General features: G+C 63.6%; 50 protein-coding genes (1 of these 50 running past the window's edge). 26 read left to right on the top strand and 24 right to left on the bottom strand.

Translation table 11 applies throughout. The features are described 5' to 3' along the window. Nucleotides 1-182 carry the end of a cysteine desulfurase-like protein gene (locus NKH60_RS03525; RefSeq protein WP_352871234.1) on the top strand. Its footprint begins 1,111 nt before the window's first position, so the window shows 182 of its 1,293 coding nt (coding positions 1,112-1,293); its start codon lies beyond the left edge, outside the window; its stop codon occupies nt 180-182. Here the strand turns inward: NKH60_RS03525 and NKH60_RS03520 are convergent. Further along, entirely contained in the window at nt 113-985 is an 873-nt protein-coding gene (locus NKH60_RS03520) for an NAD(P)H-dependent oxidoreductase (RefSeq protein ID WP_352540503.1), read from the bottom strand. The genes NKH60_RS03525 and NKH60_RS03520 overlap by 70 nt on opposite strands. A gap of 93 nt (nt 986-1,078) precedes the next feature. Here NKH60_RS03520 and NKH60_RS03515 point away from each other — a divergent pair, with 93 nt between their 5' ends. Further along, nucleotides 1,079-1,999 (top strand): LysR family transcriptional regulator, encoded by a 921-nt coding sequence (locus tag NKH60_RS03515; RefSeq protein WP_352613844.1) that lies wholly within the window; start codon nt 1,079-1,081, stop codon nt 1,997-1,999. Nucleotides 2,000-2,021: 22 nt separating this feature from the next. Here NKH60_RS03515 and NKH60_RS03510 read toward each other — a convergent pair whose 3' ends face one another. The 6 genes from NKH60_RS03510 to NKH60_RS03485 form a co-directional block, all read right to left on the bottom strand. Then, complete coding sequence (locus NKH60_RS03510) at nt 2,022-2,852, bottom strand: dipeptide ABC transporter ATP-binding protein (RefSeq protein WP_352448539.1); 831 nt, start codon at nt 2,850-2,852, stop codon at nt 2,022-2,024. Continuing rightward, a complete protein-coding gene (locus NKH60_RS03505) occupies nt 2,849-3,724 on the bottom strand; it encodes an ABC transporter ATP-binding protein (RefSeq protein ID WP_023676824.1) in 876 nt (291 codons plus the stop codon). The genes NKH60_RS03510 and NKH60_RS03505 overlap by 4 nt, the downstream gene beginning before the upstream one ends. A 4-nt stretch (nt 3,725-3,728) precedes the next feature. Further along, on the bottom strand, nt 3,729-4,646 hold the full coding sequence (locus tag NKH60_RS03500; RefSeq protein WP_023676823.1) for an ABC transporter permease subunit: 918 nt from the start codon (nt 4,644-4,646) through the stop codon (nt 3,729-3,731). 1 nt (nt 4,647) lies between these two features. Beyond that, entirely contained in the window at nt 4,648-5,655 is a 1,008-nt protein-coding gene (locus NKH60_RS03495) for an ABC transporter permease subunit (RefSeq protein WP_023676822.1), read from the bottom strand. A gap of 58 nt (nt 5,656-5,713) precedes the next feature. Next, entirely contained in the window at nt 5,714-7,306 is a 1,593-nt protein-coding gene (locus NKH60_RS03490) for an ABC transporter substrate-binding protein (protein ID WP_352448537.1), read from the bottom strand. A 94-nt stretch (nt 7,307-7,400) separates the two neighbouring features. Then, a complete protein-coding gene (locus tag NKH60_RS03485; RefSeq protein WP_352871231.1) occupies nt 7,401-7,952 on the bottom strand; it encodes a hypothetical protein in 552 nt (183 codons plus the stop codon). 46 nt (nt 7,953-7,998) lie between these two features. On the opposite strand from NKH60_RS03485, the gene NKH60_RS03480 reads away from it, so the two are divergent. Beyond that, the gene (locus tag NKH60_RS03480) at nt 7,999-9,744 is read left to right on the top strand and encodes a long-chain fatty acid--CoA ligase (RefSeq protein ID WP_352613842.1); all 1,746 of its coding nucleotides are present in this window, start codon (nt 7,999-8,001) and stop codon (nt 9,742-9,744) included. A gap of 85 nt (nt 9,745-9,829) precedes the next feature. Further along, nucleotides 9,830-10,486 carry a class I SAM-dependent methyltransferase gene (locus NKH60_RS03475; protein ID WP_352613956.1) on the top strand — a complete coding sequence of 219 codons (657 nt, stop codon included), beginning with the start codon at nt 9,830-9,832 and terminating at the stop codon, nt 10,484-10,486. Here NKH60_RS03475 and NKH60_RS03470 read toward each other — a convergent pair. Beyond that, nucleotides 10,470-11,192 (bottom strand): HAD family hydrolase, encoded by a 723-nt coding sequence (locus NKH60_RS03470; RefSeq protein ID WP_352448533.1) that lies wholly within the window; start codon nt 11,190-11,192, stop codon nt 10,470-10,472. The genes NKH60_RS03475 and NKH60_RS03470 overlap by 17 nt on opposite strands. 5 nt (nt 11,193-11,197) lie before the next feature. Continuing rightward, nucleotides 11,198-12,841, bottom strand: coding sequence for a glucose-6-phosphate isomerase (pgi, locus tag NKH60_RS03465; RefSeq protein ID WP_352613841.1), 1,644 nt, complete (start codon nt 12,839-12,841; stop codon nt 11,198-11,200). Nucleotides 12,842-13,096: 255 nt separating this feature from the next. Between pgi and pdxR the strand changes: the two genes are divergently transcribed. The 3 genes from pdxR to NKH60_RS03450 all read left to right on the top strand — a co-directional run bounded on the left by pdxR (nt 13,097) and on the right by NKH60_RS03450 (nt 17,717). Continuing rightward, the gene (pdxR, locus tag NKH60_RS03460; protein ID WP_023676815.1) at nt 13,097-14,590 is read left to right on the top strand and encodes a MocR-like pyridoxine biosynthesis transcription factor PdxR; all 1,494 of its coding nucleotides are present in this window, start codon (nt 13,097-13,099) and stop codon (nt 14,588-14,590) included. A 192-nt stretch (nt 14,591-14,782) separates the two neighbouring features. Further along, complete coding sequence (locus tag NKH60_RS03455; RefSeq protein WP_352540460.1) at nt 14,783-16,372, top strand: trimethylamine methyltransferase family protein; 1,590 nt, start codon at nt 14,783-14,785, stop codon at nt 16,370-16,372. A gap of 115 nt (nt 16,373-16,487) precedes the next feature. Continuing rightward, nucleotides 16,488-17,717, top strand: a complete 1,230-nt coding sequence (locus NKH60_RS03450) for an aromatic ring-hydroxylating oxygenase subunit alpha (protein WP_352540459.1) — start codon at nt 16,488-16,490, stop codon at nt 17,715-17,717. A gap of 46 nt (nt 17,718-17,763) precedes the next feature. Here the strand turns inward: NKH60_RS03450 and NKH60_RS03445 are convergent, their stop codons facing one another. The 5 genes from NKH60_RS03445 to NKH60_RS03425 all read right to left on the bottom strand — a co-directional run bounded on the left by NKH60_RS03445 (nt 17,764) and on the right by NKH60_RS03425 (nt 24,041). Then, nucleotides 17,764-18,162 carry a hypothetical protein gene (locus tag NKH60_RS03445; protein WP_352871227.1) on the bottom strand — a complete coding sequence of 133 codons (399 nt, stop codon included), beginning with the start codon at nt 18,160-18,162 and terminating at the stop codon, nt 17,764-17,766. A gap of 116 nt (nt 18,163-18,278) precedes the next feature. Next, nucleotides 18,279-19,667 carry a chromate efflux transporter gene (chrA, locus tag NKH60_RS03440; protein WP_352613840.1) on the bottom strand — a complete coding sequence of 463 codons (1,389 nt, stop codon included), beginning with the start codon at nt 19,665-19,667 and terminating at the stop codon, nt 18,279-18,281. Next, the gene (locus tag NKH60_RS03435; protein WP_352613839.1) at nt 19,664-20,497 is read right to left on the bottom strand and encodes a chromate resistance protein ChrB domain-containing protein; all 834 of its coding nucleotides are present in this window, start codon (nt 20,495-20,497) and stop codon (nt 19,664-19,666) included. Before NKH60_RS03435 ends, chrA begins: the two co-directional genes overlap by 4 nt. Before the next feature lie 316 nt (nt 20,498-20,813). After that, nucleotides 20,814-22,619, bottom strand: a complete 1,806-nt coding sequence (locus tag NKH60_RS03430; protein WP_352613838.1) for an IlvD/Edd family dehydratase — start codon at nt 22,617-22,619, stop codon at nt 20,814-20,816. Between the two features lie 237 nt (nt 22,620-22,856). After that, nucleotides 22,857-24,041, bottom strand: coding sequence for an Mrp/NBP35 family ATP-binding protein (locus NKH60_RS03425; protein ID WP_352469992.1), 1,185 nt, complete (start codon nt 24,039-24,041; stop codon nt 22,857-22,859). A 194-nt stretch (nt 24,042-24,235) separates the two neighbouring features. On the opposite strand from NKH60_RS03425, the gene NKH60_RS03420 reads away from it, so the two are divergent. Beyond that, entirely contained in the window at nt 24,236-24,613 is a 378-nt protein-coding gene (locus tag NKH60_RS03420) for a VOC family protein (protein ID WP_352469991.1), read from the top strand. Nucleotides 24,614-24,654: 41 nt separating this feature from the next. On the opposite strand, the gene NKH60_RS03415 is transcribed toward NKH60_RS03420, so the two are convergent. Next, nucleotides 24,655-25,662: an inorganic phosphate transporter gene (locus NKH60_RS03415; RefSeq protein ID WP_352469990.1), complete on the bottom strand. Its 1,008-nt coding sequence runs from the start codon at nt 25,660-25,662 to the stop codon at nt 24,655-24,657. Next, complete coding sequence (locus NKH60_RS03410; protein WP_352613837.1) at nt 25,662-26,303, bottom strand: DUF47 family protein; 642 nt, start codon at nt 26,301-26,303, stop codon at nt 25,662-25,664. The genes NKH60_RS03415 and NKH60_RS03410 overlap by 1 nt, the downstream gene beginning before the upstream one ends. 194 nt (nt 26,304-26,497) lie before the next feature. Here NKH60_RS03410 and NKH60_RS03405 point away from each other — a divergent pair, with 194 nt between their 5' ends. The 9 genes from NKH60_RS03405 to NKH60_RS03365 all read left to right on the top strand — a co-directional run bounded on the left by NKH60_RS03405 (nt 26,498) and on the right by NKH60_RS03365 (nt 36,312). Beyond that, nucleotides 26,498-27,397, top strand: a complete 900-nt coding sequence (locus NKH60_RS03405) for a LysR family transcriptional regulator (protein WP_352613836.1) — start codon at nt 26,498-26,500, stop codon at nt 27,395-27,397. 133 nt (nt 27,398-27,530) lie between these two features. Then, nucleotides 27,531-28,010: a formate dehydrogenase subunit gamma gene (locus NKH60_RS03400; protein ID WP_352469988.1), complete on the top strand. Its 480-nt coding sequence runs from the start codon at nt 27,531-27,533 to the stop codon at nt 28,008-28,010. Then, complete coding sequence (locus NKH60_RS03395) at nt 28,007-29,563, top strand: formate dehydrogenase beta subunit (protein ID WP_352613835.1); 1,557 nt, start codon at nt 28,007-28,009, stop codon at nt 29,561-29,563. The genes NKH60_RS03400 and NKH60_RS03395 overlap by 4 nt, the downstream gene beginning before the upstream one ends. Before the next feature lie 12 nt (nt 29,564-29,575). After that, nucleotides 29,576-32,488 (top strand): formate dehydrogenase subunit alpha, encoded by a 2,913-nt coding sequence (gene fdhF / locus NKH60_RS03390; RefSeq protein WP_352871222.1) that lies wholly within the window; start codon nt 29,576-29,578, stop codon nt 32,486-32,488. A gap of 3 nt (nt 32,489-32,491) precedes the next feature. Next, nucleotides 32,492-33,322: a formate dehydrogenase accessory sulfurtransferase FdhD gene (gene fdhD / locus NKH60_RS03385; protein ID WP_352871220.1), complete on the top strand. Its 831-nt coding sequence runs from the start codon at nt 32,492-32,494 to the stop codon at nt 33,320-33,322. After that, nucleotides 33,312-33,620, top strand: coding sequence for a formate dehydrogenase subunit delta (locus tag NKH60_RS03380; RefSeq protein ID WP_352613832.1), 309 nt, complete (start codon nt 33,312-33,314; stop codon nt 33,618-33,620). The genes fdhD and NKH60_RS03380 overlap by 11 nt, the downstream gene beginning before the upstream one ends. A gap of 105 nt (nt 33,621-33,725) precedes the next feature. Beyond that, on the top strand, nt 33,726-35,279 hold the full coding sequence (locus NKH60_RS03375) for an alpha/beta fold hydrolase (protein WP_352613831.1): 1,554 nt from the start codon (nt 33,726-33,728) through the stop codon (nt 35,277-35,279). Nucleotides 35,280-35,390: 111 nt separating this feature from the next. Next, a complete protein-coding gene (locus NKH60_RS03370; protein WP_352448517.1) occupies nt 35,391-35,864 on the top strand; it encodes a carboxymuconolactone decarboxylase family protein in 474 nt (157 codons plus the stop codon). 73 nt (nt 35,865-35,937) lie between these two features. After that, nucleotides 35,938-36,312 carry a nuclear transport factor 2 family protein gene (locus NKH60_RS03365; protein ID WP_352871217.1) on the top strand — a complete coding sequence of 125 codons (375 nt, stop codon included), beginning with the start codon at nt 35,938-35,940 and terminating at the stop codon, nt 36,310-36,312. Between the two features lie 422 nt (nt 36,313-36,734). Here NKH60_RS03365 and NKH60_RS03360 read toward each other — a convergent pair whose 3' ends face one another. Next, a complete protein-coding gene (locus NKH60_RS03360) occupies nt 36,735-37,235 on the bottom strand; it encodes an MmcB family DNA repair protein (protein ID WP_352540450.1) in 501 nt (166 codons plus the stop codon). Nucleotides 37,236-37,449: 214 nt separating this feature from the next. Here NKH60_RS03360 and NKH60_RS03355 point away from each other — a divergent pair, with 214 nt between their 5' ends. After that, a complete protein-coding gene (locus tag NKH60_RS03355) occupies nt 37,450-37,773 on the top strand; it encodes a hypothetical protein (protein WP_352613830.1) in 324 nt (107 codons plus the stop codon). 672 nt (nt 37,774-38,445) lie between these two features. Here the strand turns inward: NKH60_RS03355 and NKH60_RS03350 are convergent. After that, nucleotides 38,446-38,745, bottom strand: coding sequence for a DUF1330 domain-containing protein (locus tag NKH60_RS03350; RefSeq protein ID WP_352613829.1), 300 nt, complete (start codon nt 38,743-38,745; stop codon nt 38,446-38,448). 154 nt (nt 38,746-38,899) lie between these two features. Here NKH60_RS03350 and NKH60_RS03345 point away from each other — a divergent pair, with 154 nt between their 5' ends. The 4 genes from NKH60_RS03345 to NKH60_RS03330 all read left to right on the top strand — a co-directional run bounded on the left by NKH60_RS03345 (nt 38,900) and on the right by NKH60_RS03330 (nt 40,548). Continuing rightward, the gene (locus NKH60_RS03345; RefSeq protein WP_352613828.1) at nt 38,900-39,226 is read left to right on the top strand and encodes a GYD domain-containing protein; all 327 of its coding nucleotides are present in this window, start codon (nt 38,900-38,902) and stop codon (nt 39,224-39,226) included. A gap of 112 nt (nt 39,227-39,338) precedes the next feature. Next, on the top strand, nt 39,339-39,467 hold the full coding sequence (locus tag NKH60_RS03340; RefSeq protein ID WP_302893588.1) for a hypothetical protein: 129 nt from the start codon (nt 39,339-39,341) through the stop codon (nt 39,465-39,467). Further along, a complete protein-coding gene (locus NKH60_RS03335; protein ID WP_352871214.1) occupies nt 39,464-39,592 on the top strand; it encodes a hypothetical protein in 129 nt (42 codons plus the stop codon). The genes NKH60_RS03340 and NKH60_RS03335 overlap by 4 nt, the downstream gene beginning before the upstream one ends. Nucleotides 39,593-39,930: 338 nt before the next feature. Beyond that, nucleotides 39,931-40,548, top strand: a complete 618-nt coding sequence (locus tag NKH60_RS03330; protein ID WP_352448678.1) for a L,D-transpeptidase — start codon at nt 39,931-39,933, stop codon at nt 40,546-40,548. 110 nt (nt 40,549-40,658) lie between these two features. Here NKH60_RS03330 and NKH60_RS03325 read toward each other — a convergent pair whose 3' ends face one another. From NKH60_RS03325 to NKH60_RS03305, 5 genes are all read right to left on the bottom strand, one after another. Beyond that, nucleotides 40,659-41,228, bottom strand: coding sequence for a NifU family protein (locus NKH60_RS03325; protein WP_023676386.1), 570 nt, complete (start codon nt 41,226-41,228; stop codon nt 40,659-40,661). 278 nt (nt 41,229-41,506) lie between these two features. Continuing rightward, on the bottom strand, nt 41,507-41,998 hold the full coding sequence (locus NKH60_RS03320; protein ID WP_023717912.1) for a universal stress protein: 492 nt from the start codon (nt 41,996-41,998) through the stop codon (nt 41,507-41,509). A gap of 185 nt (nt 41,999-42,183) precedes the next feature. Next, entirely contained in the window at nt 42,184-43,260 is a 1,077-nt protein-coding gene (trpS, locus tag NKH60_RS03315; RefSeq protein ID WP_352613827.1) for a tryptophan--tRNA ligase, read from the bottom strand. A gap of 280 nt (nt 43,261-43,540) precedes the next feature. Then, nucleotides 43,541-45,139, bottom strand: coding sequence for a murein biosynthesis integral membrane protein MurJ (gene murJ, locus NKH60_RS03310; protein ID WP_352613826.1), 1,599 nt, complete (start codon nt 45,137-45,139; stop codon nt 43,541-43,543). A gap of 46 nt (nt 45,140-45,185) precedes the next feature. Continuing rightward, a complete protein-coding gene (locus tag NKH60_RS03305; RefSeq protein WP_352613825.1) occupies nt 45,186-47,984 on the bottom strand; it encodes a [protein-PII] uridylyltransferase in 2,799 nt (932 codons plus the stop codon). Between the two features lie 226 nt (nt 47,985-48,210). On the opposite strand from NKH60_RS03305, the gene NKH60_RS03300 reads away from it, so the two are divergent. From NKH60_RS03300 to NKH60_RS03290, 3 genes are all read left to right on the top strand, one after another. Continuing rightward, complete coding sequence (locus NKH60_RS03300) at nt 48,211-50,715, top strand: heavy metal translocating P-type ATPase (RefSeq protein WP_352613824.1); 2,505 nt, start codon at nt 48,211-48,213, stop codon at nt 50,713-50,715. A gap of 43 nt (nt 50,716-50,758) precedes the next feature. Beyond that, complete coding sequence (gene copM / locus NKH60_RS03295) at nt 50,759-51,145, top strand: CopM family metallochaperone (protein ID WP_023676379.1); 387 nt, start codon at nt 50,759-50,761, stop codon at nt 51,143-51,145. Nucleotides 51,146-51,253: 108 nt separating this feature from the next. Then, a complete protein-coding gene (locus NKH60_RS03290; protein WP_352613823.1) occupies nt 51,254-52,099 on the top strand; it encodes an aldo/keto reductase in 846 nt (281 codons plus the stop codon). Nucleotides 52,100-52,209: 110 nt separating this feature from the next. Here NKH60_RS03290 and mutS read toward each other — a convergent pair whose 3' ends face one another. Then, the gene (mutS, locus tag NKH60_RS03285; RefSeq protein WP_352613955.1) at nt 52,210-54,900 is read right to left on the bottom strand and encodes a DNA mismatch repair protein MutS; all 2,691 of its coding nucleotides are present in this window, start codon (nt 54,898-54,900) and stop codon (nt 52,210-52,212) included. Between the two features lie 203 nt (nt 54,901-55,103). Between mutS and NKH60_RS03280 the strand changes: the two genes are divergently transcribed. Beyond that, entirely contained in the window at nt 55,104-57,383 is a 2,280-nt protein-coding gene (locus NKH60_RS03280) for an NADP-dependent malic enzyme (RefSeq protein WP_352613822.1), read from the top strand. Nucleotides 57,384-57,671 lie beyond the last annotated feature (288 nt).

The raw sequence follows: 57,671 nt of genomic DNA, 5'->3' as shown, positions 1-57,671 counted from the left end.
AAATGGCCGAGATGCAGATCGGCATTCGCGACGGCCACATGTATGCGCCGCGCCTGATGAAGCGGCTCAACCTCAGCATGGACAGCGGCGCCGTGCGCGCCTCGCTGGTGCATTACAATACGATCGAGGAAGTCCGGCGCTTCGGCGAGGCGCTGCGCACCATCATCGCCCGGCTGTCCTGATCGGAGTGGGCGGCGGCGCCGGCGCGATCCTCGTGAAGCGCAAAGGCGGTCGCACCCGGGTTCTCCAAGCCGGGGCGCAATTGCATGCTTGGGATCAAGTAATCGCCGCCATTCTGCTGCCGATAACGAATGGGCCGGATTGTCTCGAGCGTTCGCATCCTTTCGCGCAGTCGCTCCGCGACAGGCTCGAAATCCGCCTCCCCGAAACGGTCCACCCTGTAAACCACGAACGGCGGAAGCACGTCGTAGCCCGGATAGTATAGAATCCCGTGATTGATCGGGAACAGCAGGTCGTCGATCGGGCCGTTGACGCCGCGGGCGGAGTAATGCTCTTCCCAGCCGCCTGCGGTCACGATCAGCATTGCGCGCTTGCCGGCGAGCGTTCCCTCACCAAAGCGGTCACCCCACCGCTTGTCGCTGTGCTCGCCAACGCCATAGGCGAAGCCGTAGGCGTACACGCGATCGACCCAGCCCTTGAGGATCGCCGGCATGGCGTACCACCACAGCGGGAACTGGAGGATCAGGGTGTCGGCCCATAGCAGCTTGTCGATCTCGGCTTTGACGTCATCGGTCAGAGTGTTGGTCGCAAAAGCCTTTTTGGAGGCGCCGGCCGGCAGGAAGCGTGCTTCGGGCGGCCACGACGGAAAGTCGGCACGGTCCACCTCGGCTTTCCAGCCGTCGGCATAGAGGTCCGACACCCGCACCTCGTGGCCTTGGGCCTCGAGTTCCCTGATGGCGACGTCGCGCAGCGCGCCGTTGAGCGAACGCGGTTCAGGATGAGCAAAAACAAGCAGGACTTTCATGGGTCTACTCCGAAGAAGGACGATAGACACCAAAGGTAGCCAGCCGCGGAATGATCCGCTATATGTAGGAAATGTATAAGATAATGCCGAATAATGGATAGATCGGACGTCACTCTCGAGCGCATGCGCACCTTCGTTCGCGTCGCCGAGCGCGGCAGCCTCTCGGCGGTGGCGCGCGAGCTCGGAGTTGGGCAGTCGACGGTCACACGGCATTTGCGAGAACTCGAGGAGGCCGTCGGAGTGCCCTTGCTCAGCAGGACCACCCGGCGTGTGACGATGACTGATGAAGGCAGCCGTTACTATACCGACAGCGTCCAGGTCCTGCGCCTCGTTGAGCAGGCCGGCGATGAGGCGCGGGGCACGCGCGGCGCGTCGGCCGGCACGATCCGGATATCCTGCACGGCGGCGCTCGGGGTCTTGCACGTCAGCCGGCTGATCTTCGCCTTTCAGGACCGCCATCCCGATATCGGCATCGATCTTAGCCTGACCGACGAGCGCATCGATCTTGTGCGGGAGGGCGTCGACATTGCGCTTCGCCTGGGTCCGCTCACCGACAGCTCAATGAAACTGCGGGCGCTCGGGCAATCCCGGCGTCTGCTGGTGGCGGCGCCGGCCTATCTGGCGGCGCGGGGCAGACCGGCTGTCCCGCAGGATCTGCCTGGCCATGAAGGCATCCGGATGTCGAACATCGCAGGAAGCGACACACTCGCCCTGCAGGGGCCGGTCGGCAAACGCTTTGCGGTGCCCTTTGGCGGTCGATTTCGCGTCGACCATGGGCTTGCCGCGCGCGAAGCCATTGTCGCCGGACGCGGTATCGCACCCGCCCACCATTGGCTTGTCGACGATCTCCTGGCGGCCGGCCGGCTGGAAGTGGTCCTGCCGGGCTATTTTCCGCCTCCCGTCCCGCTGAGCATGCTGATCGTTCCGGAGCGTGCGGGCATTGCCCGGGTGCGACTGCTGGTCGACTTTCTCGCCGAGCAGATCTCCGGCATTCCGGGGATCGAGAAGCGGTAGCCGGCCGGCAAACCTCGCCGGATCAGGCGGCCTTCTTCTTCGCCAAACGTGCCTTGATGCTGGCAACGTCGGCACGTGGCGTCGCAGCGAACAGCGTCCTGGTGTAGCTGTGTTTGGGGTCGGCGAAGACCTCGTCGCGCGAGCCGTATTCGACCGCTTCGCCGAAATACATTACCATCACGTCGTCGGCGATGTAGCGCACCACCGACAGGTCGTGGCTGATGAAAACATAGGTTAGCTGAAACTCGTCCTGCAGGTCGGCGAGCAGGTTCAGCACCTGCGCCTGCACCGAAAGATCAAGTGCCGAGACCGGCTCGTCCAGCACCAGAAGGCTGGGGTTGAGCATCAGCGCGCGGGCGATGGCGATCCGCTGGCGCTGGCCGCCCGAAAACATATGCGGGTAGCGATTAAAGTGCTCGGGGCCGAGACCGACCTTCTTTAGCATCTTCATGGCAAGATCGCGCCGCTCGTCGGCCGTGCTGTCGGTGTTGATGAGCAGCGGCTCGGCAAGCACGTCGCCGATCTTCTGGCGTGGATTGAGCGAACCATAAGGGTTTTGGAAGACGATCTGGACCTTGCGGCGCATTTCCTTCGACAGGCCGTTCCTGCCGATGTCTACCTTCTTGCCGTCGATGAAAAGCTCGCCGGAGGTCGCCGGGTCGATCAGGGTGATGATGCGGGCGAGTGTTGACTTGCCGCAGCCGCTCTCGCCGACGATGGCCAGCGTCTTGCCCTTGTCGACGCTGAACGAAACACCCTTGACCGCATGAACCGTACGGGAGGGGCGGAAAAGCCCGCCACCGACATGATAGTCGCGCACGATGTTCTTGCCTTCGACTACCGTCACGCTCATGAGGCGGTTCCTCCTGCGGACCGGGCTGCGACTACAGATGGGGCCGGCTCAAACAGCATGTCGGAAACAGTAGGCAACCGGTCGCCGACGGCGTTTTCGGGCAGCGCCGACAAGAGCGCGCGCGTGTAGTTGCTCTTGGGGGACTCGAACAGCGACAGCACGTCGGCCTCTTCCATCTTGCGGCCCTTATACTGGACGATGACACGGTCGGCGGTCTCGGCAACCACCCCCATATTGTGGGTGATCATGATCAGGCCCATGCCATATTTGGCCTGCAGGCCGACCAGCAGATCGAGGATCTGCTTCTGGATGGTGACATCGAGCGCCGTGGTTGGCTCGTCGGCGATCAAAAGCTTGGGATTGCAGGCGATGGCGATGGCGATCATGACGCGCTGACACTGACCACCCGACATCTGGTGCGGGAAGGAGCCCAGCCGTTCCTCGGGGTCGGCGATGCCGACCAACTTCATCAATTCGATGGCACGCGCCCGGCGCTGGGCGCGGTCCATGCCCATATGGAAGCGCAGCACCTCCTCGATCTGGAAGCCGACGGTGAAGCACGGGTTGAGGCTGGCGACCGGCTCCTGGAAGATCATCGAAATGTCCTTGCCGACGATCTTGCGCCGCTCGGATGGGCCGAGCTTGAGCAGGTCGATGCCGTCGAAGGCCATGCGGTCGGCCCTCACCGTCGCGGTGTTGGGCAAAAGCCCCATCACCGCCAGCATCGCCACCGACTTGCCCGAACCGGATTCGCCGACGATCGCCAGCACCTCGCGCGGTTCGACCGACAGGTCGATGCCTTGTACCGCCATGAATGGTCCAGCGGCGGTGTCGAAGGAAACGGTCAGGTTCTTGATCTCGAGAAGAGGCATTGGATTATGACCTCTTCAGCTTGGGATCGAAGGCATCGCGCAAGCCGTCGCCGATCAGATTGATGGCAAGCACAGTGATCAGGATGGCAAGGCCGGGGAAGGTCACCACCCAAGGCGCGCGCAGGATGAACTCGCGCGCCGAGGCGAGCATCGTGCCCCATTCCGGCGTCGGCGGCTGCGCACCGACACCGAGGAAGCCGAGCGCCGCAGCCTCGAGAATAGCGTTGGAGAAGGACAACGTCGCCTGCACGATCAGCGGTGCCAGGCAGTTCGGCAGGATCGTCCTCACCATCAAGCGAAGATGACCGGCACCAGCCACCTTGGCGGAGATGACATATTCGCGGTTCTTTTCGGCCATCACGGCGGCGCGGGTGAGGCGCGCAAAATGCGGCTGCAGCACCAGCGCGATCGCCAGCATGGCATTGAAAAGGCCGGGGCCGAGGATCGCCACCAGCACCAGCGCCAGAAGCAGCGACGGGAAGGCCAGGATGATATCCATGATGCGCATGATCAGAGTGTCGACCCAGCCGCGGAAATAGCCGGCGAGCACGCCAAGCACGATGCCGCTGGTGAGCGAGAAGACAACGACCACCAGACCGATGAACAGCGAGAAACGCGCCCCGAAGATCAACCGTGAAAGCATGTCGCGGCCGACCGCGTCGGTGCCGAGCAGGAACATCGATTTGCCGCCTTCCTGCCAGGCAGGGGGTGCCAGCAGCGCATCGCGAAACTGCTCGTCGGGCGAATGTGGGGCGACGAACGGCGCAAAGATCGCCACCAGCACCAGCGCCGAAAACACGACAAGGCCGATGACCGCGCCGGTGTTCATCGAGAAGTAGTGCCAGAACTCGGCGAAAGCCCGTTGCCTGCCGCCTGTCGGGATGGAGGCGGCGGTAGCTTCGGCGGCGGATTCGTCGGTCATCTCACTGCACCCGGATGCGCGGATTGATGACGGCGTAGAGCACGTCGACGATCAGGTTCACCGCCATGACGATCAGCGCGATGATCAGCAATCCGCTCTGGACGACGACATAGTCGCGCTTGCCGATGGCATCGATCATCCATTTGCCGATGCCCGGCCAGGAAAAAATGGTCTCGGTCAGAATGGCGCCCGCCATCAAGGTGCCGACCTGCAGTCCAATGGTGGTGACTACCGGGATCAGCGCGTTGCGAAAAGCGTGCAGACCGATGACGCGGCGAGGCGCCAGGCCCTTGGCGCGCGCGGTGCGGACATAGTCCTCGCCCAGCACCTCGAGCATCGCCGAGCGCGTCTGGCGCGCTATGACGGCAAGCGGGATCGTCGCCAGCACGATCGACGGCAGGATCAAATGGCTGACGGCAGATTTGAAAGCGCCGCTCCTGCCGGAGATCAGGCTGTCGATAAGCATGAACCCGGTCGTCGGCCTGAAGAAATACTGCAGGCCGATGCGGCCGGAAACCGGCGTCCAGCCGAGATAGCCGGAGAAGAAGATAATGAGCAGCAACCCCCACCAGAAGATCGGCATCGAATAGCCGGTCAGCGCGACACCCATCGTAGCCTGGTCGAACCACGAGCCGCGCTTGACCGCGGCGAAGATACCGGCAGGAATGCCGAGCAGGACGGCGATGATCAACGCCACTGTCGCCAGTTCCAGCGTGGCTGGAAACAGCGCCTGGAATTCGCCGAGCACTGGCCGCTTGGTGGCAATAGATATGCCGAAGTCGCCGGTCAGGACCCTGCCGATATATTCCAGGTATTGGATGACATAGGGCCGGTTGTAGCCAAACTGCTCGATGAGCTGGGCGTAGCGCTCGGGGCTGACGCCGCGCTCGCCCGCCAGGGCCAGGATAGGATCGCCGGGCAGAAGCCGGACGAAAGCAAACGCCGCCAGCGATATGCCGAACACGGTCGGGATGATCAAAGCGAGCTTGTGGAGGAGATAACGGAGCATCTTGCTTCATAGAACGGCGGCGCGGGAAGTCCAGCGCCGCCGTTCAATTTCTCAGGACTTATTCGGTGACGTCGACGCCGTCAAACCGATGAATGCCGAGCGGGTCCATAACGAAGCCCGACACCTTCTTGTTCATCGGCATGAAGACCTTGGAGTGGGCGATGGTCAGCCACGGAGCCTCACGCTTGAACACCACCTGAGCTTCCTCGTAGATCTTGGTGCGCTCGGCGACGTCCGTCGTCGCCTTGCCTTTTTTCAGCAGGGCTTCGAATTCCTGGTTGCACCAGATCGCATAATTGGACTGGCCGATGGCATCGCAACCGAGCAGGAAAAAGAAGTTGTCCGGATCGCCATTGTCACCGGTCCAGCCCAGTTGGAAGGCGCCGTCGCGATCCTTAGCCTTGCCTCGCTGGCGATACTCGGTCCATTCGTAACTGACGATCTCCGCCTTGACGCCGACGGCGGCATAGTCGGCCTGGATCAACTCGGCGACGCGCTGGGCGTTCGGGTTGTAGGGGCGGCTGACCGGCATAGCCCAGATCTTCATCGACAGATCCTTGACGCCTGCATCGGCCAGCATCTTCTTGGCCGCCTCCGGATCATAGGGATCGTCCTTGATGTCCTTGTTATAGGACCACATGGTCGGCGGGATCGGGTTGATGGCCGGCGCGCCGGCGCCCTGATAGACCGCGTCGATGATCGCCTTCTTGTTTACCGCCATGTTGAGGGCCTTGCGGACCTCGACCTTGTCGAAGGGCGGCTGCGTCGTGTTGTAAGCCATGTAGCCGATGTTCAGGCCTTCCTGCTCGTCGACCTTGAGGTTCGCGTCAGCCTGCAGTCCGGCAATGTCGGCCGGCGCCGGATATGACATGATATCGCACTCGCCCGCCTTCAGCTTCTGTGCGCGTACGGCCGGATCGGGCGTGATGGCGAAGATCAGATCGTCGATCTTCTGTCGCCCGCCATAGTAGCCGTCCCATGCTGCATAGCGCACGACCGCATCGACCTGATAGTCGACGAACTGGAACGGACCAGTGCCGACCGGCTTCTGGGTGAACTGCTGCCTGGTGCCGGCCTTGTCGAGTTGGTCGGCATATTCCTTGGAGACGATCGAGGCGAAATCCATGCCGAGGTCCGGCAGGAACGCGACTTCAGGCTTGTTCAGCACGAATTTCACCGTCAGGTCGTCGACCTTGACGATTTCCTTCAGGAGATCGGGAAAGCCCATGCCGGTGAAATATTCCCAGCCGGTGCCTTCCAGATAGCTGTACCACGGGCTTTCTTTCTTCCACTGGCGTTCGAAGGAAAAGATCACGTCGTCGGCGTTGAGGTCGCGCGTCGGCGTGAAATAATCGGTCGTCTGGAATTTCACACCCGGGCGAAGCTTGAAGGTGTATTCGAGACCGTCGTCGGAAACCGTCCAGCTCTCGGCCAGGCCGGGCGAGATGGTGGTCTTGCCATGCTCGAACTCGACCAGGCGCGAATAGATGGTGCGCGACGAGGCGTCGAAGTCGTTGCCGCCGCTCCATGGCGACGGGTCGAAGCCGGCCGGCGAAGCCTCCGAGCAATAGACCAGTTGTTTTGCATTGGCCATGCCGCCGAGGACGCTTGCAGCCAGCAACGCGGCTGCAAAAGTCAGTTTCTTTTTCATTGAGCACTCCCTGATGTTCTTCCAAGCCCCTCTATCAGGCTCGCGAAGGCCGCATATAAGCACCGTTTTTCTAGCTTTGGAACTGCTTGTTTGCCTAACCCACGGGAAGCAGAAAAAAATTCCGACACGCGGCAAATTGTGGAAAAAACGAGCCGAATCCGCAGATCACGACATTATTAGCGACTTCAATTTTTTGTTGATCGGCGATGCCGCCAATTGTGGGAATCGAGCCGTTCGGTTCAAGAGATGCGCATCCGAAAACCGGTCGCGGCCGAGAGGTTTGACGGCAAGTCTTACCGCACTCCAGGTGGCGAGGCTTGCACGGCCGTCGCTTGTGGCAATACATAGATAGGTGGGCAGCGTGCCGGATTTTCCCACGTTCCGGACATTGCGGCAAGCGTGGGATATCGTTGTGATCAGGGCGGTGGTGGCGCGCAAGCATGCCGAAACAATAAGAACGATTGAGGGAGCGACAGGTGGCAAAACCGGCAAAGACAACCAACGCGGCGAAAGCAAAGGCCGAGGCAACATCGAAAGCAGTCAAGTCAAAAGCGGCCGCCGCCAAGCCGACGGCTACCGCGAAGGCAAGCGCGAAGCCGGCGGCGAAGACCACGGCTGGAGCGGCTGCTAAACCGGCAACCGGCAAGACGGCGCCTGCTGCAAAGTCTGCCGCCAAGCCGGCGGCGAAGGCAGTGCCGACAGCGCCACGACTGCCGGCAGGTCCGGCCAAGAGATTACCAAAGGCGATCACGTCGCTGGCCGCCGGCCTGCCGGAAAAACCGTGGCTCAAGAGTTATCCAAAGATCGTGCCGGCCGAGATCGGCGCCCTGCCCTCCAGCTCGATCGGCGACTTTCTCGTCACCGTGTGCAAGCAGTTTGCAAGCCGGCCGGCTTTCGTCTGCATGGGCAAATCGATCACCTATGCCGACCTCGAGCGACAGTCGGCCGCCTTCGGCGCCTATCTGCAATCAACGGGGCTGCAGAAGGGCGCGCGCGTCGCGCTGATGATGCCGAATGTGCTGCAATATCCGGTGGCGATGATGGCAGTGCTTCGCGCCGGCTATGTCGTGGTAAACATCAATCCGCTCTACACGCCGCGCGAGCTGGAGCACCAGCTCAAGGATTCCGGCGCTCAAGCCATTGTCATCCTCGAAAATTTTGCCTGCACCCTGCAAGCGGTGATCGCCAGGACCGCGGTCAAGCATGTCGTGGTCGCCTCGATGGGCGACATGCTCGGCGGGCTCAAGGGAACGATCGTCAACTTCGTTGTACGCCGCGTCAAGAAGATGGTGCCGGCATGGTCGCTGCCCGGCCATGTCAAGTTCAACGCCGCGCTGAAGGCGGGCACAGGCAAGGCCTTTAGGCCCGCAAGGGTCACGGCCGACGACATCGCCTTCCTGCAATACACGGGCGGCACGACCGGCATCTCCAAGGGCGCGATGCTTTTGCACAGCAACATTTTGGCGAACGTCGCGCAGAACGCGCTGTGGGCCGAAGACGCTTTTACCGTCAAGCCGAAGCCGGCGCATCTGAACTTCCTCTGCGCGCTGCCGCTCTATCACATTTTTGCGCTGACGGCGAACGTGCTGGTAGGCATGCAGCAAGGCGCGCAGAATGTCCTCATCCCCAATCCGCGCGACATTCCCGGCTTCGTCAAGGAGCTGCAGAAATACCCGATCCACATCTTTCCGGGCCTCAACACGCTGTTCAATGCGCTGCTCAATAATGAGGATTTTCGCAAGCTCGATTTCAAGCCGCTGATCCTGACGCTGGGTGGCGGCATGCCGGTGCAGAGGGCCATCGCCGAACGCTGGAAAGTGCTGACCGGCTGCCCGATCAGCGAGGCCTACGGGCTCACCGAGACCTCGCCGGGAGCAACGATCAACAAATTCAGCGACGGCGTTTACACCGGCACGATCGGCCTGCCGCTGCCCTCGACCGAGATCGCGATCCGCGACGACGACGGCAACAATTTGCCGCTCGGCGAAGTCGGCGAAATCTGCATCCGCGGACCGCAGGTGATGGCCGGCTACTGGAACCGGCCGGACGAGACCGCCAAGGTGATGACCGAGGACGGCTTCTTCAAATCGGGCGACATGGGCTTCATGGACGAGCTTGGCTACACCAAGATCGTCGACCGCAAGAAGGACATGATCCTGGTTTCCGGCTTCAACGTCTATCCGAACGAACTCGAGGAAGTGGTGGCGCAGCATCCAGGCGTACTCGAAGTTGCCGCGATCGGCGTGCCGGACGAGCATTCGGGTGAAGTGCCGAAGCTGTTCGTCGTCAAGAAGGACCCGGCACTGACCGCCGACATGCTGACGGCTTATTGCCGTGAGAACCTGACCGGCTACAAGCGTCCCAGGTATATTGAGTTCCGCACCGAGCTGCCGAAGACACCGGTCGGCAAGATCCTGCGCCGGGCGTTGCGGGGCTAGGCGCAGCTTGAGCGATTGCATCGCCGGCGCCAACGCCGTGAGCATAGGTTCGCGCCCGGACCCGGCACAGTTCATCCGGGCGAACATGCGGATCGCCCCCGTGCCCACGCTTCCCGAAATTCGGCTTTACACCGCCCATCCGGGAAGCGGGCTCAGGCGGCTTCTCGAATGGAACCAACATGCGACCGAAGAAGACGGACCTGAACCGGAGCCACCGTACTGGGCCTATGTCTGGGCCGGCGGCGCGGTGCTCGCCCGCTACATATTCGACCGGCCGGAGACCGTGGCCGGCCGTCGCGTGCTCGACCTCGGCGCCGGTTCGGGTCTCGTCGGCATTGCAGCGGCAAAAGCCGGGGCAAGCGCGGTCGTCGCGGCCGAGATCGATCGCAACGGTGTGGTTGCGCTCGGCCTCAACGCGACTGCGAACGGCGTCGCTATCATGATCATTGGCGAAGACATCACCAGCGGTCCGCCGCCACCGGTGGATGTCGTGGTGGTCGGCGACCTGTTCTACGCCCATGATCTCGCCGGCCGGGTCGTCCCCTTCCTCGACCGCTGCCTTGCAGCCGGCATCGCCGTGCTGATCGGCGATCCGGGCCGCGCCTATCTGCCCCGCTCGCGGCTTCGCCTGCTGGCCGAATACGAGGTGCCGGATGTCGGCGAAGGCAGGAATGCGGCGATGAAACCGAGCGGCCTGTTCTCGTTCGGACCAGCTAGCTGCGAGTCTAGACTGTCTCGCTGACCCGCGCCGAAAGAAAATCAGGCAGGTCGGCCACCGAATCCAGAATGACGTCGGCTATCTGGGACAGCGATTCACGTGTGCCGGTGCCGGACAGCACGCCGACCGCCAGACCGCAGCCGCCCGCCCGCGCCATTTCAAGATCGTGACGGTTGTCGCCGACCATGGCGATTGCCGAGGGCCTGAGCCCCGTCAGATCAGAGAAGGCAAGGATCGTATCCGGCGCCGGTTTTGGATTGGCCACCGCGTCGTAACCATAGGCGGCGTCGAAAAGCTGCGCGACGCCCAGCGTGACCAGGGTCTTTTCCGCGCCGCTGGTCGAGTCGTTGGTGGCGACACCAAGCCGGTAGGATTTTCTGTGAAGCAGGCCAAGCGTCTCGACCACGCCCGGCAGCGCCACCGCCATTGCCGATCCTTGCGCCGAGGTGATGGCGTTGAAGCGGGCGACGGCAAGCATCTGGTCCTCGTCGGACAGCCGTGGAAACCACAGCTCGACGACGTCCATGTTGGTGCCGGAGGCAAAAATCGAATCCGGCTTGAAGCGCTTGGTGGCGAAGTCGAAGCCCGCCGCCGCAAGCAGCCTGTCTGCTTTCCAGCGATCGCCTTCGGCCGCATCCATCGCCATGAAGTCGGCGATGCCCAGCCATGTCGCGTTGAAATCTACGAGCGTGCCGTCCTTGTCGAACAATATTCCCTTGATGTCCGCCAAGCTTTTCACTCCGGGCCGCGCAAGCGGTGGATGTATTCCACCAGTCCAGCAGTCGAGGCATCCCGCTTTGCGGCGTTCTCCTTGCCTTCAACGACGGGCAGCAGCCCGGTCGCCAGTTCCTTGCCGAGCTCGACGCCCCACTGGTCGAAGGAGTTGATGTTGAACAGCGTGCCTTCGACGAAGACGCGGTGTTCGTAAAGCGCAATCAGCCGTCCGAACGTGTGGGGGTCGAGTTTCCTGTAGAGGATCGTCACTGAGGGGCGGTCGCCGGAGAAGACGCGGTGCGGAGCAATCCTGTCGACATCGGCCGGCTTCATGCCTTTCGCCAGCATCTGCGCTCGGGCTTCCTCAAGCGTGCGGCCCTTCATGAAGGCTTCCGACTGCGCCAGGCAATTGGCAAGCAGAAGGTCGTGGTGATGCTTCAGTTCCGGCTCGTGGCCGACGGCAGCGGCGAGGAATTCGACCGGAATGAAATCGGTGCCCTGATGCAGAAGTTGGAAGAAGGCATGCTGGCCATTGGTGCCGGGCTCGCCCCAGACCAGCGGGCCGGTCGGCGTCGTTACAGCGCCGCCGTCCAGGGTGACGCTCTTGCCGTTCGATTCCATGTCGAGCTGCTGCAGATAGGCCGGCAGCCTGGACAGACGCTGATCGTAGGGGATGACGGCGCGAGCGGGGTATTTGCAGATCACGCGGTGCCACCAGCCAACCAGCCCCATCAGCGCCGGCAGGTTCTTCGCCAGCGGGGCGGTGCGGAAATGCTCGTCCATCTCATGGGCGCCGTCGAGAAAGGCGCGAAAATCCTTCGGGCCGATGGCGATCATCACCGGCAGACCGATCGCACCCCAGACGGAATAGCGCCCGCCGACCCAGTCCCAGAAGCCGAAGACGCGATCGGGCGCGATGCCGAATTTGGCGACCAGGTCGAGCGCCGTCGAGACGGCGGCGAAATGCTTGCCGACCGCTTCCTTGCCGAGCGCCTTCTCGACCCATCTGCGCGCGGTTTCGGCATTGGTCATCGTCTCGACCGTGGTGAAGGTCTTGGAGGCGATGATGAACAGGGTGGTTTCGGCGGAAAGACCCTTCAGCGTGTCGTGGATATGGGCACCGTCGATATTGGATACGTAATGCGCGCGCGGCCCGTCATGATAGGGCGCCAGCGCCAGCGTCGCCATGGCCGGGCCGAGATCGGAGCCGCCGATGCCGATGTTGACGATGTCGGTGATCTTCTTGCCGGTCGCGCCGGCCGCCTTGCCGGAACGCACCGCGTCGGCGAAGGCACCCATCGCGTCGAGTACGGCAAGGACTTCCGCCTTCACGTCCTGGCCGTCGAGCACGATGCCCTTGCCGGTCAGGTTGCGCAGCGCCGTGTGCAGCACGGCGCGGCCTTCAGTGACGTTGATCTTCTTGCCGGCAAACATCGCGTCGCGCCGGCCTTCGAGGTCAGCGGCCTCAGCCAGTTTCTCCAGCAACTCCATAGTCCGCGCATCGACCGCGCATTTCGACCAGTCGAGCAGCAGGTCGCCGTCACTGGCGGAGAATTTCTCGAAGCGCTGCGGATCGGCAGCGAAAGCCTCGCGCATCGAGCCCGATTTGGCCGCACGGTGATCGCGCAATGCGTCGAGCTGCTTTTGAAAGGACGATTGATCCACTGCTTCGCTCCGGTCTCTTGAGATGCATCTTATCAGGCCGGATGTTTCCGGCGCGTGTCGTCGCGGCAAACTATCGGGTCGAATCCCATCTGTTTCAATGCGCAGCGATGCCGCAGCGCAGCGTGGGCCGGCTCAAAGGATCACTGGCATAAATCCCAGCGATCAGAAAAATTGATTGGCGCAACACCTTGTGCCACCGGTACATTCGACTGGTCCAGCCATGTGAAAAAAGCTGGCCATCGAGGAACATCTCCCATGCCACAGCGAAACGACACGGCCATTTGGTCCGGCCTGTTCCGGATTTCGGCGGAATCCGGTCAGACCCTGCAGGCGCAGATCCGCCAGGCGATCGTCGCCGCCATCCTCGACCGGCAGATCGCGGCTTCCATGCCGCTTCCGTCCTGCCGGATTCTTGCCGAAAAACTCGGCGTGGCGCGCGGCACCGTGGTGCTGGCCTTCCAGCAGCTGGTCGACCAGGGCTTCCTGGTGGCGCGCGAGCGCCGCGGCCATTTCGTCAATCCCGAAGTGCTGGCGACGCCGGCCAAGCCGCACCAGAAGGCGCCCGACCAGGCCAACGAGATCGACTGGAAGGCGCGTCGGCAGATCGCGGCGAGCGACATGCCGCCGCCGGCCAAGCACGACAACTGGATCAAGTCGTCATACCCCTTCGTCTATGGCCAATTCGACCCGGCGCTGTTCCCGACCGCCGAATGGCGCGAGTGCAACCGCATGGCGTTGGCGGTGCTCGAAATCCGCAACTGGGCATCCGACATGGTCGACCGCGACGATCCGCTCCTGATCGAGCAGATCCAGGCACGGCTGCTGCCGCGACGCGGCATCTTCGCCAATCCGGACGAGATCATCGTGACGTTGGGCGCGCAGAACGCGCTTTACATGCTGGCGACGCTGTTGATGACCAAGGGCTCCAAGGTGGCGATGGAGGACCCGGGCTATCCCGATGCACGTTCGATCTTCCGGCTGGCCGGCGCCGAGATCCAGCCGGTTCCGGTCGACCACTCCGGCATCGTAACCTCGGCCATTCCCAATGATTCCGGCTTCGTCTTCGTCACGCCCAGCCACCATTGCCCGACCATGGTGCCGCTGTCGGCGGAGCGGCGGCAGGAGCTTTTGGCGCGCGCCAACCGGCACAACCAGATCATCATCGAGGACGGATATGACAGCCAGCTCCTGGACGAGGCGCCGCAGCAGGCGCTGAAGAGCCTCGATCGCTCCGGCCGCGTCGTCTATGTCGGCTCGATGTCGAAGACGCTGGCTCCCGGCCTGAGGCTTGGCTACATCGTCGCCTCGGCCGGGCTGATCTCCGAGCTTCGGGCGCTACGCCGCTTCATGCTGCGCCATCCGCCGGCGAACAACCAGCGCGCCGTGGCGCTCTTCCTGTCGCTCGGCCATCACGAGGCGCTGGTGCGGCGGCTGTCGAGCGCCTTCGACGAGAGGCGCAAGCGTCTGGTCCATGCGATTTCCGCCTTCCTACCGGAGTGGCGCTCGACCGATTCGGCCGGCGGCACGTCGCTCTGGCTCGAGGGGCCGCGCGGCACCGATTCGCGCGGGCTGGCGGAGGCCGCGGCCTCGCGCAGCGTCATCATCGAGCCTGGCGACCGCTTCTTCGACCGCACCGAAAAGCCATCGCGTTTCATGCGCTTGGGCATTTCCTCGATCGCGTTGCAGCACATCGAACCCGGCATCCGCGAACTGGCGACGGCAGCTGGACGCAGGCCGGCAGCGGCCTGATCTCCCTTCCCCGACCGGAGCCTGGCGCATGTGGTGCGGCTCCGGTTCTTTAGCTCCTTGGCATATTCGACGGGACCGGCTGGCACATAGGCTGTGCCAATGCCGGCGGCATAGTCGCTGTGTAGAGGGACGAAGCAGGCCGATGGTGGACCAACCGCCGCGAGTTCCTGCCGATGAAGGTGGAGTGCTTCCATGCCAGTGGCTGTCGAACAGCAGGACACGCCGGCGAACCGTCGTCCACAGCGCTCCGGTCTTCGCGAAACAGGACATGCCATGCGATCAGCTCCTCTGATGGAGGACACCGGACCACGACACCAGGCCATCGAGAGCGGCAGCTACGGGCCGCTGCGCGGGGATGACTGCGAGCGCATCCACGAGGGCGTGCTGACGCTCCTGGAGACGGTGGGTTTCGCCAATGCCATCCCTTCCTGCATAAAGGTGCTGACCAAGGCGGGGGCGGTCCATGGCGACGACGACCGTGTGCGCTTTCCGCGCGCGCTAGTGCTCGACACCATCAAGCGGGCGGCACGACATTTCACACTTCATGGCCAGGACGCCAGGCACGACATGGTGGTCCAGGGCAAGCGCGTGCACTACGGCACGGCAGGTATCGCCGTGCACCTGGTGGATCTGGAGAAGCGCGAGTACCGCGAATCCAAGCTGCAGGACATTTATGATGCTGCCCGCATCGTCGATGGGCTGGACAACATCCATTTCTTCCAGCGGCCGATGGTGGCGCGCGACATCGCCGATCCGCTCGAGATGGATTTCAACACGCTCTATGCCTGTGTGATGGGGACATCGAAGCACGTCGGAACATCCTTCACCGTGCGTGAGAACGTGAAGCCGGCGCTTGAAATGCTGTACGCCATCGCCGGCGGCGAGGAGAATTTCCGCGCCCGGCCATTCGTTTCTAACTCTAACTCATTCGTCGTGCCGCCGATGAAGTTCGCCGAGGATGCCTGCGGCGTGCTCGAGGCTTGCGTTGAAGGCGGCATCCCGATCCTGCTGCTCTCGACCGGCCAGTCCGGCACCACAGCACCTGCGGCGATGGCCGGCGCCGTCGTGCAAGCGGTGGCCGAAGTACTGGCCGGCCTGGTCTATGTCAATGCGCTCAAGCCGGGCCATCCGGCGATCTTCGGCGCCTGGCCGTTCATGTCGGACCTGCGTACCGGCGCCATGGCCGGCGGGTCGGCCGAGCAGTCGGTGGCAACGGCGGCCTGCGCCCAGATGGCGCAATTCTACGATCTGCCCGGCGGCTCGGCCGCTGGCATGACGGATTCGAAACTGCCCGACATTCAATCCGGCTACGAAAAGGGCATCACCAATGTGATGGCCGGCCTCTCCGGCCTCAACCTCGTCTACGAGGCGGCCGGCATGCATGCCTCGCTGCTCGGCTTCTGCCTGGAGAGCCTGGTCATCGACAACGACATGCTCGGTCATTGCCTGGGCTGCGCACGTGGCATCGACGTGACTGACGAGGCCCTGTCGATCGACAGCATCACCGAGGTCTGCCTCAAAGGCCCAGGCCACTATCTCGACAGCGAACAAACGCTCAAGCTGATGCAGACCGATCATCTCTATCCCGCCTTCGCCGATCGTTCCTCACCGAAGGAATGGAACGAAAAAGGCCGACCTGATATATTGCTGCGGGCGATCACCGAGAAGAAACGCATTCTTGCCGAACGATTTCCGCGCCACGTGCCAAAACAGGTCGACGACAGATTGCGTGCCCGCTTCGGCAGCCTGATCCACCTGCCGCGCACGTATATGGGCGGCTGACCGGAGACGAGTTCGTGCAGCCATACAGCCACCACCCAGAGCCAATTCCGGACGGAAAACCGCTTCACAGTTTTCCTGGAATTGCCCCAGGACCAACCATCGGGCAGAACGACAAATGAGTGCGCATCCTATCCTGCAAGCCCACACCGACGGCGACGCGATCGATCGGCTGGTGGCGTCTCACCGGCCCGGCCACGGCCTGGTGCGTGCCTTCTATCATGACCCGGCGATCTTCGAGCGTGACATGGAACGTGTCTTTCGCCGCCACTGGCATTGCCTGGCCCATGCCAGCGTTATCCCGAACCCCGGCGATTTCGAGCTGTTCAAACTGGGCGATGAGGCGGTCATCCTGACGCGCGGCATGGACGGCACCGTGCATGCCATGCTCAATGTCTGCCGCCACCGCGGCGCCGAGGTCTGCACCAAGGAGAAGGGCAACGCGAAGATGTTCGTGTGTCCCTACCACGCCTGGACCTATTCCAATGACGGGTCGTTGCGCGCTGCCCGCCTGATGCCGAAGGATTTCGACCGCACGGCGCACGGGCTGAAGAAGCTTCATGTCCGCGTTGCCTCCGGGCTGGTTTTCATTTCCTTCGCGGAGACGCCGCTCGATTTCGATCCAATCGAACAGTCGCTGCGCACAAGCTGCGGCCAGTATGGCTGGGGCGACGCCAAGGTGGCGTATCGCCAGTCCTATCCGCTCGACGCCAACTGGAAGCTCGCCGTCGAGAACTATGTCGAATGCTACCATTGCGGGCCGGCGCATCCGGAATATTCGCAGACGCATGCGCTGGAAAAGCCGGCCGAGATGATCGAGCAGCTCAACGCGGCGATGGAGCAGCGCACCTGCGCGCTCGGCATCGAGATCGGCAGCGCCAACCGCTGGCAGAACTCGGCGGCCGGTCAGGAAGCAATCCATACCTTCCGCTATGCGCTCTATGATGGCGTTTCGAGCGGCAGCCAGGATGGCTCGCCGGTGGCCCCGCTGATGGGCCGCTTCACCGACTATGACGGTGGCGTCACCTCCATCCATCTCGGCGGCACGACCTTCCTCGTGTGCTATCCCGATCACGGCATGATCTACCGCTTCATCCCGAAAACCGCGGGCACCTGCGAGATGGAGCTGATCTGGCTGGTGCGCGGCGACGCGGTCGAGGGCCAGGACTACGATCTGGAGAAGCTGACCTGGCTGTGGAAGGTCACCACCCAAGAGGACAAGAAGATCATCGAGCACACAGCGCGTGGCGTGCGCTCGCACTATTTCGTGCCGGGGCCGATCGCGCCGATGGAATACAACGAACTGCGCTACATCGGCTGGTATCTTGAGGAGATCAGCCGGGCTTGATCGACTCGGCTGCCGCGGGGGGATCCGGCAGATCTTGCCTGTCGCGTCATTCCGCGCTGAGCCCGTATCGGTCGACGACTTCGGCGTTGATCAGCTTGGCATGCAGCGTCATCAGCACGATCTGTGCGTCGAAGCTGTCGCCGGCCTCAAGTGCCGCCTCGATGCGGCGCTCGGCTTCCAGCGTCCGTTGATGGCCATTGGCTTGCTCGAAGGTTTCGGGACCCGCGATGCAATAGCTGCACAATTGTGCCACCGACGCATAGATGCCCGGCGGCGGCTCGTCGGGCCAGTGATCCTTCATCAGATTGACGATCGTGAGTTTTACCCCCTCCGGCACAAGGGCGGGATGCAGATCGGCGCCGCGCAATGAATCGTCGAGCTGCCTCAAGTCGCCCGAGCGACCGAACATTCCAAGGAAGCCGAGGGAAGAACGCCGTTGCGCCATAATGGTCCAACCGTTCCCAACCAGTTAGGTGGTTCACAAGCGGAATACAAAGGCAGCGGCATCCAAGCGTCGCGTTTAAGTAGATTCAGGCGATGCGCTTCAAGTCCTTGCAGGCATCAGCTACTTACCGCCAGCAACAAGACACCGGCCAGCGCCGATCCGGCAAGCGTCGGCAGGATACCGATCTTCAGCTTCAGAATGGCGATCATCGAGGCACAGGAAAGCAGCGCCGCGCGCCAGTCTATCGATGAAAGCACCGGCACGTCCATTCCAAGCCCGACATTGCGCACTTCGCCGAAGATGACGTGCAAGCCGAACCATAGAGCGAGATTCATGATGACGCCGACGACGGCGGCGGTGATCGCACCGAGCGCCGCCGACAGTGCCTTGTTGCCGCGCAGCGCTTCGATGTAAGGCGCGCCAAGGAATATCCATAGGAAACATGGGGTAAACGTCGCCCACAGCGTGAACAGCCCGCCAAACAGTCCGGCAACCAGCGGCGCCAGCAAGCCCGGCTGGCGGAACGCGGCAACGAAGCCGACGAACTGCAAGACCAGGATGAGCGGACCCGGCGTGGTTTCGGCAAGTCCAAGGCCGTCGACCATTTCACCGGGTGCCAGCCAGCCGAAGTACTCGACCGCTGCCTGCGCGACATAGGCAAGGGCTGCGTAGGCGCCGCCGAAGGTGACGACCGCCATGACACTGAAGAAGCCACCGATTTGAGTCCAAACGCTGGCAGGGCCGGTGAAAGCCCAGACCAGCAGAACAGGCCCCAGCCAGATCGGCAGCCAGATCGCCAAAGTGCGCGGCGCGTGCCATCGTGTCGGCCTGACGTGGGTCAGTTCGCCGCGCTCGAACATCAGATCGACCACGCCCTTGATGTCGGGAACATCGCCCTTGCCATGCGAGGCGCCTGAAAAAAATGCCGGCGCACTGCGGTTGCCGATCCAGCCTGTCAGGCCGGCAAGCAGTACGATCAGCGGAAACGGCACGTTCAACGCGTAGATGGCGATGAAGGCGGCGAGTGCGATCGACACCATGATCGGGTTTTTCAGCGCGCGTCTGCCGATCCGGATCACCGCCTCGATGACAATGGCGAGCACGGTCGCCTTGACCCCGAAAAACAGCGCCGCGACGAGTGGTACATCGCCATAGAGCGCATAGAGGCTGCTCAGGACGAGCATGACAAGCGCGCCCGGCACGACGAAGAGAATGCCGGCAACAAGGCCGCCGGCCGTTTTGTGCAGCAACCAGCCGATATAGATGGCGAGTTGCTGGGCCTCGGGGCCAGGCAGCAGCATGCAGTAGTTCAACGCATGCAGAAAGCGCTGTTCGCCGATCCAGCGCCGTTCCTCGACCAGTTCCTTGTGCATGAGCGCGATCTGCCCGGCCGGGCCGCCAAAGCTGAGCACCCCGATTTTTGCCCAGACCTTCACGGCCTGCCGGAAGCTCGGCACAGCGGGCTCCTGAATCTCCGCCGGCTTTTTCGAAAGGACGGCGCTCACGATGGTTTGCCCGCGCTGACTGCGCCGGCGGCCGGCCAGTTATGCGCCTCCTCGGTGGCATCGCGGCACCAGCGGAAGAACGCATCGTAAAGCAGCATGCCGGCCTCGAGCTGCTCCAGATCGTCGCGAAACATCCGTGACAGGCCAAGCGAGGCGGCCAGGAACCCGGCCGCCTGTGGAACAAGATCGAGGCTCGCAGTATCGGCAGCGCGTATGATCGTGGCCAGGCGATCGAGCGCTTCGGATTTGAGCCCGAACTCCTCGATCATGGTGTCGAAGGTGCAGCGTTCGCCGCGGTGGCTCCAGAACACGTTCTCGATGTCGAAAGGCACGGCCTGGAAGCGATCGGCGACGGCCGCCACTTCGGCCGGCTCGACGAAGAGAAAGACCGCGTGAGGATCGATGAAGCGCCGGATCAGCCAGGGGCAGGCGATGCGGTCGACCTTCGGGCGCGTACGCGTCACCCAAACGGTGCGGCCCTTGGCATCGGTGGGCGGTATCTTGTCGGCGTGAACGAGAAGGCCCTTGGCATCGCGCCACGCTTCAAACCCGCCATCGAGCGATTCGGCGGCAACGCCCTCCTGCCGTAGCCATGCGGCCACGCCTTGCGAGAGCTTTTTTCCCTGCTGGCAGACAACTGTCACTTGCCTGCCGGCGAAGTCAGCAGCCCAGTTCGAGACACTCCTGAAATCACGACGATCCGACCCCGGCAGCAGGCGCGGATCGGCGTTGTAGTCATCGTCGATGCGGACGTCGATGATTGCGGGTGCACCCGGCAGCCCAATCAGACGGGACAGTTGCGATACAGTGATAGCGGTTGTTGACGGCATGGCGTCCACCTCCTTGAAAGAGAAGCTTGGACGCGAACGTTGGGCTGACGCCTCACGGGGTCGTCGCGATGCACCCCTTGCGATGATCGTGGATTTGTCACGCCCGCTTGTCAAGCATTGCCGTTCTCGCGGGAGCAATCGCTGTTGACAAATAACCGCGTCCAACCCTGTGCCGGGCATTTCTGCCCATTAGCGGCAGGCGATCGCAGTGGAAAGCCGAGGCTTTCGCTGTACGATGTACCCCACCCCTACCCCTCCTGGCGCTGACCTCGGCAAATTGCCTGCACCGGCGGCTGGCTCGTGCGACGGACCCTGGTCAGTGATTGTCCCTCGGCACCCCGCTTGTATGCGCCACATCCTGGTATTTCACCGCCGGCTTCAGCACCATGCCTTCGGAAAACTGGTCGACCATGCCGCGCTGGATCTCCTGCCACGGCGTCTGGTGCTTGGGATAGTGATAGCCGCCATTGTTCTGCAGCTCGGTGCGCCGCCGCGTGATCTCGTCGTCGCTGACGAGGATATCGGCGGTGCCCTTGCGCAGATCGACGCGGACGCGGTCACCGGTCTTCAGCAGCGCCAGCCCGCCGCCGATGGCGGCTTCCGGCGAGGCGTTGAGGATCGAGGGCGAACCCGACGTGCCCGACTGGCGGCCGTCGCCGATACAGGCCAGCGCGTGGATGCCCTTTTTGATCAGATAGGCCGGCGGCTGCATGTTGACGACTTCGGCGCCGCCCGGATAGCCGATCGGGCCGGCGCCGCGCATGAACAGGATGGTGTGCTCGTCGATGCCTTGTGCCGGATCGTCGATGCGGGCGTGGTAATCCTCGGGCCCGTCGAACACCATGGCGTTGCCCTCGAAGGCTTCGGGGTCCTTCGGGTTCGACAGATAGCGCTCGCGGAACTCGGGCGAGATGCCGCTGGTCTTCATGATCGCCGAATCGAACAGATTGCCCTTGAGATTGATGAAGCCGGCATTGGCTTTCAGCGGCTCGGCAACCGTGCGGATGACGTCGAGGTTCTCGTTGACGGCGCCCCTGCAATTGTCACCGATGGTCTTGCCATTAGCTGTCATGGCTTCCGGATAGGGCAGCAGGCCGCCCTTCATCAGTTCGGCGACCACGGCCGGCACGCCGCCGGCATGGTGATAGTCCTCGCCGAGATATTCGCCCGTCGGCTGCAGATTGACGATGAGCGGTATGTTGAGGCCGACCTTCTGCCAATCGTCATTGTCGAGCGGCACGCCGAGATGGCGGGCGATGGCGTTGAGGTGGATCGGCGCGTTGGTCGAGCCGCCGATCGCCGAGTTGACGACGATGGCGTTCTCGAAGGCCTTACGGGTCATGATGTCGGACGGCTTCAGATCCTCATGCACCATGTCGACGATGCGCTTTCCGGTCTCGTAGGCGATCTGGCCGCGCTCGCGATAGGGGGCGGGGATAGCGGCCGAGCCCGGCAATTGCATGCCGAGCGCCTCGGCCAGCGAATTCATCGTGGTGGCGGTACCCATCGTGTTGCAATAGCCGGTCGACGGCGCCGAGGAGGCAACGATATCCATGAACTCGTCATAGCCAATCTCGCCGGCCGACAGGCGCTGGCGCGATTCCCAGACGATGGTGCCGGAGCCGGTGCGCTTGCCCTTGTGCCAGCCGTTGAGCATCGGGCCGACCGAAAGCGCGATAGCCGGAATGTTGACGGTGGCCGCGGCCATCAGCATGGCTGGCGTCGTCTTGTCGCAGCCGATGGTGAGCACTACGCCGTCGAGCGGATAGCCGTAGAGCACCTCTACCAGGCTGAGATAGGCAAGGTTGCGGTCAAGTGCAGCAGTCGGCCGCTTGCCGGTCTCCTGGATCGGGTGGCAAGGGAACTCGAAAGGGATGCCACCCATCGAGACGATGCCTTCGCGCACGCGCTTGGCCAGTTCGATGTGATGGCGGTTGCAGGGCGACAGGTCCGAGCCGGTCTGGGCGATGCCGATCAGCGGCTTGCCGGACATCAGTTCGGCCCGCGTCAGCCCGTAATTCAGGTAGCGCTCCAGATAGAGTGCCGTCATGCCCGGATTGTCGGGATTGTCGAACCACTCCTGCGAGCGAAATTTCTTCTTGTGGGTGGGGGCGCCTGCCATCGTGGTCTCCGTATTTGTATGACAAATCGATATGACAACGCGCGGGAGCAGGCAAGGGGCACGCGCCATCCGAATCCGCTCTTTGGTACGAAAGACATACATCTGCCTCCGCGCCAGACGGGATCGTGGTTTGTCAGCCCGCTATCCCGGAGAGTTGGAGCGCGTCGCCGCGGACCCTACCTGACCCTTCCGGCCACCCTCCCCCTCAAGGGGCCCACTTGGGGAGGGACATCCGCATCACTCGAACACGATGCTCGGCACTGCAGCCTCGGCCGCGCCGCGCTCTTCATTGACGCGGTCCCAGACCTTGGCGGCGATGTCGCGATAGATTTTCGCCTCAGCGCCATCCGGCTTGGAGACCACCACCGGCGTGCCGGCATCGGAGCTTTCGCGGATGCCCATCTCGAGCGGCACTTCGCCAAGGAAGGTGACGCCGAGACGCTCGGCCTCGCGGCGGGCGCCGCCATGGCCGAAGATGTCGTAGCGTTTTCCCGTATCGGGGGCGAGAAAATAGCTCATGTTTTCGACGATACCCAATAGCGGCACGTCGACCTTTCTGAACATGTTGAGGCCTTTGCGCGCATCGATCAGGGCCAGGTCCTGTGGCGTCGAGACGATGACGGCGCCGGCCAGCGGCACCTGTTGGGCCATGGTCAGCTGGGCGTCACCGGTGCCGGGCGGCATGTCGACGACGAGCACATCAAGCGGTCCCCATTCGACCTCGCGCAGCATCTGCGTCAATGCCGACATCACCATCGGCCCGCGCCAGATCATCGGCGTCTCCTCATCGACGAGGAAGCCCATCGACATGACCTTGAGGCCATAATTCTGCATCGGCTTCAGGATCTTGCCGTCGACGGTCTGCGGCCTGCCACGAATGTTGAGCAGACGCGGCATGGAAGGGCCATAAATGTCGGCATCGAGCACCCCGACCCGCAGCCCGTTGGCGGCAAGCCCAAGGGCGATATTGACGGCGGTGGTCGACTTGCCGACGCCGCCCTTGCCGGAAGCGACGGCGATGATCGCTTCGATGCCGGGTACGCCGCGCTTGCCCTGGCTGTGCGAGGCGGGCGCCTGCGGCGTGGGACGCGCAGGTGCGGCCGGCGGAGCGGGCCTCTGAGCCGGTCTTTGCGGAACCGGCGCCTCCATGCCGCCGCCCTTCTTTTCCGCCGTCAGCGCGACCACGGCGCCGGCAACACCGGGGATCGCCTTGACGACACGTTCGGCCGCCGCACGCAGCGGTTCCATCTCCTGGGCACGGGCAGCGGGAACGGTTATCGAAAAGAACACCTTGGCATCGGCAATGAAAATCTCGGAAACCAGGCCGAGGTCGACGATATTGCCGGTGAAATCCGGCCCATTGACCGTCTTCAGGCGCTCGATAACGATTTCCTTGGTCACGTTTTCATTGGCGGCGGGCATGAGTTTTTCCTCTACTTTTCCGCTCCAGATAATGCAGTTCCGGAACAGAACCAAGCGATGGACCACCAATTGCAGCGGCGTATCGGGGAGGCAGCGAGCATATGACGGCATTTCCAGTGGGAGCAGCCGTCGCCAAATCGTCAGCGCAGCCTATTTCATGAGCATGGAATGACAGCCAGGGAAGGAGACGAATCATGCTCGCAAACAGCAACGCGACGGCCAATCTCGCCGTGAAGGACCTGGCCAAGGCCAGGGCATTCTACGAAGGGGTCCTTGGCCTGAAAGAGGTGCACAATGAAGGTGGCGAACTGATCGTCTATAAAAGCGGCGACACCAGCATCAACGTCTACCGTTCGAACTTCGCTGGGACCAACAAGGCGACGGCTGTGACATGGACGGTCGGCGACGAACTCGGCAAGATCGTTGAGGCATTGAAATCGAAGGGCGTGACCTTCGAGCATTACGACATGCCCGGGCTGACGCTTGAGGGTGACATCCATGTCGGTCACGGCATGAAGGTCGCATGGTTCAGGGATCCGGACGGCAACATCCTGAATCTTGTGGACCGGTAGTCGCCGCGCCAGAGGCGGCTCCAGGCGCCATGATGCTCACATCACCTTGCCAGACCGACCGCGAAGTAGGTGAGAGCCGCGATCGCCGCGGTTGCCGGCAAGGTGACGATCCATGCGACCACGATGTTGCCGGCAATGCCCCAGCGAACGGCGGAGACGCGGCGGGCGGCGCCGACGCCGATGATAGCGCCGGTGATCGTGTGCGTGGTCGATACCGGAATACCGAGCCAGGTGGCGGCGAACAGGGTGATCGCTCCGCCGGTCTCGGCGCAGAAACCCTGCATCGGGTTCAGCCGGGTGATCTTCGAGCCCATGGTGTGGACGATGCGCCAGCCGCCGAGCAACGTGCCCAGCGCCAGCGCCGACTGACAGGTGATGACGACCCACAGCGGCACGTAAAAATTCGCGCCGAGCATGCCTTGCGAATAGAGCAGCACGGCGATGATGCCCATGGTCTTCTGCGCGTCGTTGCCGCCATGGCCGAGCGAATAGAGCGAGGCGGAAAAGAACTGCATAACGCGGAAGGTGCTGTCGACGGCGAACGGCGTCTGCCGCACGAACAGCCACGAGACCGCGAGGATCAAGACAAGCGCCAGCAGAAAGCCTGCCGCCGGCGACAGCACGATGGCCGCCGTCGTCTTGCCCAACCCGGCCCAGACGATGGCACCGGTGCCTGCCTTGGCAACGCCGGCGCCGACCAAACCGCCGATCAGAGCGTGCGAGCTGCTGGACGGGATTCCGACGAGCCAGGTGACGACATTCCAGACGATGGCGCCGACAAGTGCTGCGAAGATTACTGCCGGCGTGACGATGCTGGCGTCGATGATGCCGGTTCCGAGCGTCTCCGCTACGTGAAGACCGAAGAACATGAAGGCGATGAAATTGAAGAAGGCCGCCCAGAACACCGCATAATGCGGCCGCAGCACCCGGGTGGAGACGATGGTGGCGATGGAGTTGGCGGCATCGTGCAGGCCGTTGAGGAAATCGAAGAACAGCGCGACGACGACAAGGCCGACCAGCACGGGAAAGGCTATTGCGGCTTCTGACACTATACGTTCTCGATGACGATGCCGCTGATTTCGTTGGCGACGTCCTCGAAGCGATCGACCACCTTTTCCAGCTGGCCGTAAATCTCGCTGCCGATCAGATAGGCCATCGGATCGCTGCGGCCGTGCCGCTTGAACAGGTCCTTCAGGCCCTGCTCGTGCAGGTCGTCGGCCCGGCCTTCGGCGCGCATGACCTCCTCGGCGATGGCGTTGAGGCGCACCGTATGCGCCCCGACCTTGCCGAGCAGCGGGATCGCCTCGGCCACCAACTTGGCGGCCTCGACGATGACACCTCCCATTTCCTGCATCAGCGGGTCGAATTCCTTCTTCTCGAACAGCCTTACCGTCTTGACGGTTTTGTGCATCATATCGATGGCATCATCCATCGACTGGATCAGGTCCTTGATGTCGCCGCGGTCGAAGGGCGTGATGAAGGAGCGGCGCACGGCCAGCAGCACTTCCGCGGTGATCTGATCGGCTTCGTTCTCGAGATCGATGATCGTCTGACACCAGCGGTCGATGTCGTTGCCCTGCAAAAGCTGCTGCAGTGCCTCGGCGCCACCGACCACGGTGCGGGAATGCCGCTCGAACAGGTCGAAGAAGCGATCTTCGCGCGGCAAAAGCTTGCGGAACCAGCCCAGCATGTTCGGTACTCCCGTCGTGTCCAGTCCACGACCCCGTCTCATCCACATAGCGCCGCATTCCATCGCGGGAAACAGTAAGCCGGCTGAAAGATGTGGATGCGGACGATTTACACAGGCGGCTTGCGGCCGAAGGCGATTTCCCCGACCTTGCGCGCTAAGATCGGACACAGCGTCCGTGACAGGCTCCCGACGGCATGATCGATAAGCTGGAATTCTTCATAGCACTTGCCAAGGAAGAACATTTCGGCCGGGCGGCGGAGGTGTGCGGCGTCACCCAACCGACGCTTTCGGCCGGCATCAAGCAGCTGGAGGGTCAGCTCGGCGTGATGCTGGTGCTGCGCGGCTCGCGCTTCCAGGGGCTGACGCCGGAAGGCAAGCAGGTGTTGGTGTGGGCGCGCCGCATCGTCGGCGATAGCAGGACCATGCGCGAGGAGATGCGGGCGGCGCGCCACGGCCTGTCGGGGCGCATCCGCATCGCCGCGATCCCGACGGCGCTGGCCATGGTGGCGCGACTGACGACGCCGTTTCGGGCAAAGCATCCCGGCGTCACCTTCTCGGTGCTGTCGCGCACCTCGATTGAGGTGCTATCGCTGCTCGGCAATTTCGACATCGACGCCGGCATCACCTATCTCGACAACGAGCCGCTCGGACGCGTCACTAGCGTGCCGCTCTATGACGAGCGCTATCAGCTGATCACCGCGGTCGGGAACCCCTATTTCGACCGCGACAAAGTGACATGGGCGGAACTCAGCCAGCTGCCGCTCTGCCTGCTGACGCCGGACATGCAGAACCGCCGCATCATCGACCAGCATCTGGCCGAAGCCGGCGTGCAGGTGCGGCCGACATTGGAATCCAACTCGATGATCGTGCTGTTTTCGCATATCCGCACCGGCAAATGGTCGTCGATCATGCCGCTTAACCTTGCGGAAACCTTCGGTTTTTCCGAGCCGATCCGGGCGATCCCGATCGTCGAGCCGGATGCCAGCCACACGGTCGGGCTGGTGGCGGCGCGGCGCGAACCGCACACGCCGCTGGTCTCGGCGCTGTTGGACGAGGCAATGGCGCTGGCGGACGATTTCCACGGCCGCCGCTAGTCTAGACAATGCTGGTGAACGCGAACGATAGAAAATTTCTATCGAGCAACGGATCGGCTTTATTGATTTGGCGGGTTTCCTCTGATTTCCTAACCACTTAGCGGAAGACCGCCACGACCAGGGAGGGCGCTGCATGACGATGCAGCTAGCAAGTACCGAGATCGCATCTCGCACGGCGGCGATCATCCACGAGCTGAAAGGCCTCGAAGGCCCGCTGTTGCCGATCCTGCACGGCATACAGGAAGAGTTCGGTTATGTGCCGCAGGACGCACTGCCGATCATCGCCGAGGCGCTGAACATCTCCAGGGCCGAGGTTCATGGCGTCGTCACCTTCTATCACGATTACCGCAGCCAGCCCGCCGGCCGCCATGTGCTGAAGCTCTGCCAGGCGGAAGCCTGCCAGTCGATGGGCTCGGATGCGATTGCCGCCAAGCTCAAATCATTGCTGGGCATCGGTTTCCACGAGACAACCCGCGACGGTTCGGTGACACTGGAGCCGGTCTATTGCCTCGGCCTTTGCGCCTGCTCGCCGTCGGCAATGCTGGACGGGGAGGTGATCGGGCGGCTCGACGACGAAAAGCTCAACGAGATCGTTGCCGAGGTGCGCTCATGATCCCGCGTATCTATATTCCCGGCGATTCCGGCGCGCTGGCGCTCGGTGCGGAAAAGGTTGCCAAGGCGGTTCGTGCGGAATTGGCCGAGCGCGGCATCGAGGCCAAGATCGTGCGCAACGGCTCGCGCGGCGCCTATTTCCTCGAGCCTATGGTCGAGGTTGCGACAGCCACTGGCCGCGTCGCCTACGGGCCGGTGAAGCCATCCGACGTCAAAAGCCTGTTCGACTGCGGCTTCCTCACCGGGGGCCACCACAAGCGCTGGCTGGGCGCACCGGACAAGATCCCGTTCCTGGCAAGGCAGACAAGGCTGACCTTTGCGCGCTGCGGCGTCACCGATCCGCTGTCGCTCGACCACTACAAGGCGCATGGCGGGCTGAAGGGCCTGCAGAATGCAGTGGCGATGACGCCGGCCGAGGTCGTCAAGCAGGTGACCGAGTCCGGGCTGCGCGGTCGCGGCGGCGCCGGCTTCCCGACCGGCATCAAATGGAAAACTGTGCTCGATACGTCGGCCGACCGCAAATACATCGTCTGCAATGCCGATGAAGGCGATTCCGGCACGTTCGCCGACCGCATGATCATGGAAGGCGACCCCTTCGTGCTGATCGAAGGCATGGCGATCGCCGGCATCGCCACCGGCGCGACCAAGGGCTTCATCTATATCCGCTCCGAATATCCGCACGCGGTGGCGGTGATGCAGAAGGCTGTCGAGATCGCCCGCAAGGCCGGCGTGCTCGGCGTCAATGTGCTCGGCTCGGCCAATTCATTCGACATGGAAGTGCGCGTCGGCGCCGGCGCCTATGTCTGCGGCGAGGAGACCGCGCTGCTCGACAGCCTCGAAGGCAAGCGCGGGCAGGTGCGGGCCAAGCCGCCGCTGCCGGCGCACAAGGGCCTGTTCGGCAAGCCGACGGTGATCAACAACGTCATCTCGCTGGCCTCGGTGCCGGTGATCATGGACAAGGGCGCTGCCTTCTACAAGGATTTCGGCATGGGCCGTTCACGCGGCACCATCCCGATCCAGATTGCCGGCAACGTCAAGTATCCCGGTCTCTACGAGGCGGCGTTCGGCATGACGCTGGGCGAGATCGTCGACGATATCGGCGGCGGCACGGCGACGGGACGCCCGGTCAAAGCGGTGCAGGTGGGTGGCCCGCTCGGCGCCTACTTCCCGCGCGCGCTGTTCGACACGCCGTTCGACTACGAAGCGTTTGCCGCCAAGGACGGGCTGATCGGCCATGCCGGCATCGTCGTTTTCGACGACAGCGCCGACATGCTGAAGCAGGCACGCTTTGCCATGGAATTCTGCGCCATCGAGAGCTGCGGCAAGTGCACGCCGTGCCGCATCGGCTCGACTCGCGGTGTCGAGGTGCTGGACAGGCTCGCCCAGAACGTCGAACCGGAAAAGCAGATCGCGCTGGTCACCGACCTTTGCAACACAATGAAGTTCGGCTCGCTTTGCGCTCTCGGCGGCTTCACCCCATATCCAGTGATGAGTGCACTCAACCATTTCCCGGATGACTTTCGGCCGACGCCGGTCGCCGAAGCAGCGGAATAGGAGCGGACAGCCATGAACGCGGCATTCGACATCAAATCGCTGGTCCAGGAAATCGACTACGGCACACCTGCCTCTGAAGCCGAGCAGCAAGTGACGCTGACGGTCGACGGCAAGTCGATAACAGTGCCGGCGGGGACCTCGATCATGCGCGCATCGATGGAAGCCGGCGTCGAAATCCCGAAACTCTGCGCCACCGACATGCTGGACTCGTTCGGCTCCTGCCGGGTCTGCCTCGTCGAGATCGACGGGCGCGGCGGCACGCCGGCTTCATGCACTACGCCGGTCGGCGAAGGCATGGTCGTGCATACGCAGACCGATCGGCTGAACGCCATTCGCCGCGGCGTGATGGAACTCTACGTCTCCGACTACCCGGCGGCGTGGGGCGAGAAGGCCGGCACCGGCGCCAGCGAGTTCGACAAGGTCGTCACGACGGTCGGCCTGACCGAGAACCGCTATGGCGTGGACGGCCGCAACCACGTCAAGCAGGAAAACGGGGTGGCGCCCGGCCATGGCTCGCTGACCATCGATTACATCGCCCGCGATGAATCGAACCCGTATTTCACCTACGATCCGGCGCAGTGCATCGTCTGTTCGCGCTGCGTGCGCGCCTGCGAGGAGGTGCAGGGCACGTTCGCGCTGACCATCGAGGGCCGCGGCTTCGAATCCAGGGTCTCGGCCGGCATGCACGAGGCGTTCGTCAATTCCGAATGCGTGTCGTGCGGGGCCTGCGTGCAGGCCTGCCCGACTGATGCGCTGAGGGAAAAGACCGTGCTGGCGAAAGGCCTGCCCGAGCGCTCGACCGTCACCACCTGCGCCTATTGCGGCGTCGGCTGTTCGTTCAAGGCCGAGGTCAAGGGCGACGAGGTCATCCGCATGATGCCCTACAAGGCAGGCAAGGCCAACCACGGCCACTCCTGCGTCAAGGGCCGCTTCGCCTATGGCTATGCGACGCACAAGGACCGGATCCTGAAGCCGATGATCCGCGAGCGGGTCAGTGATCCGTGGCGCGAAGTGTCGTGGGAAGAGGCGCTCACCCATACCGCCAACGAATTCCGCCGCATCCAGTACCAGTACGGCCGCACCTCGATCGGCGGCATCACCTCGTCGCGCTGCACCAACGAGGAGACCTACCTCGTCCAGAAGCTGGTCCGGCAGGGCTTCCGCAACAACAATGTCGATACCTGCGCCCGTGTCTGCCATTCGCCGACCGGCTATGGCCTCGGCCAGACCTTCGGCACCTCCGCCGGCACGCAGGACTTCGATTCGATCGAGCAGACGGACGTGATCCTGCTGATCGGCGCCAATCCGACCGATGCGCATCCGGTGTTCGCCTCGCGCATGAAGAAGCGCATGCGCGAGGGCGCCAAGCTGATCGTGCTCGATCCGCGCCGCACCGACATCGTGCGCTCGGCCCACGTCGAGGCGCAGTTCCATCTGCCGCTGAAGCCGGGCACCAACGTCGCCATGCTGACCGCACTTGCCCATGTCATCGTCACCGAGGGCCTGTTCGACGAGGCCTTCATCCGCGAGCGCTGCGACTGGGACGAGTTCCAGGACTGGGCATCGTTCGTGGCGCTGCCGGAAAATAGCCCGGAAGTGATCGGCCAGCTTGCAAATGTCGATCCCGACGACATACGCGGCGCGGCGCGGCTCTACGCCCGCGGCGGTAACGGCGCGATCTATTACGGCCTCGGCGTGACCGAGCACAGCCAGGGCTCGACCACCGTCATCGCCATTGCCAACCTCGCCATGGCGACCGGCAATATCGGCCGGCCGGGCGTCGGCGTGAACCCGCTGCGCGGCCAGAACAATGTGCAGGGCTCCTGCGACATGGGCTCGTTCCCGCACGAGCTTCCCGGCTATCGCCACATTTCAGGCGACGCGGTGCGCGCCATCTATGAGAGCCTGTGGGGCGTCAAGCTCGACGACGAGCCCGGCCTGCGCATCCCCAATATGCTGGATGCGGCCGTCGACGGCTCGTTCAAGGGACTGTATGTGCAGGGCGAGGACATCCTGCAGTCGGACCCCGACACCAAGCATGTCGCCGCCGGTCTCGCCGCGATGGAATGCGTCGTCGTGCACGACCTCTTCCTCAACGAGACGGCCAACTACGCGCATGTGTTCCTGCCCGGCTCGACGTTCCTCGAGAAGGACGGCACCTTCACCAATGCCGAGCGCCGCATCAACATGGTGCGCAAGGTAATGGAGCCGAAATGCGGCTATGCCGACTGGGAAGCGACGCAGGAGCTCGCCAAGGCGCTCGGCCTCGGCTGGAACTACACGCATCCGTCCCAGATCATGGACGAGATCGCCAAGACAACACCAAGTTTCGCCGGCGTTTCCTTCGACCTTCTCGACCGGGTGGGCTCCGTGCAGTGGCCCTGCAACGAGAAGTCGCCGGAAGGCACGCCGATCATGCACATTGGCGGCTTCGTGCGCGGCAAGGGCAAGTTCATCCGCACCGAATATGTCGCGACCGACGAAAGGACCGGACCGCGCTTCCCGCTGCTGCTGACCACCGGCCGCATCCTGTCGCAATACAATGTCGGCGCGCAGACCCGGCGCACCGACAACGTGGTCTGGCATAGCGAGGACCGGCTGGAGATCCATCCGCACGATGCCGAAAATCGCGGCCTGCGCGATGGCGACTGGGTGCGGCTGACCAGCCGCTCGGGCGAGACGACGCTGCGCGCGCTGATCACCGAGCGGGTGTCGCCGGGCGTCGTCTATACGACCTTCCACCATCCCGACACCCAGGCTAACGTCATCACCACCGACTTCTCCGACTGGGCGACCAACTGCCCGGAATACAAGGTGACCGCGGTGCAGGTGGGTGCATCCGACGGCCCGTCGGAATGGCAGCGCGACTATGACGAGCAGGCAAAGCAAAGCCGCCGCATCGCGAAGTTGGAAGCGGCGGAGTAGTCCTTGACCGCGCGCCGCAAAGCCATTGCGCAGATCTCGCGTCTCGCGCGCCGCGCCGGCGGCACTGCGGCCGCCAACCGCATGGTGCCGGAAGAGACGCCGGTGGCGTTCTCCTTTGCCGGCACCACGCATGCGGTGATGATGGCAAGCCCGGCTGATTTCGAGGATTTCGCGCTCGGCTTCTCGCTGACCGAAGGCATCGTTGCCTCGCCGGACGAAATCGAAGCGATCGAAGTCGAGGATCACGGCGCCGGCATCGATATCCAGATCCGGCTGAAGGACCAGGCCAACACCCGCTTCGAAGCGCGTCGCAGACGCCTGGCCGGCCCGGTCGGCTGCGGGTTGTGCGGCATCGAATCGATCGAGGAGGCGATGCGCTCGGTAAACCCGGTCGGTGCGTCGCAACTTACACTTCAGGCCAATGACATCGTCCGCTCGGTCAAGCTTTTGTCGAAGCTGCAGCCGCTGCACGCCGAGACCGGTGCCGTCCACGCCGCCGGGTTTTACCTTCCCGGCAAGGGCATCGTCATGGCGCGCGAGGATGTCGGCCGCCATAACGCACTGGACAAGCTGGCTGGCGCGCTGGCCAAAGCCGGTATCGACGGCAGGTCGGGGGCCGTCGTCGTCACGTCGCGCGTTTCGGTCGAGATGGTGCAGAAGACCGCGGCGATCGGCTCGGCCGTCATCATTGCCGTCTCGGCGCCGACCGCACTTGCCATCCGCACCGCGGACGATTCCGGCATGACGCTGGTGGCGCTGGTGCGCGGCGACGATTTCGATATTTTCACCCATCCTGACCGCGTGGTTTCCGGAGTTGCCAAGCATGTCGCATGACGAAGGCCACCTCATGAGCACCAGCGAAAAGCTGGTTCGCATGGCCAACCAGATTGCCGCCTTTTTCCACTCAAAGCCGCGCGAGCAAGGCATTGCCGGCGTCGCCGAGCACATCAACAAGTTCTGGGAGCCGAGGATGCGCCGGCAATTGTTCGAGATGCTGGACAGCGGTGGCGAGGGGTTCAACGAGCTTGTCGTCGCGGCCGCGCCACACATCAAGCGGCCGGGCGCGCCGGAGGGCGCAGGTTTCAGCGCTGGCGGAGCGAACACCGAGACTGCCGCCGCGTCACAGAAGTAGGCGCCGCGGGCCCACATTCACACTCTCTAAAGTTTCATCTGCCGCAAGCCGCGCGCCTCTGCTATGATCCGGCGATAAGAAATCGTCGGGTCGGGCGGACAACTCGTGAGGCCGATCGAAACTCGATACGCGCTCAGTGGCGACGTGCGGATCGCCTATCAGGTGGTCGGCCAGGGATCGCTCGATCTCGTCTTCGTGCCGGGTTTCATTTCCAATCTCGACCTGCACTGGGAAGACGAGGGCTACACCCGGCTGTTGAAGCGGCTTTCCGCGTTCTCACGGCTGATCCTGTTCGACAAGCGCGGCACCGGTCTGTCGGACCGCGTCGATGTCCACCACCTGCCCAGCCTCGAAACCCGCATGGACGATGTACGCGCGGTGATGGATGCGACCGGCAGCGGCCGCGCCGCCTTGCTCGGCGCTTCGGAAGGCGCGCCGATGGCAATGCTGTTCGCCGCCACCTACCCGGAGCGGACGCGGGCGCTGGCGCTTTATGGCGGCTATGCGCATTTCCACAAATGGGTGATGCCGCCGGAACGCCTTGAGGCGTTCATCGCGACGGCGGAGACCGCATGGGGCACCGGCGCCACCCTGCCGCATTTCGCGCCCGGCCGCGTCGACGATCCGCGTTTCGCCACATGGTGGGCGCGCTTCGAGCGGCTGTCGGCGAGCCCGACCGCGGCAATCGCCCTGGCCCGCATGAATGCGGCTATCGACGTGCGCGGCGTGCTGGCGGCGATCAGCGCACCGACGCTGCTCATCCATCGCCGCAACGATGCGCGCGTCGACCCGGAGGCCAGCCGCTTCCTGGCAAGGAAGATCCCGAATGCGCGGCTGGTCGAGGTGGCCGGGCGCGACCACCCGATCTGGACCGGCGATGTCGACCGGGTGGCCGATCTGATTGAGGAATTCCTGACCGGAGCGCGCGCCGTTGCCGAGGCCGAGCGCGTGCTGGCTGCACTGCTGGTCACCCGGATCTACGACACGGCGCGGCTTGGCGACCGTATGTGGAGCGAGCGCAGCCGACGTTTTCAGGAAACATGGCGGCTGCTGGTCGGGCGCCATGGCGGCCGCCCGGCCGGCACGCATGGCGAGCTGATGATGGCGCGCTTCGACGGCCCGGCGCGGGCCGTACGCTGCGCGGCGGCGCTGCGCGATGCGGCGCAGGAGATCGGCGTCGCCAGCGCGCAGGGCGTGCATGTCGGCGAGGTCGAGTTGCGTGGGCCGCCGACGGGGTTGACGGCGCGCGTGACGATGCAGCTTGCCGCGCATGCCGGGCGCGGCGACATCCTCGCTTCGCGGCTGGTCGCCGACCTCGCCGCCGGTTCAGGGCTTCATTTCAATGACGCCGGGCGCATCGCGCTTGACGAGCTGGATGAACCGCTGGCGCTGGTGCAGGCGACCTCGGAACAGCATCTGGAGCCGGCCTGCCGGCCGAAGGCCAAAGCTGCCGAGCCGGCCGCACTGACGGCGCGCGAAAGCGAGGTGGTGAACCTCATCGCCGATGGCAAGAGCAATGCCGCGATCGCCGCCGAACTCGAGCTGAGCGAACACACCGTCAAGCGCCACGTCGCCAATATTCTGCTCAAGCTGGACCTGCCGTCGCGGGCGGCGGCGGCGGCGTTCTCGGCGCGGCACGCTGGCCCGCACGGGCCATAGGAGCCATGGCGCTTTCGGGCGAAGCGGCCGGGCATGCGTAAGCGCTATCACTTCGTCCCATGCAGGCCAGGCGGATGTCGCCGGGAAAGGCGCTGCGAAGGGAGGAATAAAATGCTGAAGTCGACACTCAAATCACTGGTGCTGGCGGCAGGCGTCGGCGCGCTGTTGGCGATCGTTCCTGCCAAGGCCGAAGACGCCTCGGCGACGGCTGCCTACAAGGACATCCAGGCAACGCTCGGCTCGGTACCGGACATGTTCAAGACGCTGCCGGACGTCGCCGTTGCCGGCGCCTGGGCCGAGATCAAGGGCGTGCAGCTCAACCCGAACACCGCGCTCGACGGCAAGACCAAGGAATTGATGGGCCTCGCCGTCGCCTCGCAGATCCCCTGCCAGTACTGCATCTATTTCCACACGCAGGCGGCCAAGCTCAATGGCGCCAGCGACGAGGAGATCAAGGAGGCGGTGGCGATGGCGGCGATCGTGCGCCACTGGTCGACGATGCTCAACGGCAGCCAGGTCGATCTCGCCACTTTCAAGAAGCAGTCCGACGAGGTGTTCGCGGCCGTCAAGGCGAAGTCGCAGTGAAGAAGCCACTGCCCGGCGGCGAGCGCCGGGCAGTGCCTGATCAAGCAACCACCCGATCCGAGAAGACGGGCCTATGGAGGAAAAATTGCTGACCAAGACACAGACGATAGACGGCGCTGCGATCAAGAAGGCGATTGAGGGCCGTGATGGAAAATTGCTGGCGAGCTTCTATGCCGACGACGCATTGGTGCGGGTGATCGACCGCAACAACCCGCCGAGCAAGCCGCGCGAAATCCGCGGGCGCGCTGCGATCACCACGTTCTGGGACGACATCTGCAGCCGGGCGATGACCCACAAGGTCGACACCACCATCGCCGACGGCAACAATCTCGCCTTCACCCAGGCCTGCTCCTATCCGGACGGGACCAAGGTATTCTGCGCGGCGATGCTGGAGCTGAAGAACGGCCAGATCGCACGGCAGACGGTCGTGCAGGCCTGGGACGAATAAGGAGGCGGCGATGTTCAGTGCCAGATGGCAGATCGACGCAAAATTCGGCCACAAGCAGACCGTGCTCGAACTGTTAAAGAATGAGAACGCGAGATCGGCTCGCAGGTCGGTCTCGACGATCTCAAGTTCCAGATCATGACCGGATCGAACGGCGCGCGGGAAGCGACGGTCGGGTCACATCACCAGGTCGAAAGCCTCGCCAGTTGGAGGCGTTCTTCGCCAGGATCGGCAAGATCGCCGCGCACGCCAAATGGGGCAAGGAGATGGAGCCCTATGTCGTGTCGGGCACCAGCCTGTGGAACATCTACCGCATCGTGGAATAGCAGTCCGGCCATTTCCCTTCTCCCCGTCACTTACGGGGAGAAGGTGGCGGCAGCCGGATGAGGGGCAGCGCCCACATCTACAATTACGGAGAGCAACCCCTACTCGCTCTCGCCGTCCACCGCCGGCACCGACACGCCGGCAAGCTCGGCCGCGAGCAGCCGCGACGCACCGGCGCGTGCGATCCGCAGCATCAGCGCCTTGCGCGTCGCAGCCGCCATGCGGTGCTCGGGCGCATCGCGCAAAATCTCGGCACCATAGCCGTCGGAGAGGATGAAGCCGCATTCCTCTGGAAAAATTTCCTGGGGCACGCCGGGATGCGTGGCGAAAAAGAAGCGGTCGGAATGCAGCCGGTAGTCCGGCCATTTGCGGTCGACCCTGAAATCCTCGATCGAGGATTTGATCTCGATGATCCAGATGTCGCCCTGGCGCGTCAGCGCGACGAGGTCGGCGCGGCGGCCGGTGGCCAGCGACAGTTCGGGCAAGACATGCGCGCCCATATCCCTGAGCAGCCGCTGCACGCCGCGCCTGACCAGCATGGCGCGCTCCGACTGGCGGCCATCGATGAGCGGATTGAGGGGTAGAGGTGAAATGATCGGCATGGCCGCACCATGGCAGATTTTGTTCACGGTTTGAACCGGTTTTTGCGGGGCGATTACGCACTTTACAAACACGGCGCTGTGCCTGATACCTTGAATCCACAGTAGGAATCCGGGTTATGAGTGTCCTTTTCGAGCCACACTTCCACAACGAAGAAGCTGCTTTCGAACGGCTGGAGACGGGCAAGAAGGCCCGTTAGGCAATGGCTGAGTCACAATGAGCGTCGTGAGCGGTGTGGTGCTTTGTACGTCTTCTGCTGAAGAGCTATCGAGCCCGAACGGCCTGCCCATTCTCTTCGAGAGCATACAGGAATGGCTGGCAGAGCGCGCCCCCTTCCAACAACTTAACAGCGTCGAGGATAGCTTTGGTGGCAGCAAGCACCCGCAAATGTTTGTAGCCGGTGGTGGCTTCAACCATTTCCCTGAAGACGATTTTGCGGCGCACGTGATGTTGTTACCTTGGCAAAACCCAGAAAACGTTGTGCTGGTGATCAAGCCCGAAGAAGGGCCTACCCGCGTCTTCAGGCCTTCCTGTTTGTAAAGTACATAATTTGCCTTTTTGAGAAACGATAAAGGCCCACCCTACCCCAAGGCGGGCCGCTCGCGTTAGCAATGCAATTCCTACGGGTGAGGGGAGCTATGTTTTCGCGAGGCGTCGCCGTTGATCTAATATTCACCGCTGCAGGACCGATAGTGGTCGCAGCCTAATCAAAGAGGTGGCGAAGCATGGTTACTGAGAATGCAAGTTTGACGGCCGAGCAGACCAGGCTCAACAGGATGCTCGTGCGGGGCGTCGTATTTTCCGTCATTTGGCTCGCCGGTTTCGGGTCTTCTTATGCACTCTACCAGGGGCTTCTGGCGCGACGGATGATAAAAATGAATCCCGTGCTTCGGGGAAAAGGCCGCGCCTGGTGGTGCATCATTGTGGGAGGGCTTGGGGCCGCAGCCTTATGTGCGATAGTTGGCGCCGGCATTTTCAACGCCATGACACAACCCTAGGTCACGCTGTAACACCGCCTGCCGATCTGGTGTTGGGTCATATTGATTTGTAGGTCCCGTCAATGAGTGCTTCCGGCGTCATCCTCCCATCATTGGCCGTCATTTCCCGCCCGCAAGTTTAAAGCTTGCTGATTCATATCAGAATGCTCCTGTCCCGTCGCCGGGCCGCACCAGATATGGCAACTCAGATTTGCCATTGTCATCGACCCAGCCCTCAGCTAACCGGCATCATGCCCTCCAGAGCAATAATTCTCGTCTTTGCGCAGCGTTCGCGGATGGCTTTGAGACGGCCGTATTCTGGAGAGTCGTACCATGCCAGGAGGGAGGCCATGTCGGGGAATTCGACAATGACGAGGCGATGAGGTTCCCAATCGCCCTCCAGAACTTTGGTGGCTCCGCCGCGAGCGATGTACCTTCCCCCGTAGCGGGCTTCGGTTGCCGGCACGTCCCGGCGGTATTCCTCGAAAACGGCGGCGTCGGTTACGTCTACATCAGCAATGAGATATGCGGCCATTGACCTTACTCCCCTTGGGAAAAGGCAATTGAAACAGGTCTATTAGCGGCCCCGCAACTAAGCCAGCGGTACTACGCCTCGGAAACGACTCGCGTTCTCCCGGATTGGGGCGCTTAACTGTCTTGGTGGGGGCAGCTCTGGGAGGAGACGAACCATGCCGATGTATCTCACGCGATTCAGCTACAGGCCCGAAACCTGGGCGCGCTTGATGGATAATCCCGAGGACAGACGCGAGGCTGCCCGTTCCTACATCGAGTCGGTCGGCGGAAAGCTGCACGGGTTCTGGTATGCCTTCGGGGAGTACGATGGCTGGAACCTGTGGGAGGCGCCGGACAACGTGTCGATGGCATCCGTCATGCTCGCCATCGGTGCGGGAGGCGCGCTCAGCTCATACGAAACCACCGTCCTGTTAAGTGTCGAAGAGACGATGGACGCGCTTGGGAGGGCGAAGTCGATCCGCTATCGCCCGCCAGGATCGTGACCGCCGTCCGCGCTTTGCGGAGTGTCGAAGGCTGGGGAACGCTTGCTCTCGAACGGCGCACGTTGCAGCTTGCGTTTTCAATGTCTGCCACGGATTTTAGGAGGAGCATTAGATGACGGAAGATGACGACCGGAAATCGGCGACGCCGGAGGAAATCCGCTCGGCCATCAGAGGCTGGGCGGTGCTTGGGGCAATTATCGTTGCCGTGTTTGGTGCGGCCTACGTCATGATCGATAGTTGAATGGCGACGATCCTGGTCGCCCCGATGGATTGCCTGAAAAGATCGGCACGGTCCTTGGTGCATTGGTGGTGATCGGCACGTTCGGGCTTCTGGCTTGGACCGTGCTTCGCGGCGTCCTTTATTAAACCCGGCCCGTCTGGACTTTCCCCTGCGGCGGCCGCGTCTCAGGCCGATCTCCTCGTAGCAACGGATGGTCTTGGCCGCAGGCCAGAGCGCCGGGCAGCGTCGCCGACTTCATGGGTGATTTCTTCGTCTCCTGGTCCTTGTTCCTGGCCCCATTGATTTTGCAACATAATCCTGCGGGGGCTGTTGCCGAAATGCCATAGTCGCGGGTTTACCAGCACGCAAGTCCAAGGATATAGGCATCGCCCGCTTGGCAAGCAAAGCAAATGCCAGCATGAATGAAGATGAAAAAAGCGGCCGACTCGAGCCGCTGTTGTTTGGGCAGGCATCGGACCTTTTCATGCGCATGAAGTCACTTGCAATCGTCGCGGCCCTGGCGCTGTCGACGGCTGTCGCCGGTTGCAGCACCATCGGCTCGCAGATCTTCACCAACAACTACGGCGCGGTGACCGACGCCGGCTATCACCTGCCGCGCGTTCCGATCGAAAAGGTGCCGTTCAAATACCGCCGGCAGATCGTCGACTACGACACCAGGGAAAAGCCGGGCACCATTATCGTCGATACGCAGAACAAGTTCCTCTATTTCGTCATGGGCGACGGCGAAGCGATGCGCTACGGCATCGGCGTCGGCCGTGAGGGTTTCGAATGGCACGGCACCGCCCATATCGCGCTGAAGCGCGAATGGCCGACCTGGACACCGCCTTCGCAGATGATCAAGCGCCAGCCGGAGCTGGCCAAGTTTGCCGGTGGCATGGAGCCGGGGTTGAAGAACCCGCTCGGCGCCCGCGCTATGTACCTGTTCAACAAGGGCGGCGACATGGGTTATCGCCTGCATGGCAGCCCGGAATGGAATTCGATCGGCAAGGCGATGTCGTCGGGCTGCATCCGGCTGATGAACCAGGACATTATCGACCTCTACGACCGCACCTCGGTCGGCGCCAAGGTCATTGTGATATAAAACCCTTATACGCGGACCGTCTAGGCAACAACACAGACGTCGCAAACAGAAAACCGGGCACTTTGGCCCGGTTTTTTGTTGTCTATCGACGTTGACGATGGAACGGTGCGTCAGGAGACCTGTTCGACGTGCTGCACTTCCGGCACAAAGTGCCGGAGCAGGTTCTGGATGCCGTGCTTCAGCGTCGCCGTCGACGACGGGCAGCCGGCGCAGGCGCCCTTCATGTGCAGGAACACGGTGCCGTTCTCGAAGCCGCGGAAGGTGATGTCGCCGCCGTCCTGGGCCACCGCCGGGCGCACCCGCGTGTCGAGCAGCTCCTTGATGGTGACGACCAGCTCCTCGTCGGCCTTGTCGTAGAATTCGCCGGTCTGGCTGGTCTCGGCGGCGGGGCCGGCCTTGGCCATCACCGGGGCGCCGGACATGAAATGCTCCATGATGGCGCCGAGGATAGCCGGCTTCAGATGCTGCCAGTCGGGGCCGTCCTTGGTCACGGTGATGAAATCATAGCCGAAGAAGACGCCGGTGACGCCGGGGATTTCGAACAGCCGGCCGGCGAGCGGCGAAGCCGTCGCGGCGCTATCGGCATCGCGGAAATCGGCGGTGCCTTCTTGCAGCACTTCCTTGCCAGGCAGGAATTTCAGCGTCGCCGGGTTTGGCGTCGACTCGGTCTGGATGAACATGGCCGTCTCCGTGCCCGTTTGGGGCAGCTAGTTTGGAATAATTCTAATTAGGCTTTATCCGCCCGACATTCAAGCGAAAGGCATCGCGGGGAACGGCTGGCTGGCGGAATGTTTTGCTAGCGCCCTGAAACGCTTGGAGATGTGTTGAGATTCAGGTCAGGCCGAGCCGAAAATGGTGGGTTCCGAGAACCGGAGCGGAGCGTACTTTCGGTACGTGAGCACCGGAAGCGCAGGAAGCCGCCAATTGCAGGCCGGCCTCACCTGAATATCAGCGCATCTCAGGCGAGGCTGTCGATCTCTTCGTCCGACAGATTCTGCGGCACCACCGTGACGGGAATCGGAAAGGCGGCGCCCTTGCCGGCGACCGCGCCGACCAGCGGCCCTGGGCCTTCCTTGCCGGCGCCTGCCGCCAGCACCAGAATGGCGATGTCCTGGTCTTCCTCGATCAGCTTGTGGATCTCTTCGGTAGGCTTGCCCTCGCGGACCACCAGTTCCGGCTCGATGCCGAGCTTCTGGCGCACCTTGTTGGCGTAGCTGTCCAGTGCGGCACGCGCCGTGGCGGTCGCCTCCTCGCGCATGATCTTCTCGACGCCCAGCCAGTGCTGGAAATCATCCGGCTCGATGACATAGAGCAGCACCAGCACGCCGCCCGTGCTTTGCGCCCGCTTCGAGGCGTAGGCGACGGCGCGCTCGCATTCGGGCGTATCGTCGATGATCGCCAGGAACTTGCGGCGATGACCGGCTTCGCGGCTGAGGCGTTTGGAGACCATATTCACCCTGTTCGATGGTTTCGGCCGCAATCTGCCACCGCCACAGCCCGCCCGCAAGCGACCGGCGGCTGTGGCAATGCTGGTGCAGCTTAAAGCGCGATGCGTTCGACCAGCGACGCGCTTCAGGTTCCTGTTTTATGCATGTCGTTATCGCAAAACCGCTGCACACTTTTGCGCGACATGCATTAGCCTTGCAGCAGGCCGATAATGTCGCGCACGGTCTTCATGGTCGCTTCGGCCAATGTGCCGGCACGCTCGCCGCCATCGCGCAGCACCGCGTCGACATAGGCGCGGTCGCCGGAGATGCGGCGCATCTCGCCGGCGATCGGCGCCAGCTTTTCCACCGCAAGGTCGGCCAGCGCCGGCTTGAACACCGAAAACTGCTGGCCGCCATATTCCTTCAGCACCGCCTCTTTCGAGATTTCGGCGAGGCCGGCATAGATGCCGACGAGGTTTTCCGCTTCCGGCCGGCCGGCAAGCCCGTCCAGTTCGCCGGGCAAAGCCTCCGGGTCGGTCTTGGCCTTGCGGATCTTCTTCGAGATGGCGTCGGCATCGTCGGTCAGGTTGATGCGCGACAGGTCCGACGGATCGGATTTCGACATCTTCTTCGAACCGTCGCGCAGCGACATGATGCGCGCTGCCGGGCCGCCGATGACCGGCTCGGTCAGCGGGAAATAGCCGTTCACCGTCTCTTCGCCGACCTCCATTTCGACGCCGACGCCAAGCGCTGCGATGCGGTCCGAAAAGTCGTTGTTGAATTTCTGCGCGATGTCGCGGGTCAGCTCCAGATGCTGCTTCTGGTCGTCGCCGACCGGCACGTGGGTGGCGCGGTAGACGAGGATGTCGGCGGCCATCAGGGAGGGATAGGCGAGCAGGCCGAGCGAGGCGTTCTCGCGGTCCTTGCCGGCCTTGTCCTTGAACTGCGTCATGCGGTTCATCCAACCGATGCGCGCCACGCAGTTGAAGATCCAGGCAAGCTCGGCGTGCTGCATCACCCGCGACTGGTTGAAGACGATGTGTTTTTTCGGGTCGATGCCCGAGGCGAGAAACGCCGCGGTGATCGAACGCGTCTGGTCCTGAAGATCCTCATAGACGAGCTGTGCGGTCAGCGAATGCAGATCGACGACGCAATAGATACAGTCGGAGGTGTCCTGCAGGGCGACGAATTTCTTGATGGCGCCGAGATAATTGCCGAGATGCAGATTGCCGGTTGGCTGGACGCCGGAAAAAACGAGCGGTTTGAAGGGGGGCTGATCGGTCATGGTGTTTCCCTGGCTTGTGGAGGGCCGTTTCGCGCGCGGCGAAAGTCTTGCGACGGCGCGCTTATGGACGAGAGCGAGGAGACGATCAAGAGGGGCGTTGGCCAGGGCGCGCAGGCTTTGACGTCGGCCGAACAGAAGGCTGTTTGAGGGATGGCGCCGACCAGAAACAAAAACCCGCCTCGGTGGGCGGGTCGTTGGAGCCAATTAGCACCATACCGAAATTAATAACATAGCTGCCGGCACAAAGCAAGAACAAAATTGGCGCTGATGAATTTCCCCCTCACGGATCCGGAGATTGCTCCGTGACCGGCTGGGAGCCCTTGCGCCCGATATTGCGGCGGATCATGCCGAAATCGGCGCCGCCGGTGGCGAAGGCGGTGACGAAGTAAAGCAGCGCTCCGCCGGCGACGAGCGCAAGCAGGGTTACCGCCTTGATCACCAGCGGCGAGCCGGAGCCGAGACTTGCGGCGAACCAGTGTTCGGCAAAATAGAGCGCCGCGGCCATCACCGCCGCCGACAGCACCAGCCGCGGGATGCGTTTCATGAGCGGCACGTCGCGGCCCCAATGGCCGCGCCGGATCAGCACGGCGAGCAGCATCGCCGCATTGACCCAGCCTGCGACAGCGGAGGCAACGGCAATGCCGGGCGCGCCCATGGTCGGAAACAGCGTCAGCGCCGTCGTAATGTTAACCGCCACCGAGATGGCGGCAAAAATCATTGGCGTGCGCGTGTCCTCGCGGGCGAAATAGCCTGGGGTGAACGCCTTGATCAGCACGAAGGCCGGCAGGCCGAGGCCGAAGATCGCCAGGATTGCCGCGACCGTCGGCGTCGAATTGTTGGCGGCAAAGGCGCCGCGCTCATAGACCAGCCGCACGATCGGCTCGGACATGACCAGCAGCGCGGCCGCCGCCGGCAAGGTCATGAAAAGGGTAAACTCGACCGAGCGGTTCTGCAGATTGGCGGCCTCGACCAGATTGCCTGATTTCAGCGCCCGCGACAGTTCCGGCAACAGCACGATGGCGACGGCGACGCCGACGACGCCCAGCGGCAGCTGGTAGACGCGGTCGGCATAGGCCAGCGACGACACCGCGCTGTCCTGCGCCGACGCGATCGCCGTGCCGATCAGCTGGTTGATCTGGGTGATGCCGCCGGTGATCGCCGCCGGCAGTGCCAGGATCAGCAGCCGCTTGACGTTCGGCGTCATCTTCGGCCGCCGGAAGCCGATCGAAATGCCGGCATGGCGCACCGCCGCCCAGACGATCGCCAGCTGCACCAGGCCGGCCGCCAGCACGCCCCAGGCCAGGCCGAAACCAACGGTGCGGGCGTCCGAACCCTTGTACCAGGCATAGGCAAGCACGGCGATAAGGATGACGTTGAGGAACACCGGCGCCACCGCGGCGGCGAAATAGCGGCGCAGCGAATTCAGCATGCCGGCCATCATGGCGCCGAGCGACATGCAGATCAGGTAGGGGAACATGACGGTCGCCAGCGCCACCGTCGTCTCGAATTTTCCCGGCGTGTCGGCAAAGCCCGGCGCCACCAGGTAGCGCACGATCAGCGGCATCGCCAGTTCCATGGCGATGGTCAGCGCCAGAAGCGCCGTGAACAAGACGCCGAACACCTCTTCGGAAAAGCGCTTGGCGCCGTCGGTGCCGTGTGTCTCGATCTCCTTGGCGAATAGCGGTACGAAGGCGGCATTGAAGGCGCCTTCGGCGAACAGCCGACGAAAGGTGTTGGGAAACTGGAAGGCGGCGTTGAAGGCGTCGGCGATCGGCCCGGTGCCGAGTGCGGCAGCCATCAGCATCTCGCGGCCGAAACCGAGGGCGCGGCTCATCAGCGTGCCGGAAGCGACCGTGGCGAATTTCTTGACAAGGCTCATGCGCTTGAAGACTGCCTGTGCGATTGGGGCAAATGGAAGGTAACCGTCACTCGGCGGCCGTTTTGGTCTTGCCGCGCTCGGACGCCGTGCCCTCGAGCACCGCGATCAGCCTGTTGCGGATGGTCGCCGTACGCGACGGGCTGTCGATCTTCTGGCCGGTGAGATCGGTGACGTAGAACGTGTCGATGACTTTTTCGCCGAAGGTGGTGATGTGGGCCGAGGCGATGTCGAGCGACAGGTCCGACAACATGCCGGTGATCTCCGACAGAAGGCCCGGCCTGTCCAGCCCCTCGACCTCGATCACCGAGAAACGGTTCGACAGCGTGTTGCGGATCTCGGCGCGTGGCGGAATACGGAAAACCTTGGCGCCGCGCCGCGGCTTGGTGCGCTTCTCGATCATTTCGGGCAGCCAGCTCTTGCCCGACAGCACGTCCTCGATCAGCCGGCCGACGCGCTCGGCACGGCGGCGCTCGTCCTCGTCGCGGTCGAACTCCCTCGAGATCAGGATGGTGTCGAGCGCGCGGCCGTCCGAGGTGGTGAAGATCTGCGCGTCGACGATGTTGCCGCCGGCCGCGGCACAGGCGCCGGCAATCACCGAGAGCAGGCGCGGATGGTCCTGCGCCAGCACGGTGATCTCGGTCACCGCCTCGAACTGGTGGGTTTTGACCATGGTGGCGAGCTTCTTGCCGGCGTGATCGGCCTCGCGGATGAATTCGGCATGGCGGAGCTGGTCGGGAAGATCGACCGCCAGCAGATAGTTCTCGTAGTGCTGGCCGACATAACGCTTGCGGGCCTTTTCCGGCCAGTCGGCAAGCGCCTCGGCCAGTTGTTCGCGCGCCGCCGCCGTCCGTTTGGCGCGCGACACCTCCGAAAACCCGCCGGTCAACAAAAGCTCGGTCTCGTAGTAGAGCGTACGCAGCAACTGGCCCTTCCAGCCGTTCCAGACCCCAGGCCCGACGCCGCGGATATCGCAGACGGTAAGCACAAGCAGCATCTTCAGCCGTTCGACCGACTGCACGATGGCGGCAAAATCCTCGATCGTCTTGCGGTCGTTGAGATCGCGGGTCTGCGCCGTCATCGACATGACGAGGTGGTTCTCGACCAGCCAGGCAACCGTTTCGGTGTCGGCCGGCGACAGCCCCATATGCGGGCAGATGCGCCGGGCGATCCTGGCGCCGGCTTGCGAATGGTCCTCCGGCCTGCCCTTGGCGATGTCGTGCAGCAGCACGGCGACATAGAGCGCCTCGCGGCTCTTCTTCAGCCCCGGCATCAGCGAGTGGGCGAGTGGATGGACCTTTTCGCCGTCGCCGCGCTCGATCTCGGCCAGCACGCCGATGCAGCGGATCAAATGCTCGTCCACGGTGTAGTGGTGGTACATCGAGAACTGCATCATGGCGACGATCTTGCCGAAGTCCGGGATCAGCTTGGCAAGCAGTCCGGCCTCGTTCATGCGCCGCAGATTGAGCTCGGCGTTGCGGTCCGAGGTCAACACATCGAGGAACAGCCGATTGGCCTCCTCGTCGCGCCTGAGCGCCTTGCCGACGAGGCCGAGAGAGCGGGTCAAAAGCTTCAGCGCATCGGGGTGGAATTCCAGGCCATGCTTGTCGGCAAACCAGAACAGCCTGAGCAGGTTAACCGGATCGCGCTCGAACACCTCGTCGTCGGCAATGTTGATGCGGTGGTTGTCGACGATGAAATCGGCCGTGCCGGCGAGCTTGCGCTTGCGCCGCGAAAAGGTGAGAAAGATGCGGTTGAAGCCCGGCACATGCTTGGCCTGCTCTTCTTCCAGCGCGGCGCAGAAAATGCGGGTCAGGTCGCCGACATCCTTGGCGACGAGGAAGTAGTGCTTCATGAATCGCTCGACCGCCGACAGGCCGGGATGGGTGGTGTAGCCCAGCCGCTCGGCAATATCGCGCTGGATATCGAAATGCAGCCGCTCCTCGGCCTTGCCGGTGAGGAAATGCATGTGGCAGCGCACCGCCCATAGAAAATCCTCGGCCTTCTGGAATTCCCTGTATTCGGCGTCGGTGAAGACGCCCTTGTCGACCAGTTCCTCGCCGGTGCGCACGCGGTAGAAATATTTGGCGATCCAGAACAGCGTCTGCAGGTCGCGCAGGCCGCCCTTGCCGTCCTTGACGTTAGGTTCGACCAGGTAACGGCTCTCGCCGGCCTTGGCGTGGCGCTCGTCGCGTTCGGCGAGCTTGGCCTGGACATATTCGGGGCCGGTGGTGCGCACCACCTCGTGGTCGAAGCGCTGCAAAAGCTCGTCATAGAGCTTTTGCTCGCCCCACAGGAAGCGCGCCTCCAGGATCGAGGTGCGGATGGTGATGTCGGTGCGCGACAGCCTGAGGCACTCGTCGATGTTGCGCGTGGCGTGGCCGACCTTCAGCCCGAGGTCCCACAGCATGTAGAGCATGTATTCGACGATCTGCTCGCCCCAGGGCGTCTGCTTGTAGGGCAGCAGGAACAGCAGATCGATGTCGGACCCGGGCGCCAGCGTGCCGCGGCCATAGCCGCCGACGGCGACGACCGCCATGCGCTCGGCCGAAGACGGGTTTTTGACGCGATAGACATGGGTGGCGGCGAAATCGTAGAGCGCGCGGATGATCTCATCCATCAGATGCGACAGCCGGGCGGCGCAGGCGGTGCCGCTGCCATCGTCCATCAGCATGCGTTCGGCGACCGTGCGGCCGTCGGCGAGCCGGCTTTTGAGAAGCTTGAGGACGCCGCTGCGCGCGGCCTTGCCGGAGCCGTCGCCTGCCGTGGCCGCGGTCAGTTCGGTCATCTCGCGGCGCAAGGCTTCGCCGTCGATCAGTTCCTCGAGCTTCAGGGATATTCTTGCCATAGATGCCGTTCGGCCTCGCCGTTTCGGCGGCGTCTATAGCGCGTTTTCGCGGCGCTGGGTATGGGGCGGACGGACGCGTTCTCCGCAGCCGCCGACAGGAGGATCATCTCGCGCCCGCGGCCGGTTCGGTTAGCGCCTGGCCACGAAAAATCGAAATCGGCCCTTGACCTTCCAGTTACTGGAAGCACTACCTCCGCCGCAACATCGAAATACAGGGGCTTTCGGCATGACGCATTCCGATCACCATCATCACGCCCATGGCAGCTGCTGCTCGGCAAAAGGCGCCCCCTCTGCTGCGGACGCCGTCATCCGCGATCCGGTCTGCGGCATGACCGTCGATCCGGCTGCCGGCAAGCCGACGGCCGAGCATGACGGCCGTCGCTATCATTTCTGCAGCGAGAGCTGCCGCGCGAAATTCGTCGCCGAGCCGGAAAAATACCTGACCGCTACCGATCCCGTCTGCGGCATGAGCGTCGATCGCGCCACGGCCAAGCACTTTTTGCGGCACGAGGGCCGGGGCTTCTATTTCTGCTCGGCCGCTTGCCAGGCGAAGTTCGAGGCCGAGCCGGCAAAATATCTCGGCGACAGGCCGGCGCCGCAGCCGATGCCCAAGGGCACGCAATACACCTGCCCGATGCATCCGGAAATCATCCGCGACAAGCCCGGCTCCTGCCCGATCTGCGGCATGGCGCTGGAACCGATGGGCGTGCCGACCGGCGACGAGGGGCCTAACCCGGAACTGGTCGACTTCACCAGGCGCTTTTGGGTGAGCGCGGTGCTGTCCGTGCCGTTGCTGCTCATCGCCATGGCGCCGATGCTCGGCCTGACGTTTCAGGCCTTCATCGACGACCGCGCGAAGGTCTGGCTGGAGCTGGCGCTGGCCAGCCCGGTGGTGCTGTGGGCGGCATTCCCGTTCTTCCACCGCGGCTGGGATTCGATCCTCAACCGCAGCCCCAATATGTGGACGCTGATTTCGCTCGGCGTCGGTGCCGCCTACCTCTACAGCGTCATCGCCACGCTGTTTCCAGGCCTCTTTCCGCACCAGTTCCGCGGCCATGACGGCACCGTACCGGTCTATTTCGAGGCGGCGGCGGTAATCGTCGCGCTGGTGTTCCTCGGCCAGGTGCTGGAATTGCGTGCCCGCGAGAAAACCGGTTCGGCGATCCGTGCGCTGCTCGACCTGGCGCCGAAGACGGCGCGGCTGATCGGCGCGGACGGTTCCGAAGACGACGTGCCGCTCGAAACCGTCAAGGCCGGCGACCGCTTGCGCATCCGCCCAGGCGACGCCGTGCCGGTCGACGGCATTGTGCTCGAAGGGCGCTCCTCCATCGACGAATCGATGATCACAGGCGAGCCGCTGCCGGTCGAAAAGACCGACGGCGACAACCTCACCGGCGGTACGCTCAACAAGAACGGCTCGCTGATCATGCGCGCCGACAAAGTCGGCGCCGAGACGACGCTGGCGCGCATCGTCGAGCTGGTCGCCAAGGCGCAGCGTTCACGCGCGCCGATCCAGGGGTTGGCCGACCGCGTCTCGTTCTACTTCGTCCCGGCCGTCGTTCTGGTTGCGATCATTGCGTTCGTCGCCTGGGCGATCGTCGGACCGGAACCCAGCCTGGTCTTTGCCATCGTCTCGGCGGTCTCGGTGCTGATCATCGCCTGTCCCTGTGCGCTCGGCCTTGCCACGCCAATGTCGATCATGACCGCCACCGGGCGCGGCGCGCATGCCGGCGTGCTGATCAAGGAAGCGGCGGCGCTCGAACGCTTCGCCTCGGTCGATACGCTGATCGTCGACAAGACGGGAACGCTGACCGAAGGCCGGCCGCGACTGACCGATGTCGTTGCCGTCGAAGGCATGGCGCAGGACGAGCTGCTGTCGCTCGCCGCCGGTCTCGAAAAAGGCTCGGAGCATCCGCTGGCCGAGGCGATCGTCGAAGGCGCCCGCGAACGCGGCGTGAAGGTCCCCGACTCCGGCGGTTTCGAGGCCGTCACCGGCAAGGGCGTTTCCGGCACGGTTTCGGGGCAGAAGGTGGCGCTCGGCAATGCCGCGATGATGGCCGATCTCGGCATCGACACGGCGTCGGTCCTGGCCAGCGCCGAGGCGCTGCAGGCCGACGGCAAGACCGCGATGTTCGTCGCTGTCGCAGGCAAGCTCGCCGGCCTCGTCGCCGTTGCCGACCCGATCAAGGCGACCACCGCCGAGGCGATCAAGGCGCTGCATGACAGCGGGCTGAGGATCGTCATGGCGACCGGCGACAACGAGCGCACCGCCAAGGCCATCGCAGCCAAGCTCGGCATCGACGCGGTGCGTGCTGGGCTTTTGCCCGAGCAGAAGGGTGCGCTGGTCGAGGAATTGCGTGCAAACGGCGCCGGCGTCGCCATGGCCGGCGACGGGGTCAACGATGCGCCAGCACTGGCCGCTGCCGATGTCGGCATCGCTATGGGCACCGGCGCCGATGTTGCGGTCGAAAGTGCGGGAATTACGCTGGTCAAGGGCGATCTCAACGGCATCGTCAGGGCGAGGACGCTGGCCCGCGCGACGATCCGCAACATCCGCCAGAACCTGTTTTTCGCTTTCCTCTACAATGTGCTTGGCGTGCCGGTTGCTGCCGGCGTGCTTTATCCGCTCACCGGCACGCTGCTGTCGCCGATGATTGCGGCGGCGGCGATGAGCCTGTCTTCGGTTTCGGTCATCGCCAACGCATTGCGGCTCAGGACGTTGAAACTCTGATTAAAACTTCCAGATAGACCCTGTTCAAAAAAGGAGACGATGAATGACCCTGGCCAAGAAGATCGTGCTGCTGATGATGGCGGCGGGAATGCTGCTTGCCGTTTTCCTCGAAAGCGTTCCGGCACAAGCCGAGGAGATGAAGCACGACATGGGCGCAATGGGCGCGCAGAGCCCCTCGACCGAGGGCTATAAGGCGGCGATGGACAAGATGCATACCGACATGATGGCAATCGAATATTCCGGCAATGCCGACGTCGATTTCGCTCGCGGCATGATCCCGCATCACCAGGCGGCCATCGACATGGCCAAGGTTGAGCTCGCCAATGGCAAGGATCCGGAAATCCGCAAGCTGGCCGAAGCAGTGATCGCCGCGCAGCAAGCCGAGATCAAGCAGATGCAGGACTGGCTCGCCGCCCATCCGGTGAAGTAGGCGTCACGCTGTCGGGAAATCCGGGCGAGAGGCCTCACCTGGATTCTGCTTCACCTGGATTTGCCTTGGCGACTGTGGTGCTATCCGGGCCTCGGACTGGAGCATGCCATGCCATCGACGATAAGAACGACCACCCTGCCCTGCGGCGAAGCCGTGCCGGTGCTCGGCCAGGGCACCTGGAAGATGGGCGAGGACGGTCGCCGCCGCGGCGATGAGGCCAATGCCCTGAAGCTCGGGCTGGATCTCGGCATGACGCTGATCGACACCGCCGAAATGTATGCCAGCGGCGGCGCCGAGGAGGTGGTGGCGGAGGCCACCGCCGGTCGCCGCGACGAGGTTTTCCTGGTCTCCAAGGTGCTGCCGTCCAATGCCTCGCGCGCCGGCGTGAAACGGGCATGCGAGAACAGCCTGAGGCATCTCGCCACCGACCGCATCGATCTCTATCTCTTGCATTGGCCGGGCAGCGTGCCTTTGATGGAAACGGTAGAGGCGTTCGAAGCGTTGAAGGCGGCCGGCAAGATCCGCCATTGGGGCGTCAGCAATTTCGATACCGACGAGATGGAAGAGCTGGTTCGGTTGCCGGCCGGCGGCAACGTCCAGACCAACCAGGTGCTCTACAATCTGTCGCAGCGCGGCGTCGAGTTCGACCTCGCCCCGTGGAGCCGGCAACGCGGCATGCCGCTGATGGCCTATTCGCCGGTCGATCAGGGGGTATTGGCACGCAACGCCAGGTTAGATGCCATCGCCGCCCGCCACGGTGCGACGCCGGCGCAGATCGCGCTTACCTGGGTGATGGCGCAGGAGGGCGTGATTGCCATTCCGAAGGCCAGCCGCCCGGAGCATATCCGGCAGAATGTCGCGGCGTTGGAGATCGAGCTCACGAGCGAAGATTTCGCCGAAATTGACCGCGCCTTCCCACCACCGAGGCGGAAGTCCGGCTTGGCGATGATTTGAGGGGTGGGGCGGAAGGCAAGCCAAAGCAGCGTTCCGTCACACCCCCTCTGTCCTGCCGGACAGTCCGGCAGGACAGAGGGGGGGTGCCGTAGAGCGCTATCGGACGAGCACTACTTCCCAGCCAGCCCCTTCAGCCGGTACAGCGCTTCCAGCGCCTCCCTTGGAGTCATCTCGTCGGGATTGATCTCCGCTAGCGCCGCGCCCAGCCCGTCACTCTTCGCCGGCTTCGACGCTTCCCGCTGCGCCGCCACGGAAAACAGCGGCAGGTCGTCGACCAGACGGTTGGCCTTGCCCGAGACCTCGCCTGCTTCAAGCTGGTGCAGCACTTCCTTGGCCCGGCCGACGACGGCCTCTGGCAGGCCGGCCAGCCGCGCAACCTGGACGCCGTAGGAACGGTCGGCCGCACCCTTGCCGACCTCGTGCAGGAAGACCACGTCGCCCTCCCATTCCTTGACCCGCATGGTGACGTTGGAGAGCCGCGGCAGTTTTCCGGCCAGCGCCGTCATCTCGTGGAAATGCGTGGCGAAGATCGCCCGGCAGCGGTTTTTCTCGTGCAGATATTCGACCGCCGCCCAGGCGATGGACAGGCCGTCGAAAGTGGCGGTGCCGCGGCCGATCTCATCGAGGATGACCAGTGCGCGTTCGCCTGCCTGGTTGAGGATCGCCGCCGTCTCGACCATCTCGACCATGAAGGTGGAGCGGCCGCGCGCCAGGTCGTCGGAGGCGCCGACCCGCGAAAACAGCCGGTCGACGACGCCGATATGGGCTGATGCCGCCGGCACGAAGGAGCCGGTCTGGGCGAGGATGGCGATCAGCGCGTTTTGCCTGAGGAAGGTCGATTTGCCGCCCATATTGGGGCCAGTCAGCAGCCAGATCGCGCCGGCCTTGGCATCGCCTTGCGGCGACAGATCGCAATCATTGTCGACGAACGGACCTTCGCCGGAACGCCGCAGCGCCTGTTCGACCACCGGGTGGCGTCCGCCCGCAATCTCGAAGGCAAGGCTCGCATCGACCAGCGGCCGGCACCAGGCCTCGCTCTCGGAAAGCAAGGCAAGCGCGGCCGAAACGTCGAGCACGGCGAGCGCTTCGGCGCCGGCGCGGATCGTGTCGGCTTGGCCGACCACTTCTGCCATCAGCGCCTCGAAAGCGGCAAGCTCGATCGCCAGCGCCCGGTCGGCGGCGTTGGCGATCCTGGTTTCCAGCTCGGCGAGTTCGGTGGTGGTGAAGCGCATGGCGTTGGCCATGGTCTGGCGATGGATGAAGCGCGCCCTGGCGCCGTCGCTGCCGGTCATCAGCGCATGGTGGTTGGCGGTGACTTCGATATAATACCCCAGCACATTGTTGTGCCTGATCTTCAGCGAGCGGATGCCGGTCTCGTCGATCAGCGAACGCTCCAGCCCGGCGATCACCTTTCGCGACTCGTCGCGCAGTGCCCGCATCTCGTCGAGTTCGGCGTGGTAGCCGCCGCGGACGAAGCCGCCGTCGCGCTTGAGCAACGGCAGCTCGTCGCTGAGCGCCTGCGCCAGATGCGTCGCCAGTTCATTCGGCAGTGCCTTGATAGCTCCCAACGCCGTGCTCAGTTCGCCCGGCAAGGCGGTTTGGCCGAACAGTTCGGCGATGGCGCCGGCTGCTTCGAAACCGGCGCGCAGCGCGCCGAGGTCGCGCGGGCCGCCGCGGTTGAGCGCCAGCCTGGACAGCGCGCGCGGCATATCGGCAACGCTCTTCAGGCTTGTCCGCACCGCCTGGCAAAGGCGCGTCTCGGAGCGGAAGAACGACACCGAGTCCAGCCTTGCGGCGATTGCCGCCGGATCGGTCAGCGGCGCCATCAGCCGGTCGGCGAGCAGCCTCGCACCGCCGCCGGTCACCGTGCGGTCGATCGCCTTGAACAGCGATCCGTCGCGGCTGCCGGACAGCGTGCGCAGCAGTTCCAGATTGGCGCGCGTCGCCGGGTCGATGAACAGCGTCGAACCCTGCTCCTCGCGCTGCGGCCGCGACAGCGGCGGCCGCTCGGCCTTCTGCGTCTTTTCGACATAGGCGATGACGCCTGAGATCGCCGACAGTTCGGCGCGCGAAAACGTGCCGAAACTGTCCGGCGTTGCCACCTCGAAGAAGCGGGCGATGCGGCCGGCGGCCGAAGCCGAATCGAACAGCGACGGCGGCTGCGGGCTGGCGACGCGGCCAAGCACGTCGAAGACCGGTTTCAGCTCCGGGTCGTAAAACACCGGCTCGGCGACGATCAGCTCGCGCGGATCGACGCGGAAGACATCGGCGAGCAGCCGGTCGGCGGTGGTCTCGGCGACGCGGAAGACACCGGTCGAGATCTCGATCCAGGCTAGGGCGAAACTTCCTTGGTTCCCTGTCGCGCTGCCGCGCTCCCCGCCTCTTGTATCGCTGCTGCCGCCCTTGACCCGTCCCAGCGCCATCAGAAAACTCGATTCCGACGGCGCCAGCAACTTGTCCTCGGTGATGGTGCCCGGGGTGACCAGCCGCACCACGTCGCGGCGCACCACCGATTTGCCGCCGCGCTTCTTCGCCTCGGCCGGATCCTCGATCTGCTCGCAGACGGCGACGCGGAACCCCTGGCCGATCAGCTTCTGCAGATAATCGTCGGCGGCATGCACTGGCACGCCGCACATCGGGATGTCGAGCCCCTGGTGCTTGCCGCGCTTGGTCAGCACGATGCCGAGCGCCCGGCTTGCCTTCTCGGCATCGTCGAAGAACAGCTCGTAGAAATCGCCCATGCGGTAGAACAGCAGCGAATCCGGGTTCGCCGCCTTGATCTCGATATACTGCTCCATCATCGGCGTCGCCGGCGCGAAGGCCGGCGTGGCGTTGTCGCTTCGAATGGGCGTCTCGTCGTTCAAGAAGCTGCTTCCAAAATTTTGCAAGCCATGCTTGGCGGTTTACAGCGGCGAAGTGTAGCCTTAATCCCGAACCTTCCACAAAAGAAAGCATGCGCACCCATCTCAAGCGGTGCCGTACGGGCGAGGAAACCGAAAGTACCATGGTCAAGAAAACCGAAAGCAACGGGCCCTCCGTCAGCGCCCAGGAGGCATTGGAATTCCATGCCATGGGCCGCCCTGGCAAGCTGGAGATCGTCGCCACAAAACCAATGGCGACGCAGCGCGATCTCAGCCTTGCCTATTCGCCGGGCGTCGCCGTTCCGGTCCTCGCCATCGCCGAGGATCCGAGCCGCGCCTTCGACTATACGGTTCGCGGCAACATGGTCGCCGTCATCTCCAACGGCACCGCCATCCTCGGCCTCGGCAATCTCGGCGCGCTTGCTTCGAAGCCGGTGATGGAAGGCAAGGCGGTGCTGTTCAAGCGCTTCGCCGATGTCGATTCCATCGATCTCGAGGTCGACACCGAGGATGCCGACGAATTCATCAACTGCGTGCGTTTTCTCGGCCCCTCCTTCGGCGGCATCAACCTCGAGGACATCAAGGCACCGGAATGCTTCATCATCGAGCAGCGGCTGCGCGAGCTGATGGACATACCGGTCTTCCATGACGACCAGCACGGCACCGCCATCATTTCGGCCGCCGGCCTGATCAACGCGCTGGAAATCACCGGCCGCGACATGAAGACCACGAAAATGGTCTGCAACGGCGCCGGCGCTGCCGGCATCGCCTGCATCGAATTGATGAAGGCGATGGGCTTTGCGCCTGAGAATATCATCCTGTGCGACACCAAGGGCGTGGTCTTCCAGGGCCGCACCGAAGGCATGAACCAGTGGAAATCGGCGCACGCCGTGAAAACCGGCGCGCGCTCGCTGGCCGAGGCGCTGGACGGCGCCGACGTGTTCCTCGGCCTCTCGGCCAAGGGCACTCTGACCACCAGGATGGTGCAGTCGATGGCCAAGAACCCGATCATCTTCGCCATGGCCAATCCCGACCCCGAGATCACGCCGGAGGAGGTCGCCGAGATCCGCACCGACGCCATCATGGCGACGGGGCGGTCCGACTACCCGAACCAGGTCAACAACGTGCTTGGCTTCCCCTACATTTTCCGCGGCGCGCTCGATGTGCGGGCGACCACCATCAACGACGACATGAAGATCGCCGCGGCCAAAGCGCTCGCAGAGCTGGCGCGCCAGGACGTGCCCGACGACGTCGCCGCCGCCTACCAGGGCATGCGGCCGAAATTCGGCCCCAACTACATCATCCCGGTGCCGTTCGATCCGCGCCTGATATCGGCGATCCCGATCGCCGTCGCCAAGGCGGCGATGGACTCCGGCGTCGCGCGCAAGCCGATCCTCGATCTCGACCGTTACGCGCAGGAGCTTTCCGCCCGCCGCGACCCGATCGCCTCGACGCTGCAGCGCATCTACGACCGGGTGCGCCGCCAGCCCAAGCGCATCGTCTTTGCCGAGGGCGAGGAGGAGCAGGTGATGCGCGCCGCCGTCTCCTATGTGAACCAGCGGCTCGGCACCGCCATCCTGCTCGGACGCGACGACATCATCAAGGAAAACGCCAGGAACGCCGGCATCGACCTCGGCAAGCAAGGCATCGAGATCATCAATGCGCGGCTGTCGCGCCGCAACTCGATCTACACCGACTATCTCTACGAGCGCATGCAGCGCAAAGGCTTCCTGTTCCGCGACTGCCAGCGGCTGATCAACAACGACCGCAACCATTTCGCCGCCTGCATGGTGGCGCTGGGCGATGCCGACGGCATCGTCACCGGCGTTACCCGCAACTATTCGACGGCGCTCGACGACATCCGCCGCGTCATCGACGCAAGGCCCGGCCATTGCGTCATCGGCGTGTCGATCGTGCTCGCGCGCGGTCGCACCGTCCTCGTTGCCGACACCGCGGTGCACGACATGCCGGATGCCGTCGAGATCGCCGACATCGCCGAGGAGGCCGCCGGTTTCGCCCGCCGCATGGGCTACGAGCCGAGGCTCGCCATGCTCGCCTATTCGACCTTCGGCCATCCGCAGGGCGAGCGCTCCGAGCGCGTCCAGGAAGCGGTGCGCATCCTCGACAAGCGCCGCGTCGATTTCGAGTATGACGGCGAGATGGCCGCCGACGTGGCGCTCAACGCCCGTGCCATGGCGCAGTACCCGTTCATCAGGCTGACCGGCCCGGCCAACGTGCTGGTCATGCCGGCCTTCCACTCGGCCTCGATCTCGACCAAGATGCTGCAGGAGCTCGGCGGCTCGACCGTCATCGGCCCGCTGCTGGTCGGCCTGAACAAGCCGGTTCAGATCGTCTCGCTGAATGCCAAGGATTCAGACATCGTCAACATGGCGGCGATCGCGGCGTATAGCGCGGGAGCTTGACGAGCGGGGGCAGCAGCAGCGCCTCTCCCTTCTCCCCCTGTGAGGGCTTTGCATGAAGGGTGTGCTTAACCTGATTGGCCTACTGGGCGTCTTTTGAAGGCGTCTAAGGCCTCGCCCTGTCGCCCTGGCGCGGCATCGACCGGCATCATTGGCCCGATCGGCTCGATTTTGGACGCACTCCTCCCTCACGCCCGTCTCTCTTCGGGTGGATACAGGACACCGATCATAGTCCGCAGATTGTAGGCGCATGCCGCCAGCATGCACTGCGTGCGGTTGGTCGCAAGGTTG

It is taken from the genome of Mesorhizobium sp. M1006, from assembly GCF_040318825.1.
In the GTDB taxonomy this organism is placed as follows: Bacteria; Pseudomonadota; Alphaproteobacteria; order Rhizobiales; family Rhizobiaceae; genus Mesorhizobium.
The sequence above is the reverse complement of the archived record's forward strand: the minus strand, read 5'-3'. Positions and strand labels throughout refer to the sequence as shown.

What these genes read in the sequence shown, in the direction of transcription:
- NKH60_RS03370 (WP_352448517.1), top strand. Translation starts at nt 35,391, where the DNA reads ATGCTGAAGTCGACACTCAAATCACTGGTGCTGGCGGCAGGCGTCGGC.
- NKH60_RS03300 (WP_352613824.1), top strand. Translation starts at nt 48,211, where the DNA reads ATGACGCATTCCGATCACCATCATCACGCCCATGGCAGCTGCTGCTCG.
- fdhF (WP_352871222.1), top strand. Translation starts at nt 29,576, where the DNA reads ATGAACGCGGCATTCGACATCAAATCGCTGGTCCAGGAAATCGACTAC.
- NKH60_RS03445 (WP_352871227.1), bottom strand. Translation starts at nt 18,162, where the DNA reads ATGGCGCAACGGCGTTCTTCCCTCGGCTTCCTTGGAATGTTCGGTCGC.
- NKH60_RS03510 (WP_352448539.1), bottom strand. Translation starts at nt 2,852, where the DNA reads ATGAGCGTGACGGTAGTCGAAGGCAAGAACATCGTGCGCGACTATCAT.
- NKH60_RS03290 (WP_352613823.1), top strand. Translation starts at nt 51,254, where the DNA reads ATGCCATCGACGATAAGAACGACCACCCTGCCCTGCGGCGAAGCCGTG.
- NKH60_RS03495 (WP_023676822.1), bottom strand. Translation starts at nt 5,655, where the DNA reads ATGCTCCGTTATCTCCTCCACAAGCTCGCTTTGATCATCCCGACCGTG.
- pdxR (WP_023676815.1), top strand. Translation starts at nt 13,097, where the DNA reads ATGCCACAGCGAAACGACACGGCCATTTGGTCCGGCCTGTTCCGGATT.
- NKH60_RS03400 (WP_352469988.1), top strand. Translation starts at nt 27,531, where the DNA reads ATGACGATGCAGCTAGCAAGTACCGAGATCGCATCTCGCACGGCGGCG.
- NKH60_RS03490 (WP_352448537.1), bottom strand. Translation starts at nt 7,306, where the DNA reads ATGAAAAAGAAACTGACTTTTGCAGCCGCGTTGCTGGCTGCAAGCGTC.
- NKH60_RS03430 (WP_352613838.1), bottom strand. Translation starts at nt 22,619, where the DNA reads ATGGCAGGCGCCCCCACCCACAAGAAGAAATTTCGCTCGCAGGAGTGG.
- NKH60_RS03515 (WP_352613844.1), top strand. Translation starts at nt 1,079, where the DNA reads ATGGATAGATCGGACGTCACTCTCGAGCGCATGCGCACCTTCGTTCGC.
- NKH60_RS03305 (WP_352613825.1), bottom strand. Translation starts at nt 47,984, where the DNA reads ATGGCAAGAATATCCCTGAAGCTCGAGGAACTGATCGACGGCGAAGCC.
- NKH60_RS03450 (WP_352540459.1), top strand. Translation starts at nt 16,488, where the DNA reads ATGAGTGCGCATCCTATCCTGCAAGCCCACACCGACGGCGACGCGATC.
- NKH60_RS03330 (WP_352448678.1), top strand. Translation starts at nt 39,931, where the DNA reads ATGCGCATGAAGTCACTTGCAATCGTCGCGGCCCTGGCGCTGTCGACG.
- NKH60_RS03455 (WP_352540460.1), top strand. Translation starts at nt 14,783, where the DNA reads ATGCCAGTGGCTGTCGAACAGCAGGACACGCCGGCGAACCGTCGTCCA.
- NKH60_RS03350 (WP_352613829.1), bottom strand. Translation starts at nt 38,745, where the DNA reads ATGGCCGCATATCTCATTGCTGATGTAGACGTAACCGACGCCGCCGTT.
- NKH60_RS03395 (WP_352613835.1), top strand. Translation starts at nt 28,007, where the DNA reads ATGATCCCGCGTATCTATATTCCCGGCGATTCCGGCGCGCTGGCGCTC.
- NKH60_RS03360 (WP_352540450.1), bottom strand. Translation starts at nt 37,235, where the DNA reads ATGCCGATCATTTCACCTCTACCCCTCAATCCGCTCATCGATGGCCGC.
- NKH60_RS03475 (WP_352613956.1), top strand. Translation starts at nt 9,830, where the DNA reads ATGCGGATCGCCCCCGTGCCCACGCTTCCCGAAATTCGGCTTTACACC.
- NKH60_RS03420 (WP_352469991.1), top strand. Translation starts at nt 24,236, where the DNA reads ATGCTCGCAAACAGCAACGCGACGGCCAATCTCGCCGTGAAGGACCTG.
- NKH60_RS03340 (WP_302893588.1), top strand. Translation starts at nt 39,339, where the DNA reads ATGACGGAAGATGACGACCGGAAATCGGCGACGCCGGAGGAAATCCGC.
- murJ (WP_352613826.1), bottom strand. Translation starts at nt 45,139, where the DNA reads ATGAGCCTTGTCAAGAAATTCGCCACGGTCGCTTCCGGCACGCTGATG.
- NKH60_RS03325 (WP_023676386.1), bottom strand. Translation starts at nt 41,228, where the DNA reads ATGTTCATCCAGACCGAGTCGACGCCAAACCCGGCGACGCTGAAATTC.
- NKH60_RS03320 (WP_023717912.1), bottom strand. Translation starts at nt 41,998, where the DNA reads ATGGTCTCCAAACGCCTCAGCCGCGAAGCCGGTCATCGCCGCAAGTTC.
- NKH60_RS03405 (WP_352613836.1), top strand. Translation starts at nt 26,498, where the DNA reads ATGATCGATAAGCTGGAATTCTTCATAGCACTTGCCAAGGAAGAACAT.
- NKH60_RS03410 (WP_352613837.1), bottom strand. Translation starts at nt 26,303, where the DNA reads ATGCTGGGCTGGTTCCGCAAGCTTTTGCCGCGCGAAGATCGCTTCTTC.
- NKH60_RS03280 (WP_352613822.1), top strand. Translation starts at nt 55,104, where the DNA reads ATGGTCAAGAAAACCGAAAGCAACGGGCCCTCCGTCAGCGCCCAGGAG.
- NKH60_RS03435 (WP_352613839.1), bottom strand. Translation starts at nt 20,497, where the DNA reads ATGCCGTCAACAACCGCTATCACTGTATCGCAACTGTCCCGTCTGATT.
- mutS (WP_352613955.1), bottom strand. Translation starts at nt 54,900, where the DNA reads ATGATGGAGCAGTATATCGAGATCAAGGCGGCGAACCCGGATTCGCTG.
- trpS (WP_352613827.1), bottom strand. Translation starts at nt 43,260, where the DNA reads ATGACCGATCAGCCCCCCTTCAAACCGCTCGTTTTTTCCGGCGTCCAG.
- NKH60_RS03345 (WP_352613828.1), top strand. Translation starts at nt 38,900, where the DNA reads ATGCCGATGTATCTCACGCGATTCAGCTACAGGCCCGAAACCTGGGCG.
- copM (WP_023676379.1), top strand. Translation starts at nt 50,759, where the DNA reads ATGACCCTGGCCAAGAAGATCGTGCTGCTGATGATGGCGGCGGGAATG.
- NKH60_RS03380 (WP_352613832.1), top strand. Translation starts at nt 33,312, where the DNA reads ATGTCGCATGACGAAGGCCACCTCATGAGCACCAGCGAAAAGCTGGTT.
- NKH60_RS03355 (WP_352613830.1), top strand. Translation starts at nt 37,450, where the DNA reads ATGAGCGTCGTGAGCGGTGTGGTGCTTTGTACGTCTTCTGCTGAAGAG.
- NKH60_RS03520 (WP_352540503.1), bottom strand. Translation starts at nt 985, where the DNA reads ATGAAAGTCCTGCTTGTTTTTGCTCATCCTGAACCGCGTTCGCTCAAC.
- NKH60_RS03425 (WP_352469992.1), bottom strand. Translation starts at nt 24,041, where the DNA reads ATGCCCGCCGCCAATGAAAACGTGACCAAGGAAATCGTTATCGAGCGC.
- NKH60_RS03365 (WP_352871217.1), top strand. Translation starts at nt 35,938, where the DNA reads ATGGAGGAAAAATTGCTGACCAAGACACAGACGATAGACGGCGCTGCG.
- NKH60_RS03500 (WP_023676823.1), bottom strand. Translation starts at nt 4,646, where the DNA reads ATGACCGACGAATCCGCCGCCGAAGCTACCGCCGCCTCCATCCCGACA.
- NKH60_RS03505 (WP_023676824.1), bottom strand. Translation starts at nt 3,724, where the DNA reads ATGCCTCTTCTCGAGATCAAGAACCTGACCGTTTCCTTCGACACCGCC.